Origin of the sequence: Streptomyces sp. NPDC006512 (assembly GCF_040611935.1) — a bacterium.
Lineage (GTDB): Bacteria > Actinomycetota > Actinomycetes > Streptomycetales > Streptomycetaceae > Streptomyces.
Window position 1 is genome coordinate 57672 of record NZ_JBEXPG010000016.1, and the last position, 57671, is coordinate 115342.

Consider the following 57671-nt stretch of genomic DNA (forward strand, 5'->3'; position numbering starts at 1 on the left):
GTCCGTCGGTGGACAGTCCGCGCTGGCGGCTGAACTCGATGAAGGTGCCGGGTGTGGACATGACCGTCACCCCGCCGGCGAGGGCCATGGTGCACTCACCGCTCCGCAGCGCCTGGACGGCGAGGTGGAGGGCGACGAGCGAGGCCGAGCAGGCGGTGTCGACGGTGACGGCCGGCCCTTCGAGACCGAAGGTGTACGAGAGGCGGCCGGAGACGACGCTGCCCGCGCTGCCGGTGGCCAGGTGCCCCTCCAGGCCGTCGGCGGCGCCCCGTACGAGGTGGGAGTAGTCGGAGCCGTTGGTGCCGACGAAGACACCGGACTGGCTGCCGCGGAGGGTCTCCGGGTCGATGCCGGCCCGTTCGAAGGCCTCCCACGTGGTCTCCAGCAGCAGCCGCTGCTGCGGGTCCATGGCCAGGGCCTCGCGCGGGGAGATCCCGAAGAACCCGGGATCGAAGGCGGCCGCGCCGGAGAGGAACCCGCCTTCGCGGGTGTAGGAGGTGCCCTGGGCGTCGGGGTCGGGGTCGTACAGCGCCTCGACGTCCCAGCCCCGGTCGGCGGGGAACTGCGAGAGCCCGTCACCGCCGGAGGCGAGCAGCTGCCACAGTTCCTCGGGGCTGCGGACGCCGCCGGGGAAGCGGCAGCTCATCGCGACGACGGCGATCGGTTCGGCGTCGGCCCCCGAGGGGGCCGCCGTCGGTACGTACGCGGTGCCCGGCGCGCCCTGGCCGGCGAGCTCGGCCCGCAGGTGCCGGGCGAGGACGGTGGGCGTCGGGTGGTCGAAGACGAGGGTGGGCGGCAGGCTGAGCCCGGCGGCGGCGTTCAGGCGGTTGCGCAGCTCGACGGAGGTGAGGGAGTCGAAGCCGAGCTCCTTGAACGCCCGGCCGGCCTCCACGGCGTCGGGCCCGGCGTAGCCGAGGACGGCGGCGACGGCCGTACGGACCAGGTCGAGCAGCAGCCGTTCCTGTTCGGCCTCGGGCTGCCCGGCGAGCTGCCGGGCGAGGACGGCGGCGCTGCCACTGTCCTCCGCCGCACCGGTGCCGGCGCTGTCCATGACCTGCCGGGCTTCGGGCAGGTCGTGCAGCAGCGGCCGGGCGCGGCCGGAGGTGAAGGCCAGGACGAAGCGCTTCCACTCCATGTCGGCGACGGTCAGGGTGGTTTCGTCGCGGTCCAGCGCGTGCTGGAGTGCGGTGACCGCCCGCTCGGGGGCCATTTCGATGACGCCATGGCGGCGCATGCGGTCGCCGACGGCGCCTTCTGCCATGCCCCCGTCGCCCCAGGGCCCCCAGGCGACGGAGGTCGCGAGCAGGCCGGCGGCTCGCCGGTACTCGGCGAACGCGTCGAGGAACGCGTTCCCGGGCGCGTAGTTGCCCTGGCCCGGGGCGCCGAAGGTGGCGGCGAAGGAGGAGAACAGCACGAACGCGGACAGGCCGAGGTCGCGGGTCAGCTCGTGCAGGTGCAGCGTCGCGTCGACCTTGACCCGCAGCACCCGTTCGATCTGTTCGGGGGTCAGCGCCTCGATGACCCCGTCGTCGAGGACGGCCGCGGTGTGGACGACGGCCGTGAGGGGCTGGTCGGCGGGAATGGCGGTGAGGAGCACGGCGAGGGCGGCGCGGTCGGCGACGTCGCAGGCGGCGAGGGTGACCCGGGCGCCGAGCGCGGTGAGCTCCTCACGCAGCGCCTCGGCGCCGGGCGCGTCGGGCCCGCGGCGGCTGGTCAGGACCAGGTGTTCGGCGCCGTTCTCGGCGAGCCAGCGGGCCACGTGCGCGCCCAGCGCCCCCGTACCCCCGGTGACCAGCGTCGTCCCGGTCGGCCGCCATTCCCGTACGGCCGGCGTCTCGGCCAGCCGGGCCCGCACGAGACGCCGTACGAACAGCCCCGAGGCCCGAACGGCGACCTGGTCCTCGACGGCGTCACCGGCCAGGACGCCCGCGAGGCGTTCCAGGGCCCGGCCGTCGGCCTGCGCGGGCAGGTCGATCAGACCGCCCCAGCGCTCGCCGTGCTCCAGGGCCGTCACCCGGCCGAGACCCCAGACCGGCGCCTGCGCGGGATCGGCCTGCCGCTCGGAGCGGGCCACGGAGACCGCTCCCCGGGTGACGCACCACAGCGGCGCGGCCACGTCGGCGTCGCCGAGGGCCTGGACGAGGGAGAGCGTGGCGATCACTCCGGCGGACGCGGACCCGCCGATCGGTTCCGCTTCCGTTCCGGCGCGGGTCAGGAGGGACAGCACACCCGATGCCGCAGGGCCGTCGGCGAGCGCCTCGCGGAGCCGCCCGGCCAGCTCGGCCCGGGCGCCGTGGCCCTCGGGGACGCTGATCTGCCGTACGTCGGCGCCGCGTTCGGCGAGCGTACGCAGGACCGCGCCGACCCCCTCGTCCACGGCGCCGGTCAGCGCCTCGGGTACCGCGACCAGCCAGGTCCCGGTGAGCCGGGCGGTGGTGGGCTCGGGGGCCGGCTTCCAGGTCACCCGGTAGCGCCAGCCGTCGACCGTCGACCGCTCCTGGCTCTGGCGCCGCCAGGAGGACAGCGCGGGCAGGAGGGCGGTGAGCGACTGGTCCGCGTCGATGTCCAGCTCGGCGGTGAGGGCCGCCACGTCGTGCCGCTCGACGGCCTCCCAGAAGCGGGCGTCGACGGAGTCCATCGGGGAGCCTGCGCTGCCGGGTTCCTCGGCGGTGCCGCTTTCGAGCCAGAAGTGCTCCTGCTGGAAGGCGTAGGTGGGCAGGTCGACCCGGCGGGCACCCGTCCCCGCGAACACGGCCTCCCAGTCCACGGTGACGCCGCGTACATAGGCCTCGCCCAGGGACAGCCAGAACCGCTCCAGACCCCCCTCGTTACGGCGGAGCGAACCGAGGACCGCCGCCTCACGGCCCGCGTCCTCCACCGTCTCCTGCATGCCGACGGTGAGGACGGGGTGCGGGCTGGACTCGATGAACACGCCGAATCCCTGGTCAAGGAGGGTGCGGGTGGCGTCCTCCAACTCCACCGTCCGGCGGAGGTTCCGGAACCAGTAGGCGCCGTCCAGCTCCGGTCCCTTGACCCACTCGCCCGTGACGGTCGAGAGGAACGGCACCTCGGCCGCCCGGGGGGTGAGGGGTGCCAGCAGTTCGTCGAGCTCCTCCCGCAGCAGCTCGACCTGCGCGGAGTGCGAGGCGTAGTCCACCGCGATCCGCTTGGCACGTATCCCGTCCGCCTCGCAGGCGTCCAGGAACTCCTCCAGGGCCTCCACCTCGCCCGAGATCACCACGGAGGATGGGCCGTTGACGGCGGCGACGGAGATCCGCTCCTCACCCCAAGGCGCGATCCGCTCCCGGACTTCGACGGCCGGCAGGGGCACGGAGACCATGCCGCCGAGACCGGCCAGGACCCTGCCGATCGCCTGACTCCGCAGAGCCACCACCCGGGCCGCGTCCTCCAACGACAGGATCCCGGCGACACACGCGGCAGCGATCTCACCCTGCGAATGCCCGATCACCGCACCCGGACGCACACCCGCCGCACGCCACACCTCGGCCAGGGACACCATCACCGCGAACAGCGCAGGCTGCACCACATCCACCCGGTCCAACGACGGCGCACCCTCGGCGCCGCGCAGCACCTCAACCAACGACCAGCCGGTGAAGGGCTCCAGGGCCTTCGCACACTCATCGATCCGCGAGGCGAACACGGGCGAGGTGTCCAGCAACCCGGCCGCCATACCCACCCACTGCGAACCCTGCCCCGGGAACACGAACACCGTCTTGCCCCCGATGACCGACCCGGTCACCACACCCGCAGCCAACGCACCCGACGCCACCGCATCCACACCAGCAGCATGGTCACCCAGCACCACCGCCCGGTGATCCAGCCCCGCACGCGTCGACGCCAAAGACCAGCCCACATCCAACGGATCAACCGACGGCACACCCGCCAGCCACCCCGACAACCGCTCCGCCTGCGCCCGCAACGCCCCCGCGCTCTTACCCGACAGCACCCACGGCACCACCGGCAGCACCACGTCCCCGACCGCCTCAGCCACCTCACGCTCCGGCGCCTGCTCCACGATCACGTGCGCGTTCGTCCCGCTGAACCCGAACGACGACACCCCCGCACGACGGGGGGCACCGGTCTGCGGCCAGGCGACGTTCGCGCCGATGAGGGAGACGGCGCCCGCCTCCCAGTCGACGTGCGGGGTCGGCGCGTCGAGGTGGAGGGTCCTGGGCACGAGGCCGTGCCGCATCGCCTCGACCATCTTGATGATGCTCGCGACGCCGGCCGCCGCCTGGGTGTGTCCGATGTTGGACTTGATGGAGCCGAGGAGCAGCGGCCGCTCGGCCGGGCGGTCCTGCCCGTACGTCGCCAGCAGCGCCTGGGCCTCGATCGGGTCGCCGAGGGTGGTGCCGGTGCCGTGCGCTTCGACGACGTCGACGTCGGCGGCCGACAGGCGGGCGTTGGTGAGGGCCTGGTGGATGACCCGCTGCTGCGAGGGGCCGTTGGGGGCGGTCAGTCCGTTGCTCGCGCCGTCCTGGTTGATGGCCGAGCCGCGGATCACGGCGAGCACCGGGTGCCCGTTGCGCTGTGCGTCCGAGAGCCGCTCCACGAGGAGCATGCCGACGCCCTCGCCCCACCCGGTGCCGTCGGCGGCCGCGGCGAAGGGCTTGCAGCGGCCGTCGCTCGCGAGTCCGCGCTGGCGGCTGAACTCGGTGAAGGTGGCCGGGGTGGCCATGACGGTGACGCCGCCGGCGAGGGCCATGGTGCACTCCCCCGCCCGCAGGGCCTGTACGGCGAGGTGCAGGGTGACCAGGGAGGAGGAGCAGGCCGTGTCGACGGTGACGGCGGGGCCTTCGAGGCCGAAGGTGTACGCGACCCGGCCGGAGGCGATGCTGCCGGAGCTGCCGGTGCCGAGGAAGCCTTCGACGCCTTCGGGGACGGAGTCCAGGCGGGCGGTGTAGTCGTGGTACATCACGCCGGCGAACACGGCCGTGCGGCTGCCGCGCAGGGACGTCGGGTCGATGCCGGCGCGTTCGAACGCCTCCCAGGAGGTTTCCAGCAGGAGTCGCTGCTGCGGGTCCATGGCCAGGGCCTCGCGCGGGGAGATCCCGAAGGGCGCGGGGTCGAAGCGGGCGGCGTCGTAGAGGAAGCCGCCTTCGCTGACGTAGCTGGATCCGGCGCTGTCGGGGTCGGCGTCGTAGAGCGACTCGACGTCCCAGCCGCGGTCGGCGGGGAATCCGGAGATCGCGTCGTCGCCGTCGGCGACGAGCCGCCACAGGTCCTCGGGGGTGCGGACACCGCCCGGGTAGCGGCAGCTCATCGCGACGATCGCGACGGGTTCCTGGTTCTGCTCCTCCACTTCGCGCAACCGCCTGCGGGCCTGGCGCAGATCGGCGGTCGCCCGCTTGAGGTAGTCGCGAAGCTTGTCCTCGTTCACCATGTGCGTGGGCTCCATGCCAGAGAGGCGGTCGTACGGGTGTGTCCGTGGTGGTGGTCGGGCTGCCGGGCGGGGCGGGTGCCCCGCCCGGCGTGCTCGGGGAGCGGCCGGTTCAGGCGCCGAGTTCGTCGTCGAGCAGGTCGAACAGCTCGTCGTCGGTGACCGTGTCGAGGTCGTCGTCGGAGTCCTCGGCGGTGCCGGTTCCGGGGGCGGTGCGCCCGGTGTCCTGGGTGGCGTGCCATTTGGCCATGAGGGCCTGGAGGCGCATCGTGATCCGCGAGCGGGTGACGCCGTCCGCGTCCGTGGCGCCCAACGCGGCTTCCAGCCGGTCGAGTTCGCCGAACACAGTGGGTCCGTCGGTGTCGAGGGGCAGTGCGGAGCGCAGGTGGGCGCTGAGTCCCTCGGGGGTCGGGTAGTCGAAGATGAGCGTGGCCGGGAGCCGGAGTCCGGTGGCCGCGCCGAGGCGGTTGCGTAGTTCGACGGCCGTCAGGGAGTCGAAGCCGAGTTCCTTGAACGCGCTGCCGGGTTCGATGGCGGCCGCGCCGCTGTGGCCCAGTACCTGGGCGACGTGGGTGCAGACCGTGTCGAGGAGTACCCGGTCCCGTTCGGCGGGCGGCAGCTGGGCCAGCTGTTCCGCGAGTGATCCGGGGGCGTCCGCGGCGGCGCCGCCGCTCGTCCTGCGTCGTACGGTCGTACGGAGCAAGCCGCGCAGCAGGGGTGCGACGGAGTCGCCCGTCTGGGCTTGGAGGGCGGCCAGGTCGAGCCGGGCGGGCACGAGCAGGCTCGGAGCCGGCGCCCGCAGCGCCGTGTCGAAGAGGGCCAGGCCGTCGGCCGCCGACAGGGCGTTCATGCTGCCGCGGCCGAGGCGCTGCCGGTCCTGCGCGTCGAGGGTCGCGGCCATGCCTGCCTCGTCGTCCCACAGGCCCCAGGCGAGCGAGAGGCCCGCCAGGCCATGCGCCCGGCGGTGCTGGGCGAGTGCGTCGAGGAAGGTGTTGCCGGCCGCGTAGTTGGCCTGTCCCGGGTTGCCGAACACACCGGCCGCCGAGGAGAACAGGACGAACGCGGCCAGGTCGAGGTCCCGGGTCAGCTCGTGCAGGTTCCATGCCGCGTCGGCCTTGGGCCGCAGTACCTTCGCGACGCGTTCGGGGGTGAGGGAGGTGACGGTGCCGTCGTCGAGGACGCCGGCGGTGTGCACGACGGCCGTCAGCGGGTGCGCGGCCGGTACGGAGTCCAGCAGCGCGGCCAGGGCGTCCCGGTCGGCGGCGTCGCAGGCCGCCCAGGTGACCCGGGCTCCCGCCTGCGTGAGTGCGTCGGCGAGTTCGGTGGCGCCGGCCGCTTCGCCGCCGCGGCGGCTGGTGAGCAGCAGGTGCCGTACGCCGTGTTCGGCGACCAGGTGCCGGGCGAGGAGCCCGCCGAGGGTGCCGGTGGCTCCGGTGACGAGGACCGTGCCCTCGGGGTCCGGGCGGTGGCCGGCGGTGGCGCCGTCGGCGGGCGGGGAGAGGGCGGCCCGGGCCAGGCGGGGGACCCGTACGGTTCCGTCGCGCAGGGCGAGCTGCGTCTCGTCGGTGGCGAGGGCGGTGGCCAGGGCCGTGCGGGACGTGTCCTCGCCGTCGAGGTCGACCAGGACGAACCGGTCGGGGTGTTCGGCCTGCGCGGAGCGCACCAGGCCCCACACGGCGGCGTGCGTGAGGTCGGTGACGTCCTCGTCGGGGGCGGTGGAGACGGCGCCGCGGGTGATGACCGCGAGCCGGGACGCGGCGAACCGTTCGTCGGCCAGCCAGCCCTGGACGAGTTCCAGGGCGTCGGCGGTCGCAGCGTGCGCGGCGGTGCCGGGGCGGCTCGCCGTGGCGGGGTCGGGGGCCAGGGAGACGAGGACCGTCTCCGGTGCCCGCTCCCCCAGGGCCTCCGCCAGGTCGACGGCCTCGCCCAGGGCGGTCAGGTCGGCGTGGGCGGAGGCGGCCGGGTCTTCGAGGACTCCGGCCCGTTCCAGGCCGGCGCCCGTCCTGAGGGGGTCCGGGCCGAGCAGCGCCCAGTGGCTGCCGGCCGGGGCCGGTGCCTCCGTCGGCGGCAGGTCGGTCCAGTCGATCCGGAAGAGCGCCTCGTGTGCGGGCCCGGCGGTGACGGTGTCGGTGGCGAGGGGCCGCAGGACCAGGGAGTCGGCGGTCAGGACCGGCTGTCCCGCCCCGTCCCACAGGGTCAGCGCGACCGCGTCCCGGCCTGCCGGTGTCATCCGTACGCGCAGGGCGGCGGCCCCGGCCGCGTGCAGGCGTACGCCGTCCCAGGCGAAGGGAAGCCGGGCGCCCTGCGGGCCTTCGGGGAAGAATTCCCCGAACCCGACGGCGTGGAGGGCGGCGTCGAGGAGTGCCGGGTGGAGGCCGTAGAGGGCGGCTTCGGGGAGGCGGTCGTCGGCGAGGGCGACCTCGGCGAACACCTCGTCCCCGAGCCGGTAGGCGCGGCGCAGGTTGCGGAAGGCGGGGCCGTAGCCGAGTCCGATGGCGTCGAATCCGGGGTACAGGTCGTCGACGGGGCAGGGGACGGCCCCGGCCGGCGGCCACTCCCCCGAGGTCTCGACGCCGGTGTCCGTGTCCTGGCCGTCGGGGGCCAGGACGCCGTCGGCGTGACGGGTCCACGGTGTGTCGGGGGCGGCGGGCTCGGGGCGCGAGTAGATCTGGAAGGCGCGGCGTCCGTCCGCGTCCGGTCCGGCGACGGTCAGCCGGAGCTGTGTCCCGCCCGGGCCCGTCTCCGCGAGCACCAGCGGTGCTTCGAGGGTGAGGTCGTCCAGGCGTCCGCAGCCGGCGTGGTCGCCCGCGCGGACGGCCAGTTCCACCAGTGCGGCGCCCGGCAGCAGCACGGTGCCCGCGACGCGGTGATCGGCGAGCCACGGGTGGGTGCGCGGGGAGAGCCGGCCGGTGAAGAGGAACCCGTCCGAGTCGGGCAGGTCGACCGCCGCGCCGAGCAGCGGGTGCGCGGTGGCGCCGAGGCCCGCGGAGGTGACGTCGCCCGTGAGGGCGTGGGCGGGGGCCTCCAGCCAGTACCGCTGGCGCTGGAAGGCGTAGGTGGGCAGGTCGACGCGGTGGGCGCCGGTGCCGGCGTAGTACGCGTGCCAGTCGACGGCGATCCCCCGCAGGTGTGCCCCGGCGAGGGCGGAACCGAGGGCAGCGTCCTCGGGCCGGTCGGCGCGCAGGGCGGGGAGGAAGGCCGCGCCGTCGCGGGTGACGCAGTCCTGCGCGAGCGCGGAGAGCACCCCTTCGGGGCCGAGTTCGAGGTAGGTGGTGACCCCGGCGGCCTCCAGGGCGCGGATCCCGTCGAGGAAGCGGACTCCCTCGCGGACATGGCGGACCCAGAAGTCCGCCGATCCCATCTCGTCGGAGACCAGGGCCCCGGTCAGGTTCGACACGACCGGAATCCGCGGGGCCCCGTAGGCGAGCCCCTCGGCCACCTTCCGGAAGTCGGCCAGCATCCCGTCCATGTGCGGCGAATGGAACGCGTGACTGACCGTCAGCCGCTTGGTCTTGCGGCCGGGGAAGGACTCCGCGACCGCGGTCACCGCGTCCTCGTCACCCGCGACGACCACCGACCGCGGTCCGTTAACCGCCGCGATACTCACCCGGTCGGTCAGCAGTGGCAGGACCTCGTCCTCCGACGCCTCCACCGCGACCATCACACCACCGGACGGCAGCGCCTGCATCAGCCGACCACGCGCCGCCACCAACGTGCACGCGTCCTCCAGCGACAACACCCCGGCCACGTGCGCGGCCGCGACCTCACCGATGGAGTGCCCCGACAGGAAGTCCGGTCGCACACCCCATGATTCGAGGAGTCGGAACAGGGCCACCTCGACGGCGAACAGTGCGGGCTGGGTGTACTCCGTCCGGCCGAGGAGTTCGGCGTCCGATCCGAACAACACGTCTTGCATGGGCAGTTCGAGATCGAGGTGCTTGCACACCGTGTCCAGTGCGGACGCGAACACCGGGTAGGTCCCGTACAGTTCGCGGCCCATTCCCAGCCTTTGACTGCCCTGTCCGGTGAACAGGAGGGCCAGTTTCCCGGAGGCCGGGGAGCCCTCCAGCAGGCCGGGCGCCCAGCCGCCTCCGGCGAGCGCGGCGAGTGCGGCCAGGTAGCCGTCACGGTCCTCCGCGAGGACCGCGGCCCGCCGGTCGAGGGCGGTCCTGCTCGTCGCCAGGGAGTAGCCGATGTCCGCGAGGGACGGCTCGGAGTGGTCGGCCACGTGCGCCGCCAGGCGTGCGGCCTGGTCCCGCAGGGCCTGCGGGTCCTTGGCCGAGAGGAGCCACGGCAGGGTGGCGGGCGCCCGACGGGTGGGATCGGGCCGCACCTCGGTCTCCGGCGGCTCGGGGGCCTGCTCGATGACGGCGTGGGCATTGGTACCGCTGAAGCCGAAGGAGGAGACGGCGGCGCGGCGCGGGCGGCCGGTCTCCGGCCAGGGAGTGGCGGCTTCGAGCAGGGAGACGGCTCCCGCCGACCAGTCGACGTGCGGAGTCGGCTCGTCCACGTGCAGGGTCTTCGGAAGCACCCCGTGGCGCATCGCCATGACCATCTTGATCACACCCGCGACACCGGCCGCGGCCTGCGTGTGGCCCATGTTCGACTTGATGGATCCGAGCAGGAGCGGCTGGTCGGCCGGGCGTTCCTGCCCGTACGTGGCCAGCAGTGCCTGGGCTTCGATCGGGTCGCCGAGCGTGGTACCCGTTCCGTGCGCCTCGACCACGTCCACCTCAGCGGCCGACAGGCCGGCGTTGGCGAGGGCCTGGCGGATCACACGCTGCTGGGACGGGCCATTGGGCGCGGTCAGGCCGTTGCTGGCGCCGTCCTGGTTGATCGCCGAGCCGCGGACCACGGCCAGCACGGGGTGCCCGTTCCGGCGGGCGTCCGACAGGCGTTCCACCAGCAGGACCCCGGCCCCCTCGGACCAGCCCGTGCCGTCGGCTCCGGCGGAGAAGGCCTTGCAGCGGCCGTCGGCCGCGAGGCCCCGCTGCCGGCTGAACTCCACGAAGGCCGCGGGGGTCGCCATCACGGTCACGCCGCCCGCGAGGGCGAGCGTGCATTCACCGTTGCGCAGCGCCTGCACCGCGAGGTGCAGGGCCACCAGGGAGGACGAGCAGGCGGTGTCGACGGTGACGGCCGGCCCCTCCAGGCCGAACGTGTACGACAGCCTGCCGGAGATGACGCTGCCCGCGTTGCCGGTGCCGAGGAAGCCCTCGACGCCTTCGGGCAGTGCCGGGAGCCGGGAGGCGTAGTCCTGGTACATGACACCCGCGAAGACGCCGGTCCGGGTACCGCGCAGGGAGCGCGGGTCGATGCCGGCCCGCTCGAACGCCTCCCACGAGGTCTCCAGCAACAGCCGCTGCTGCGGGTCCATCGCCACGGCCTCGCGCGGCGAGATGCCGAAGAACGCCGGGTCGAAGGCGGAGGCGTCGGTGAGGAAGCCGCCCTCGCGGGCATAGCTCGTACCCTCGTGGCCGGGGTCGGCGTCGAACAGGCCGTCGACGTCCCAGCCCCGGTCGTCGGGGAACCCGGAGATGACGTCCCGGCCTTCCAGGACCAGCTCCCACAGGGCGTCCGGGCTCTCCACGCCGCCGGGGTAGCGGCAGCCGAGTCCCACGATCGCGATCGGCTCGTCGCCCCGGACGCCGACGGCGACCGGCTCCGACGGCGCCACGGGCACCGTCCCGAGCAGCTCGCCCCGCAGGTGGTCGGCCAGGACGGTCGAAGTCGGGTAGTCGAAGACGAGGGTGGCGGGCAGGCGCAGCCCGGTGGCGGCGCCGATCAGGTTGCGCAGTTCGACGGCGGTCAGGGAGTCGAAGCCCAGCTCGCGGAAGGAGCGTTCGGGCTCGACCGCCCCCGGCCCGGCATAGCCGAGTACTACGGCGACCTGCGTACGGACCAACTCCAGTACGAAGGACCTCTGCTCAACTTCCGACAGTCCGACGAGGCGGGCAGCCGGCGCGGAGGCATCGGGGGTGGTGCCCGTGGCCCGGCGGGCGGGCGTACGGACCAGGGCGGACAGGAGCGGCGGAAGCATCCCGCTCCCCGCCTGGGCGCGCAATGCGGCGAGGTCCAGCTTCACCGGTACGAGAAGCGGGTCGTTCGTGCGCGCGGCCGCGTCGAACAGCGCGAGGCCGGTCTCCGGCGAGAGCGCGTTCACACCACCACGGCCCAGACGCGACACGTCCTCGGCGTCGAGCGCGTCACCCATACCGCCGACTTCGGCCCACAGACCCCAGGCGAGAGACGTACCCGTCAGGCCCTCAGCCCTGCGGTTGGCCGCGAGGGCGTCCAGGAAGCTGTTCGCCGCCGCGTAGTTGGCCTGACCCGCGCCACCGAACACACCAGCGGCGGAGGAGAACAGCACGAACGCCGACAGGTCCAGATCCCGGGTCAGGTCGTGGAGATTCCAGGCCGCGTCCACCTTCGGACGCAGAACAGCCGACAGCCGCTCGGCGGTGAGCGAGCCGACCACGCCGTCATCCAGCACACCAGCCGTGTGCACTACAGCCGACAGCGGACGGTCAGCGGGAACGTTCGCCAATACGGCCTTCAAGGATTCCCTGTCGGCCACATCACACGCCGCCCACGACACCTCGGCACCCAAAGCCAACAGCTCAGCCGTCAGCCCCGAATCACCCTCACCACGACGGCTCACCAGCAGCAGACGCCGCACACCGTGCTCGGTCACCAGATGACGCGCGAACAGCCCGCCCAGCGAACCACTCGCACCCGTCACCAACACCGTGCCCTCGGCACCCCACCCGACAGCCGGCTCATCGGCCGAGAGCACGGCACGTGCCAGCCTCGGCACCAGAACAGCGCCACCCCGGACCGCCACCTCGGACTCGCCCGAAGCCAGCGCAACCGACAGACCCGACTCCAGCTCACCGTCCGCGTCGAGGTCGACCAGGACGAACCGGCCCGGATTCTCCGACTGCGCCGACCGCACCAGGCCCCACACCGCAGCATGCACCAGATCCGAGACGCCCTCGCCCGGCCGGGCGGCAACCGCACCCCGCGTCAAGAACACCAGACGCGCATCCACGAACCGCTCGTCCGCCAACCACCCCTGGACCAGCTCCAGCACACGAGCCGTAGCCCCATGCACCGCACCCGCCACGTCATCAACAGCCGGCCCGACACACGGCACCACCACCACCGGCGGAACCACACCAGGCACATCCGCCAGCGACGACACGTCGCCACCGAGCATCAGCCAGTCGTCGAAGGACTCCCCCGACCCCGACGCCAACTCGGTCCACTCCACACGGAACAAGGAGTCACGAAGACCACCCGCCCGCTGACCGAGCTGCTCTGGCGAGAACGCACGCAGCGCCAGCGATGCGACCGAGGCGAGCGGGAGGCCCGCCGGGTCGGCGAGCTCCAGCGATACGGCGCCGGGGCCGGCTGCGGCCAGGCGGACTCGGGCGGCCGAGGCGCCGGTCGCGTGCAGCCGTACGCCGTTCCACGCGAAGGGCAGCCGCGCCGTGCCGGCCTCGGTGTCCGGGGCCGCGAGGAGGTCCGCTCCGAGCGCGAGGGTGTGCAGTGCGGAGTCGAGCAGCGCGGGGTGGAGGCCGAACGCCTCGGCGTCCGATTGTGCGCGTCCGGTCAGGGCGAGCTCGGCGAACAGTTCGCCGTCGCGCCGCCAGGCGGCCCGCAGCCCCTGGAACAGGGGGCCGTAGGAGAGCCCCGAGGCGCCGAGCAGTTCGTACGCCTGGTCCACCGGGACGGGGGTCGTGCCGGTCGGTGGCCAGACGTCGAGGTCGGCGGTCGCGGCCCGTACCTCGTGCGTCAGCAGTCCGGCGGCGTGCTGGACCCACGGCTCGTCGTCGACGTCGGCGTCGGCCGCGCGGGAGTACACGGCGACCGTGCGGCGCCCCGAGGGGTCCGGTGCTCCGACGGTGACCTGGACCTGTACGGCCGTGCCGTCTTCCGGCAGGACCAGTGGTGTCCGGAGGGTGAGTTCGTCGAGGGCCGGGGCTCCGACCCGGACGCCGGCGTGCAGGGCCAGTTCGACGAAGGCCGTTCCGGGGACCAGGGCGGAGCCCATGACGGTGTGGTCCGCGAGCCAGGGATGGGTGTGCAGCGAGAGCCGGCCGGTGAGGACGCAGCCGTCGGCGTCCGCGAGGGACACGGCCGCGCCCAGGAGCGGGTGTCCGGCGGCGGCGAGTCCGAGGCCGGTGGCGTCGCCGGGCAGGGGGGTGCCGGTCTCCGGCCAGTAGCGCTGGCGCTGGAAGGCGTACGTGGGCAGGTCGACGCGTCGTACGGCCGTTCCGGCGAAGTAGGCGTGCCAGTCGGCTTCGGCGCCGTGGACGTGGGCCAGGGCGAGCGCGGTGGCGACGGTCTCGGCCTCCGGGCGGTCCGCGCGCAGCGTCGGGGCGAACGCGGTGGTGGACGTGTCGGTGACGCAGTCCTGGGCGAGGGTGGACAGGGTGCCGTCGGGGCCGAGTTCGAGGTAGGTGGTGGCTCCGGCGGCTTCGAGGGCGCGGACGCCGTCGAGGAAGCGCACGGTCTCGCGGACGTGGCGTACCCAGAAGTCCGGCGAGCCCATCTCGTCCGAGACCAGGGCGCCGGTGAGGTTCGAGACGACCGGGATGCGCGGGGCCTCGAACGAGAGCCGTTCGGCCACCCGGCGGAAGTCGTCGAGCATGCCGTCCATGTGTGGGGAGTGGAAGGCGTGGCTGACGGTGAGGCGCTTGCTCTTGCGGTCGGGGAAGGACTCCACGACGGCCATCGCCGCGTCCTCGTCTCCGGCGATGACCACCGACCGCGGGCCGTTGACCGCGGCGATGCTCACCCGGGCCGTGAGCAGGGGCAGGACCTCGGCCTCCGTGGCCTGGAGGGCGATCATCACGCCGCCGGCCGGGAGGGCTTGCATCAACCGGCCGCGTGCGGCGACGAGTTCACAGGCGTCGGCCAGGGTCAGCACTCCGGCCGCGTGCGCGGCGGCCAGTTCGCCGATGGAGTGACCGGACAGGAAGTCCGGTGTCACGCCCCAGCTCTCCAGCAGCCGGAAGAGGGCCACTTCGACGGCGAACAGCGCGGGCTGCGCGTATTCCGTGCGGTCGAGCGCTTGCCGGTCGGCTCCGAACATGACGTCGCGCAGCGGGAGTTCGAGGCGCGCGTCGAGTTCGGCGCAGACGGCGTCCAGGGCCGACGTGAAGGCCGGGTGGGTGTCGTACAGTTCGCGGCCCGCGCCCGGGCGCTGGCTGCCCTGTCCGGTGAACAGGTATGCGGTGCGGCCGCCCTTGGCCACCGTGCCCCGGGTCAGGCCGGGGGCCGTCCGTCCGGCGGCGAGGGCGTCGAGGGCGGTGGCGGCCGTGTCGCGGTCCTTCGCCACGATCACCGCGCGGTGGTCGAAACCGGCGCGGGTCGTGGCCAGGGAGTGGGCGAGGTCCGCGAGCGGGAGGTCGGGCCGGGCGTCCAGGTGGGCGCCGAGGGCGCGGGCCTGGGCGGCGAGCGCGTCTGCGGTGCGGCCCGAGAGGCGGAGCGGGAACGCCCCCGGCGCCGTACCGGTGCCGGGACCGGCCGGATCGACGTCGGCATCGGCATCGGCATCGACTCCGGCATTAGCGGGTGCCTGTTCGATGATCGTGTGGGCGTTGGTGCCGCTGATGCCGAACGACGACACCCCGGCGCGGCGCGGCCGGCCCGTCTCGGGCCAGGGAACCGGGTCCGTCAGGAGGGTGACGGCGCCCGTCGACCAGTCCACGTGGGGCGACGGCCGCTGCGCGTGCAGGGTGCGGGGCAGCGTTCCGTGCTGGATGGCCAGCACCATCTTGATGACTCCGGCGACGCCGGCCGCGGCCTGCGTGTGGCCGAGGTTCGATTTGACGGAGCCGAGCAGCAGCGGCTGATCGGCCGGCCGGTCCTGGCCGTACGTGGCCAGCAGCGCCTGCGCCTCGATGGGGTCGCCCAGGGTCGTGCCGGTGCCGTGGGCCTCCACGGCGTCCACGTCCGCGGCGGAGAGTCCGGCGCTCGCGAGGGCGGCCCGGATGACGCGCTGCTGCGAGGGCCCGTTGGGGGCGGTGAGCCCGTTGCTCGCACCGTCCTGGTTGATCGCCGAGCCGCGGACGACGGCGAGGACCGGGTGTCCGTTGCGGCGGGCGTCGGAGAGCCGCTCCACGAGGAGCATGCCGACGCCCTCGCCCCAGCCCGTTCCGTCGGCGTCGGCCGAGAAGGCGCGGCAGCGGCCGTCGGCGGAGAGGCCGCGCTGGCGGCTGAAGCCCACGAAGGTGCCCGGGGTGGCCATGACGGTGACGCCGCCGGCCAGGGCGAGGTCGCATTCGCGGGTGCGCAGGGCCTGGATGGCCATGTGGAGGGCGACCAGCGAGGACGAGCAGGCCGTATCGATGGTGACGGCGGGGCCCTCGAGGCCGAAGGTGTACGAGACGCGTCCCGAGGCGATGCTGCCGGTGCTGCCGGAGCCGAGCGAGCCGTCGGCTCCGTCGGCCGAGCGTTCCAGCAGGGTGGCGTAGTCGTGGTACATGACGCCGGCGAAGACGCCGGTCCGGCTGCCGCGCACGGTGGCGGGGTCGATGCCGGCCCGTTCGAAGGCCTCCCAGGTGGTCTCCAGCAGGAGCCGCTGCTGGGGGTCGGTGCCGACCGCCTCGCGCGGGCTGATGCCGAAGAACGTCGGGTCGAAGCCTGCGGCGTCGTGGAGGAAGCCGCCGTGGCGGGTGTACGAGGTTCCGGCGTGGTCGGGGTCGGGGTGGTAGAGCGACGCGACGTCCCAGCCCCGGTCGGACGGGAAGCCGGTGATGGCGTCGCCGCCGCTCTCCAGGAGCCGCCACAGCTCCTCGGGGGTGGTCACTCCGCCCGGGTAGCGGCAGCTCATCGCCACGATCGCGATCGGGTCGTCGTCACCGCCCGCCGGGGCGCCGGAGGCGGGGCCGTGGGACGTGCGGGGGGCCTGGTCGCCGCCGAGTTCGGCGGCGAGGTGGCGGGCCAGGGTGAGGGAGGTCGGGTGGTCGAAGACGAGCGTGGCGGGCAGGCGGCGGCCGACGGCCGCGCCGAGCCGGTTGCGGAGTTCGACCGCGGTGAGGGAGTCGAAGCCCAGCTCGTTGAAGGCCTGTCCGGGTTCGACGGCGTCGGGGGTGCCGTGGCCGAGCACCTCGGCGACGTGGCTTCGGACGAGGTCGAGGAGCAGGCGTTCCCGTGCGGGGGCGTCGAGAGCGAGGAGGCGCTGTTCGAGGGCGGACGGCTCCGTCCCGCTGCCGCTGCCGGCGGCCGCGGCGGTGCGGCGTACGGGGGTGCGGACCAGCCCTCGCAGCAGCGGGGGCACGTCCGTGCCGGCGGCGGGCGGGGTCAGCCGCATCGGCACGAGCAGGGCCCGGCGCACACCGCCGTCGTCACCGTCGCCGCCATCGGCGTCGGCGAGGTCGAGGAGGGCGAGGCCGTCGGAGGCGGTGAGCCCCTGTACGCCCCCGCGCTTCATCCGGTCGAGGTCGGCGCGGTCCAGGGCGCCGGCCATGCCGTCGGCTTCCTCCCACAGGCCCCAGGCCAGGGAGACGGCCGGGAGGCCCTGGGCGCGGCGGTGCTGGGCGAGGGCGTCCAGGAAGGAGTTGGCCGCCGCGTAGTTGCCCTGGCCCGGTGCGCCGAACACGCCGGCGGCCGAGGAGAAGAGGACGAACGCCGACAGGTCGAGGTCGCGGGTCAGCTCGTGGAGGTGGAGGGCGGCGTCGGCCTTGGGGCGCAGGACGGTGTCGAGGCGTTCGGGCGTGAGCGATTCGATGACGCCGTCGTCGAGGACACCGGCGGTGTGGACGACCGCGCGGAGCGGGTGGGCGGCGGGGACGGCTGCCAGGGCGGCGGCGAGCGCCTCCCGGTCGGCGGCGTCGCACGCCGTCCAGGTGACGTCGGCGCCGAGGGCGTGCAGGTCGCGGGTCAGTTCCGCGGCTCCGGGTGCCGTGTCGCCGCGGCGGCCCAGCAGCAGGAGGTGGCGTACGCCGCGTTCGGCGACGAGGTGGCGTGCGACGAGCCGGCCGAGGGTGCCGGCGGCTCCGGTGACGAGGACGGTGCCGTCGGCGTCGTACGGGGGCGCCCCGGCCGGGGTTCCGGCGTGGGCGGGGAGCCGGGCGAGCCGGGGGGCGTGCGCGGCGCCCCCGCGCAGGGCGAGCTGCGGTTCCCGGGTGGCGAGTACCGCGTCGAGGGTGGCCTCGGGGAGCTCGTCCAGGGGTGTGTCGGTGTCGACGAGGACGAAGCGGCCCGGGTGCTCGGACTGCGCGGAGCGCACCAGGCCCCAGACGGCGGCGTGGACGGGGTCGGGCAGCCGGTCGCCGGTACGGACGGCCACCGAGCCCCGGGTCAGGAGGACGAGCCGGCTGTCGGCGAGGCGGTCGTCGGCGAGCCAGTGCCGCAGCAGGCCGAGCGCGTCGTGCACGGCGGTGCGGACGGCCCCGGGAGTGGGCTGCGGCGGGGCGGGGAGGCGTACGAGGACGGTGTCCGGTACGGGGGCGTCGGTGTCGAGGACCGCGCGCAGCGCCCCGGTGGCGGACGGCCCGTCGAGGACCAGCCGGGGCGCGTCGGGGGTGCCGGGGGTGCGGGGCGTGTCGGGGAGGGTCAGCGGGGTCCACGTCACCTGGAACAGCGAGTCGTGGGGAGCTGCGGCGGCGGTGGCCGGGTGGTCGGCGGAGAGGGTGCGGAGCGTGAGCGCGGCGATGTCGGCGACGGGCTGTCCGGTGCCGTCGGCGAGCGCGAGGGACACGGTGTCCGGTCCGGTCCTGGTCAGGCGTACGCGCAGCGTGGAGGCGCCGGTGGCGTGCAGGGCGACGCCGGTCCAGGAGAACGGCAGCCGGCCGCGGCCGGTGTCGTCGACGAGTCCGCCGATGCCGATGGTGTGCAGGGCGGCGTCGAGGAGTGCGGGGTGCAGCCCGAACGGGGTGGTGTCGGTCCGCTGTCCGTCGGCGGCGTCGAGGGCGACGTCGACGTAGGTGGCCTCGCCGGTCACCCAGGCGGCGCGGACGCCCCGGAAGGCGGGCCCGTAGTCGAGGCCCGCTTCCGCCAGTCCGGCGTACAGGGTGTCGACGGGCAGGGGGGTGGCGTCGGCCGGGGGCCAGGTGTGGGGGGTGAACGTCGGCCGGGGGGCGCCGACGGCGAGGACGCCGTCGGCGTGCCGGGTCCACGGCAGCTCGGCCGGTTCGGTGTCGGGTCCGGGGGTGTCGGTGGGGGGCTCGGGCCGGGAGTGCACGCCGAGGGTGCGGCGGCCGGTGGCGTCGGGGGCGCCGACCCACAGCTGGAGCTGGACGCCGCCGTGCGGGGGCAGGACGAGCGGGGCGTGGAGGGTGAGTTCCTCCAGGAGGTCGCAGCCGACCTGGTCGCCGGCGCGTATCGCCAGTTCCACGAAGGCGCTGCCGGGCAGGACGACGGAGCCCGCGACGGTGTGGTCGGCGAGCCAGGGGTGGGTGTCCAGCGAGAGCCGGCCGGTGTAGAGGAACCCGTCGAGGTCGGCCAGGGCGACGGCGGCACCGAGCAGCGGGTGGCCCGCGGTTCCCAGGCCGGCGGCGGAGACGTCACCCGGAGGGCGTCCGGCGTCGAGCCAGTACGGCTCGCGCTGGAAGGCGTAGGTGGGCAGGTCGACGCGCTGTGCTCCGGTGCCGGCGTGGTAGGCGTTCCAGTCGACGGGCGTGCCGCGGACGTGGAGCCGTGCGAGGGCTGCGGCCAGGGTCTCGGTCTCCGGGCGGCCGGTGCGCAGTACGGGCACGAAGGCGGTGTCGGCCGTGTCGCCGGTGTCGTCCGTCAGGCAGTCCTGGGCGAGGGCGGACAGGACGGCTTCCGGGCCGACCTCCAGGAAGTGGACGACGTTGCGGGCGGCGAGGGCGCGGACCCCGTCGAGGAAGCGGACCGCTTCGCGGACGTGCCGGACCCAGAAGTCCGCCGAGCCCATCTCGTCGGTGACGGGGGCGCCGGTCAGGTTGGAGACGACGGGAATGCGGGGGGCGGCGAAGGACAGTCCCTCCACCACCCGGCGGAAGTCGTCCAGCATGCCGTCCATGTGCGGCGAGTGGAAGGCGTGGCTGACGGTGAGGCGCTTGCTCTTGCGGTCGGGGAAGGACCCCGCGACCGCCATCGCCGTGTCCTCGTCACCGGCGATGACCACCGCACGCGGGCCGTTGACCGCGGCCACGCTCACCCGGGCCGTCAGCAGGGGCAGGACCTCGGCCTCCGAAGCCTGGAGGGCGATCATCGCGCCGCCGGCCGGGAGCGCCTGCATCAGACGGCCGCGGGCGGCCACGAGGGTGCACGCGTCCTCCAGCGAGAACACTCCGGCCACGTGCGCGGCGGTGATCTCGCCGAGGGAGTGCCCGGACAGGAAGTCCGGTGTCACGCCCCAGTGTTCCAGTAGCCGGAACAGCGCGACCTCGATGGCGAACAGGGCGGGCTGGGCGTACTCGGTGCGGTCCAGCGGATCGGCGTCGGCGCCGAACAGCACGCTCTTCAGCGGGAGTTCGAGGAGGCCGTCGAAGTGTGCGCACACCTCGTCCAGGGCGGCGGCGAACACCGGGTGGGCGGCGTAGAGTTCGCGGCCCGCGCCCGGGCGCTGGCTGCCCTGTCCGGTGAACAGGAACGCCAGCTTGCCCGCCACGGGACGGCCCCGGGTGATGCCCGGCGCCGGCTGCTCCGGGTCGGCCGTGGCGAGCCGTTCCAGCGCGTGCAGGAGTCCGGGCCGGTCGGGGGCCGTGAGGACGGCCCGGTGCTCGAAGTCGGTGCGTCCGTGCGCGAGCGAGTGGGCGATGTCCCGTGGGCGCGGGGCCGGGTGGGCGGTCAGGTGCGCGTGCAGCTTCCCGGCCTGGGCGCGCAGGGCGGCCGGGGATTTGGCCGAGAGGGTCCACAGGGGCGGCGCCACCGGGTCCGCCTCGGGGGCGGACGGTTCGGTGTCGGCCGGTTCCGGGGCCTGTTCGACGATGGTGTGGGCGTTGGTGCCGCTGATGCCGAACGAGGAGACGCCCGCGCGGCGGGGTGCGCCGGTCTCCGGCCAGGGTACGGACTCGGTGAGCAGCCGGACGGCGCCCTCGGACCAGTCGACGTTCGGGGTGGGTTCGTCGACGTGCAGGGTTTTGGGCAGTACGCCGTGGCGCATGGCCATGACCATCTTGATGATCCCGGCGACGCCGGCGGCGGCCTGCGTGTGTCCGAGGTTCGACTTGACGGAGCCGAGGAGCAGCGGGCGGTCGTCCGGCCGGTCCTGGCCGTACGTGGCCAGCAGGGCCTGGGCTTCGATGGGGTCGCCGAGGGTCGTGCCGGTGCCGTGGGCCTCGACGGCGTCGATCTGGGTGGGTGAGAGACGGGCCGCGGCGAGGGCCTCGCGGATGACGCGCTGCTGCGAGGGCCCGTTGGGGGCGGTCAGGCCGCTGCTGGCGCCGTCCTGGTTGACGGCGGTGCCCCGGATGACGGCGAGGACGGGGTGGCCGTTCGCGCGGGCGGCGGAGAGCCGTTCCAGGACGAGCATGCCGGCGCCCTCGCCCCAGCCGGTGCCGTCGGCGGCGGCGGCGAAGGACTTGCAGCGGCCGTCGCCGGCGAGGCCGCGGTGGCGGCTGAACTCGGTGAACGTGCCGGGTGTCGACATGACGGTGACGCCGCCGGCGAGGGCGAGGGTGCACTCGCCGCCGCGCAGGGCCTGGGCGGCGAGGTGGACGGCGACGAGGGAGGAGGAGCAGGCCGTGTCGACGGTGACGGCGGGGCCCTCCAGGCCGAGCGTGTAGGCGATGCGGCCGGAGGCGATGCTGCCGGAGCTGCCGTTGCCGAGGAAGCCCTCGATCTCCTCGGGGACGCTGAACAGCCGTGCCGCGTAGTCGTGGTACATGAGGCCGGCGAAGACGCCGGTGCGGCTGCCGCGCAGGGCGGTCGGGTCGATGCCGGCGCGTTCGAAGGCCTCCCAGGAGGTTTCGAGGAGGAGCCGCTGCTGCGGGTCCATGGCGAGGGCCTCGCGCGGGGAGATCCCGAAGAACGCGGGGTCGAAGTGGTGGGCGTCGTGCAGGAATCCGCCGACCTGCTCGTACGCCTCGATGCCGCTGTCGGGATCGGGGTCGAAGAGGACCTCGGCGGGCCATCCCCGGTCGGCGGGGTACGGGGTGACGGCGTCGGCGCCGCTCGCGACGAGCTCCCACAGGCGTTCGGGGGTGTCGATGCCTCCGGGGTAGCGGCAGCTCATCGCCACGACCGCGATCGGCTCCTGGTCCCGCTCCTCCACCTCGCGCAGCCGGCGCCGTGCCTCGCGGAGATCTGCCGTCGCCCGCTTGAGGTAATCGAGGTACTTCTCCTCGTTCACCATTCTTTACGCCATCCCCGTGCTCGAATTGGTCAAAGTGGTCAAGGTGGCCGGAGCCGTCAGGGCCGTGGGGCCCGTCGCCGGCGGCCGCGTCCGGTGGTCAGGACAGGCCGAGTTCGTCGTCGAGGAGGTCGAAGAGTTCGTCGGCCGTGGCGGCCTGGATGTCGCGCTCTTCGGCGGCGCCTTCGCTGGTGTCCTGTGCACTGTGCGTGTCGTTCCACTTCGCCAGAAGGTCGCGCAGCCGGGCGGTGATGCCCGCGCGTTCGGCGTCGTCGGGGGCGACGGCCGAGAGGATCGTTTCGAGCTTGTCGAGTTCCGCGTGGACGGGCGGCCGGCCGTTCCCGCCCTGGCCGAGCCGTTCCCCGACGTACGCGGCGAGCGCCGCGGGCGACGGGTAGTCGAAGATCAGCGTGACGGGCAGCCGCAGCCCGGAGGCGGCGGTGAGCCGGTTGCGCAGGTCGACGGCGGTGAGGGAGTCGAAGCCCAGGTCGAGGAAGCCCCGGCCGGCGTCGACGTCGTCGGGGGTGCCGTGGCCGAGGACGGCCGCGACCTGGGTGCGGACCAGGTCCCGCAGCGTCCGCTCGCGTTCGGTGGCCGGGAGGCCGGCCAGCCGCTCCCGGAGGGAGTCCGCGGGTTCGGCGGCGGTCCGGGCGGCGGTCCGGGCCGTGGTGTCCGCGACCCGGCGGGCGGGGGTGCGTACGAGGGAGCGCAGCAGCGGTGGCAGCGTTCCGTCGGCGGCCTGGGCGCGCAGCACGGCCGGTTCGATCCGCATGGGGACGAGGACGGCCTCGTCCAGGGTGCGGGAGGTGTCGAAGAGGGCGAGTCCCTCGGCGGGGGTGAGCGCGCCGACTCCGGAGCGGGCCATGCGGGTCAGGTCGGCCGCGTCGAGGGCTCCGGCCATGCCGTCGTCGGTGGCCCACAGGCCCCAGGCGAGGGAGCTGCCGGCCAGGCCGCGGGCCGTGCGGTGCTGGGCGAGGGCGTCCAGGAAGGCGTTCGCGGCGGCGTAGTTGGCCTGTCCGGCGGCGCCGAAGCAGCCGGCGACCGAGGAGAACAGCACGAACGCGGAGAGGGCGCTGCCCTCGGTCAGTTCGTGCAGGTTCCAGGCCGCGTCGACCTTGGGCCGCAGGACGGTGTCGAGGCGTTCGGGCGTGAGGGAGTCGATGATCCCGTCGTCCAGGACGCCCGCGGTGTGGACGACCGCGGTCAGCGGCCGGTCGGCGGGTACCGCGGCCAGTACGGCGGCCAGGGCGTCCCGGTCGGCGGCGTCGCACGCCGCCCAGGTGACGTCCGCGCCGGACGCGCGCAGGGCGCGCGTCAGGCCGGCCGCGCCGGGTGCCGCGTCGCCGCGGCGGCTGAGCAGCAGCAGGTTCCGTACGCCGTGCGCTTCGGCCAGGTGGCGGGCGAAGAGCCCGCCGAGGGTACCGCTCGCTCCGGTGACGAGGACCGTGCCCGTGGGGTCGATCGCCGGGTGTTCGCGGCCGGGGTCGGTACCGGCGGTGCCGTCCGGGTCCGGTGCGGAGGCGGTGCGGGTGATGCGGCGCAGGCGGAAGGCGTACGCCTCACCGGCCCGCAGGGCCAGCTGCGGTTCGTCGCCCGCCAGGGCGGCGGCCAGCGCTCCGAGGGAGGCGTCGGAGCCGTCGGTGTCGGCGAGGACGAACCGGCCGGGGTTCTCCGACTGCGCCGACCGCACCAGTCCCCACACGGGGGCGTGAGCCAGGTCGGTGACGTGTTCGCCTGGTACGGCGGCCACCGTGCCCTCGGTGAGGAGGACCAGCCGGGACGCGTCGAGGTGTTCGTCGGCCAGCCACTCCTTGACGAGGGCGAGCGCGTGGTGGGCGGTGGTCCTGGCGGCGGCCGCCCGGCCGCCCGCGGTGGCCACCGCGGACAGCGGGACGATCACGACGTCCGGGGCCGGGGCCCCGGCGGCGAGTGCCCCGCGCAGCGCGGCCAGGCCGGGATGGACGTCGAGGGGGACGCCCGCGATGCGGAAGTCCGCCTGGTCCTCGCCCAGTACCGCCCACCGCTCACCGGCCGGAAGGGCGCCCGGGGCGAGGGGCAGCTTCGCCCATTCCACACCGAACAGGGACTCGTGGTGCGCGGTACGGTCGGCGCCGAGCTGCGCGGCGGAGACCGGGCGCAGGATCAGGGAGTCGACCGAGGCCACCGGGGCGCCGGTGGAGTCCGCGACGTCCAGGGCGACCCCGCCGGACCCCGCGGTGGTGATCCGGACGCGCAGGCCGGTCGCTCCGGCGGCGTACAGGCGTACGCCGGTCCAGGCGAAGGGCAGTCGCGCCCCGTCCGCGGAGTCGCCGCCGGGGGTGGCGGGCAGACCGAGGCCGATGGCGTGCAGGGCGGCGTCCAGGAGCGCCGGGTGCAGTCCGTAGGCGTCGGCGTCGCCCGAGGAGGCTTCGTCGAGGGCGACCTCGGCGAAGAGTTCGCCGTCGCGCCGCCAGGCCGCGCGCAGCCCCTGGAACACCGGCCCGTAGCCGAGGCCCGCCGCGGCCGCGGCCGGGTAGAAGCCTTCGGTGGGTACGGGTTCGGCGCCGGCCGGCGGCCACTGGGCCAGGTCGAAGGTACGGGGAGGTGCGGCGGGGGCGAGCACTCCGGTGGCGTGCCGCGTCCACGGCTCTTCCACGGGGGCGTCGGCCGGGCGGGAGTGCAGGGCCAGGGGGCGCCGGCCCGTCCCGTCGGCGGCGTCGACGGCCAGCTGGAGCTGGACTCCGCCCTGCTCGGCGAGGGTGAGCGGGGCCTCGATGGCCAGTTCCTCGACGGTGTCGCAGCCGACCTCCGCGCCGGCCCGCAGGGCCAGTTCGACGAAGGCGGTGCCGGGCAGCAGGACGGTGTCCATGACCGTGTGGTCGGCCAGCCAGGGGTGGGTGGTGAGGGCGAGGCGCCCGGTGAGGACGAGGCCGTCGGAGGCGGGCAGGGGGAGGGTGGCGCCGAGGAGCGGGTGGCCGGGCGTGTCGAGGCCGGCCGCGAGCACGTCCTCGACGGAGACGCCGACGTCGAGCCAGTAGCGCTTGCGCTGGAAGGCGTAGGTGGGCAGGTCGACGCGGCGGGCGCCGGTGCCGGCGAAGTACGCCGGCCAGTCGGGGGTGACGCCGTGGACGTGTGCCCGGGCGAGGGCGGCCGTGAGCGCTTCCGTCTCGGGGCGGCCCTTGCGGAGCAGGGGCACGCACACGGCCGGATCGGCCGTCTCGGCGGGTGCCGCGGGTTCGGCGGGGTCGGTCAGGCAGTCCTGGACGAGTGCGGACAGGGTGCCGTCGGGGCCGAGTTCGACGTACGTGGTCACGCCGGTGGCGTCGAGGGCGCGCACGCCGTCGAGGAAGCGGACGGGCTCGCGGACGTGGCGGACCCAGAAGTCGGCGGAGCCCATCTCGTCGGTGACGAGGGCGCCGGTGAGGTTCGAGACGACGGGGATGCTCGGGGCGGCGTAGAGGAGGCCCTCGGCGACCTTGCGGAAGTCGGCCAGCATGCCGTCCATGTGCGGCGAGTGGAAGGCGTGACTGACCGTGAGCCTCTTGGTCTTGCGGCCCCGCGCTTCGAAGGCCGCGGCGATGGCGGCCACGGCGTCCTCGTCGCCGGCCACCACGACCGAGCGGGGGCCGTTGACCGCGGCGATACCCACCCGGTCGGTGAGCAGCGGCAGGACCTCCTCCTCCGTGGCCTGGAGTGCGGTCATCGCACCGCCGGCGGGGAGCTCCTGCATCAACCGGCCGCGGGCTGCGACCAGTTCGGCGGCGTCCTGGAGGGAGAGGACTCCCGCGACGTGGGCGGCGGCGATCTCGCCGACGGAGTGTCCGGCCAGGACGTCGGGCCGCAGGCCCCAGCTCGTGAGGAGCCGGAACAGGGCCACTTCCAGTGCGAAGAGGGCGGGCTGGGTGTGGGCGGTCCGGTCCAGGAGGGCAGGATCGGAGCCGAACACCACGTCCTTCAGGGGACGTTCGAGGTGGCGGTCCAGTTCGGCGCAGACCTCGTCGAAGGCATCCGCGAACGCGGGGTGGTTGTCGTGGAGTTCACGTCCCATGCCGAGGCGCTGACTGCCCTGCCCGGTGAACAGGAACGCGACCTGGCCCTCGCGTGCGGTCCCCCGGACCAGTGCGGGGGCGTCCTCGCCACGGGCGAGCGCGTCCAGCGCGCCGAGCAGTTCCGTACGGTCCGCCGCCACCAGCGCGGCGCGCTGTTCGAGGGCGGAGCGGGTCGTCGCCAGGGAGAGCGCGACGTCGGCGGTGCTCAGGTCCGCGTCGGCGTGGACGCGGGTGTGGAGCCGGCGGGCCTGGGCGCGCAGCGCGTCCCCGTCCCGGGCCGACAGCACGACGGGGACGAACGGTGCCCCTGCCACGGCCGGTTCGGGCCGCGGGGCCTGCTGCGGGGCCAGTTGGCGGGCCTCCTCCGGGGCCTGTTCGATGACGGCGTGCGCGTTCGTCCCGCTGATGCCGAAGGAGGAGACGCCCGCGCGGCGCGGCCGGCCGGTGTCGGGCCAGTCCACCTGCTCGGTGAGGAGGGACACCGCGCCCGCCGACCAGTCGACGTGCGGGGTCGGCTCGTCGACGTGGAGGGTCTTGGGCAGGACTCCGTGGCGCATCGCCATGACCATCTTGATGACGCCTGCGACGCCGGCGGCGGCCTGGGTGTGGCCGAGGTTGGACTTGACGGAGCCGAGCAGCAGCGGCCGGTCGCCGGTGTGCTCGCGGCCGTACGTGGCCAGCAGCGCCTGGGCTTCGATGGGGTCGCCGAGCGTCGTGCCGGTGCCGTGGGCCTCAACGGCGTCGACGTCGGCGGCGGTCAGGCCGGCGTTGGCGAGGGCCTGCCTGATGACGCGCTGCTGCGAGGGCCCGTTCGGGGCGGTGAGGCCGTTGCTGGCGCCGTCCTGGTTGACGGCGGAGCCGCGGAGCACGGCCAGGACCTGGTGGCCGTTGCGGCGGGCGTCGGAGAGCCGCTCCAGGAGCAGCATGCCCGCGCCCTCGCCCCAGCCCGTGCCGTCGGCGGCCGCCGCGAAGGACTTGCAGCGGCCGTCCGCGGCGAGCCCGCGCTGGCGGCTGAACTCGATGAAGGTACCGGGCGTGAACATCACGGTGACTCCGCCCGCGAGGGCGAGGGAGCATTCGCCGCCGCGCAGGGCCTGGGCGGCGAGGTGCAGGGCGACGAGCGAGGAGGAGCAGGCCGTGTCGACGGTGACCGCCGGGCCCTCCAGACCGAAGGTGTAGGCGACGCGGCCCGACACGATGCTGCTGGAGCTGCCGGTGCCGAGGTAGCCCTCGACCCCGTCGGGTACGGCGTGCAGGCGGGCGCCGTAGTCGTGGTACATGACGCCCGCGAAGACGCCCGTACGACTGCCGCGCACCGATGACGGTGCGATGCCGGCCCGTTCGAAGACCTCCCAGGTGGTCTCCAGCAGGAGGCGCTGCTGGGGGTCCATGGCGAGGGCCTCGCGCGGGGAGATCCCGAAGAACGAGGCGTCGAATTCGGCGGCGTCGTGGAGGAAGCCGCCCTCGCGGGCGTACGAGGTGCCCGGGTGCTCGGGGTCGGGGTGGTAGAGGGCGTCGGTGTCCCAGCCGCGGTTCTCGGGGAGGCGGGTGATGCCGTCCTCGCCGGCGGTCAGGAGCTGCCAGAGGTCCTCGGGGGTGCGGACGTCGCCGGGGTAGCGGCAGCTCATGGCGACGATGGCGATGGGCTCGTCGTCGGCGCCGGCGGTGGGCGCCGTGGGTCCGGCGGCGGCCGCGTCGGGTTCCGGCTCGCCGTCGCCGGTCAGCTCGGTGCGCAGGTGCCGGGCGAGGACGGTCGGGTCCGGGTAGTCGAAGATCAGGGTGGCGGGCAGGCGCAGCGCGGTGGCGGCGGCCAGCCGGTTGCGCAGTTCGACGGCGGTGAGGGAGTCGAAGCCCAGTTCCTTGAAGGCCCGGCCCGACTCGACGGCGCCGGGGCCGGCGTGTCCGAGTACGGCCGCTACCTGCGTACGGACCAGGTCCAGCAGGGTGCGGTCCCGTTCGGCGGCGGACAGTCCGGCCAGGCGGGCCCGCAGCTCGGACTCGGTGCCGGCGGCGGCGGTGGCCGCGGACCGGCGGGCGACGCCCCGTACGAGGCCGCGGAGCAGCGGAGCGATGGTGCCCGCGGCCGCCTGGGGGCGGAGGGCTTCGGTGTCGACGCGCATGAGGGCCACGGCGGCCTCGTCGAGGCGGACCGCGGTGTCGAACAGGCCGAGGCCGTCGGCGGCGGTCAGCGGGGGCAGTCCGGCCCGGCGCATGCGGTTGACGTCGGCGGCGTCCAGGGCGCCGGCCATGCCGTCGGCCACGGACCACAGGCCCCAGGCGAGGGCGGAGGCCGGGAGGCCCCGGGCGCGGCGGTGCTGGGCGAGGGCGTCCAGGAAGGAGTTCGCGGCGGCGTAGTTGCCCTGGCCGGGGCCTCCGAACAGGCCGGAGGTGGAGGAGAACAGCACGAACGCGGAGAGGTCCCGGTCCCGGGTGAGTTCGTGCAGGTTCCAGGCCGCGTCGACCTTGGGGCGCAGGACCGCGGAGAGCCGGTCGGGGGTCAGCGAGGAGAGGATCCCGTCGTCGAGGATCCCGGCGGTGTGGACGACCGCGGTGAGCGGCTGCTCCGCGGGGATCGCGGCGAGGACGGCGGCGAGGGCGTCCCGGTCGGCGACGTCGCAGGCCGCCCAGGTGGCCGTGGCGCCGGACTCGGCGAGTGCGGCGGTGAGTTCGGCGGCGCCGGGGGCTTCGGCGCCGCGCCGGCCGACGAGGAGCAGGCGGCGCACGCCGTGGCCGGCGGCGAGGTGCCGGGCGATGAGCCCGCCCAGGGCGCCGGTGGCGCCGGTGACCAGTACCGTGCCGTCGGGCCCGAAGGCCGGGGCGGTTGCTTCCCGTCCGGTCTCGACGCGGGCGAGGCGGGGGACGAGTACGGCGCCTTCGCGCAGGGCGAAGCGTTCCTCCTCGTCGGAGGTGAGCGCGGCGGGCAGCGCGGGACCGTTCCCGGTGGCCGGGTCGGTGTCGATCAGGACGATCCGGCCGGGGTTCTCGGTCTGCGCGGACCGCAGCAGGCCCCACACGGTGGCGGCGGCGAGGTCGTTCACGTCCTCGTCCGGCGCGGCGGCCACGGCGCCACGGGTGACGTACACCAGCCGGGCGGCGGCGAACCGTTCGTCGGCGAGCCATGCCCGGGCCAGGGCGAGGGCGTCGTGCGCGGCCCCGTGCACGGCGGCGGCGGCCAGGGGGGCGGCCGTCTGGGTGAGGTGGACGAGGACCTCGTCCGGTACGGGCTCTCCCCCGTCGACGGCGGCGGCCAGCGCGGCCAGGTCCGGGTAGTGGGCGGCGTCGGCCCAGGGGGTGGTGTCCGCGGCGCCGGACGGTTGCGCTGCGGTGTCGCCGAGGAGCGCGTAGCGGGTCGTGGGCGCCGGGTCCGGGATGCCGAGGCCGGTGAGTTCGGTCCACTGCTGCCGGAACACGGATTCGTGGTAGGTGGCGCGTGCCGCGCGCAGCTGGTCGGCGGAGACCGGGCGCAGCCCGAGCGACTCGACGGCCGCGACGGGGGCGCCGGAGGCGTCGCAGATCTCCAGTCGGACCCCTTCGGGGCCGGCCGGGGTGAGGCGGACGCGCAGCTCGCTCGCCCCGCCCGCGTACAGCGACACCCCGGACCAGGCGAAGGGCAGTCGGCCCCGGCCGTCGTCGGCTCCGATGCCGTCCAGGCCGATGGCGTGCAGGGCCGAGTCGAGCAGTGCGGGGTGCAGGCCGAAGCCGCCCGCCCGGTCCCCGGCGCCCTCGGGGAGTGCGACTTCGGCGTACACCGCGCCGTCGAGCTGCCATGCGCTGCGCAGGCCGCGGAAGGTGGGTCCGTAGGCGAATCCGATGTCGTCGAGGGCGTCGTAGCGGCCGTCGAGCGGGATGTCGGTGGCGCCGGCCGGGGGCCATGCGGTCAGGTCGAAGTCGGCTGCGGGGCGGGCGCCTTCGGCCAGCACACCGGCGGCGTGCCGCGTCCAGGGTTCCTCGGCTGCCAGGCCGTCGGCCCGGGAGTGCAGGGCGAACGGCCGGCGGCCGGTGCCGTCGGCGGCGCCGACCCATACGCGCAGTCGTACGCCGCCCCGTTCGGGGAGTACGAGGGGTGCTTCGAGGGTGAGTTCCTCGAGGTGGTCGCAGCCGACCTGGTCGCCGGCGCGGGTAGCGAGTTCCACGAAGGCGGTGCCGGGGAGCAGGACGCTGCCGAGGATGGCGTGGTCGGCGAGCCAGGGGTGGGTGGACAGGGCGAGGCGTCCGGCGAACACCATGGCGTCGGACTCGGGGAGGGCGACGCCGGCGCTGAGGAGCGGGTGGGCGGTGTCGTCGAGGCCCAGAGCCTCGACGTCCCCGAGGTAGAGGGAGGAGATCGCCGGCCAGTAGCGCTGCCGTTGGAAGGGGTAGGTGGGCAGGTCGACGCGGCGGGTGCCGGTCCCGGCGAAGAATCCCTGCCAGTCGACACGGACACCGTGCACATGAGCCCGCGCGAGCGCGGCGACGACCGCCTCCGCCTCAGGACGCCCCTTGCGGAGCAACGGCACGAACACGGCGCCGTCCTGCTCGACACAGCCCTGAGCCAGCGCGGACAGCACCCCGTCCGGACCCAGCTCGACGAACGCACTGACCCCGGCCGCCTCCAGAACACGAACACCATCCAGGAACCGGACCGCCTCGCGGACGTGCCGGACCCAGAACTCCGCCGAACCCATCTCGTCCGACACCAGGCCACCGGTCAGGTTCGACACCACCGGAACGTGCGGCGCCGAGAACGAAAGTCCCTCCACGACCTGGCGGAAGTCGTCCAACATGCCGTCCATGTGCGGCGAATGGAACGCGTGGCTGACCGTCAGCTTCTTGGTCTTGCGGCCGGGGAAGGACTCCGCGACCGCGGTCACCGCGTCCTCGTCACCCGCGACGACCACCGACCGCGGTCCGTTGACCGCCGCGATGCTCACCCGGTCCGTCAGCAGCGGCAGGACCTCGCCCTCCGACGCCTCCACCGCGACCATCACACCACCGGACGGCAACGCCTGCATCAGCCGACCGCGCGCCGCCACCAGCGTGCACGCGTCCTCCAGCGTCAGCACACCCGCGACGTGCGCGGCTGCGATCTCACCGATGGAGTGCCCCGACAGGAAGTCCGGCCGCACACCCCACGACTCGAGCAGCCGGAACAGCGCCACCTCGACGGCGAACAGCGCGGGCTGCGCATACTCCGTCCGGTCCAGCAGACCGGCGTCCGCGCCGAACAGCACCTCCTTCAGCGGCAGTTCGAGCCCGCTGTCCATCCGGGCGCAGACCGCGTCGAGCGCGTCGGCGAACACCGGCTGTGTGTCGTACAGTTCCCGCCCCGTCCCGAGGCGCTGGCTGCCCTGCCCGGTGAACAGGAAGGCGGTCTTGCCCCCGGTCGGGGTACCTTCCACGAGTCCAGCGGCCGATCCCCCGGCGGCCAGCGTTTCCAGTGCCGCGAGGAGCACGGTACGGTCCGCGGCCACTACGGCGGCGCGGTGCTCGAAGGCGGCGCGGCCGACGGCGAGGGAGAAGCCGATTTCGGCGGGGCGCAGTTCGGGGTGCCGGGCGGCGTGGGCGTGCAGGCGGCGTGCCTGGTCGCGGAGGGCGTCCGGGTTCTTGGCGGAGAGGATCCAGGGCAGCGGTGCGGTGTCCGCGGCTGCGGGCGGTGCGGGCGGTGAGGTGTCCGGGGCCTGTTCGATGATGGTGTGGGCGTTGGTGCCGCTGATGCCGAACGAGGAGACGCCCGCCCGGCGCGGGCGTCCGGTCTCGGGCCATTCCACCCGTTCGGTGAGCAGGGTGACGTCACCGGCCGTCCAGTCGACGTGCGGGGTCGGCCCGTCGACGTGCAGGGTCCGCGGCAGCAGCCCGTGCTGCATGGCGAGCACCATCTTCATCACGCCGGCGACACCGGCGGCGGCCTGCGTGTGGCCCATGTTCGACTTGATGGAGCCGAGCAGCAGGGGCCGCCCGTCGGGGCGGTTCTGCCCGTACGTGGCGAGCAGTGCCTGCGCTTCGATGGGGTCGCCGAGCCGGGTGCCGGTGCCGTGGGCCTCGACGGCGTCCACGTCGGCGGCGGACAGGCCCGCGCTGTGGAGGGCCTGCCGGATGACGCGCTGCTGCGAGGGGCCGTTCGGGGCGGTGAGGCCGTTGCTGGCGCCGTCCTGGTTGACCGCGGAGCCCCGTACCAGGGCGAGGACGGGGTGGCCGTTGCGGCGGGCGTCGGAGAGCCGTTCGACGAGGAGCATGCCGAGGCCCTCGCCCCAGCCGGTGCCGTCGGCGGCCGCGGCGAACGCCTTGATGCGGCCGTCCTCCGCCAGTCCGCGCTGGCGGCTGAAGTCGATGAACGAGGCGGGTGTGGACATGACGGTCACGCCGCCGGCGAGGGCCATGGTGCATTCGCCCTGCCGCAGTGCCTGGATCGCCCAGTGCAGGGCGACCAGCGAGGACGAGCAGGCGGTGTCGACGGTGACCGCCGGGCCCTCCAGGCCGAGGACGTAGCTGACGCGGCCGGAGACGACGCTCGCGGCGTTGCCGGTGCCCAGGAAGCCCTCGGTGCCGTCGGGGGCGGCGAGGATGACGTCGAGGTAGTCCTGCCCGTTGGTGCCGGTGAACACGCCGATGCGTTCGCCGCGGACGGTGGCGGGGTCGATGCCCGCCCGTTCGAACGCCTCCCAGGAGGTTTCCAGCAGCAGGCGCTGCTGCGGGTCCATGGCGAGGGCCTCGCGCGGCGAGATCCCGAAGAAGCCGGGGTCGAAGGTGGTGGCGTCGGTGAGGAAGCCGCCCTCGCGGACGTAGGTGGTGTTCGCGGTGACGGACTCGGGGTCGTACAGGCCGTCGAGGTCCCAGCCGCGGTCGGCGGGGAAGCCGGATATCGCGTCCCGGCCGTCGGCGAGGAGCTGCCACAGGTCCTCGGGGGTGCGCACCCCTCCGGGGAAGCGGCAGCTCATGGCGACGATCGCGATGGGGTCGTCGTCGGTCGCGGCGCCGCCGGCCGGGCCGGTGCCGGTGGTCCCGGCCGGTTCGGCGGCCCGGGCCCCGAGGAGTTCGTCCTGGAGGAAGGCGGCCAGGGACAGGGAGTTGGGGTAGTCGAAGATCAGGGTGGCGGGCAGGCGCAGGCCGGTCCGGGCGGTGAGGAGGTTGCGGATCTCCACCGCGGTCAGGGAGTCGAAGCCGAGGTCCCGGAAGGCGGTGGCCGGGTCCACGGAACCGGGGCCCGGGTAGCCGAGTACGAGGGCCGTCTGGCTGCGGACGAACTCCAGGGCCAGCGCGTCGCGTTCGGCGGCCGGGGCCTGCGCGAGCTGCCGGGCGAGGGTGCCGGTGGCCCCGGCGGCCGTGTCGGGTGCGGTGGCGGTGGCGAGGGCGTGCGCGGCCTCGGGGAGGTCGGAGATCAGCGGGCAGGGGCGTACGGCGGTGAGGCCGGGTGCGAGGACGTCCCAGTCGATGTCGGCGACGACGGAGGAGGTTTCGTCCAGCGTGAGCGCCGTGTGCAGGGCCGACAGGGCGAGTTCGGGGGCGAGGGCCGGCAGTCCGGCGGCCCGCAGGCGTTCGGCGACGAGCCCGTCGGCGGCCATGCCGCCCTCGGCCCAGGCGCCCCAGGAGATGACGGTGGCGGGCAGGCCGTCGGCGCGGCGCTGCTCGGCGAGGGCGTCCAGGGAGGCGTTCGCGGCGGCGTAGTTGGCCTGTCCGGCGGCGCCGAAGGCGGCGGCGAGGGAGGAGAACAGGACGAACGCGGAGAGGTCCTGGTCGCGGGTCAGCTCGTGCAGGACGTTCGCCGCGTGCGCCTTGGGGCGCAGGACGTGTGCCAGACGGCGGGGCGTCTGCGCGTCGAGGACGCCGTCGTCGAGGACTCCGGCGGCGTGGACGACGGTGGTCAGGGGGAGTTCGGCCGGGACGGTGGCGAGGAGTTCGGCCATGGCGTCGCGGTCGGCGGCGTCGCAGGCCGCGAGGGTGACCAGGACGCCCGTCTCGCGGAGTTCGGCGACGAGTTCGGCGGCTCCGTCGGCGTCGGGGCCGCTCCTGCTCACCAGCAGCAGGTGCTCGGCGCCGGTCCGGACGAGCCAGCGGGCCACGTGGCGGCCGAGCGCTCCGGTGGCGCCGGTGACCAGGGCCGTGCCGGAGGTGGTCCATTCCCCCGCGGGGGCCTGTTCCCGGGGGGCGCGGGTGAGCCTGCGGACGAAGACGCCGGTGGAGCGCACGGCGAGGTGGTCCTCGGTGCCGATGCCGCCGAGGACGTCGGCGAGACGGCCGGCGGCGCGCTCGTCGGGCGCCGGGGGCAGGTCGACGAGGCCGCCCCAGCGGCCGGGCAGTTCGAGGGCGACCGTACGGCCGAGGCCCCACAGCGGTGCCTGGGCGGGGCTGGTGAGCCGGTCGGTCCGGCCGGTGGACACCGCGCCCCGGGTGGCGGCCCACAGGGGGGCGTCCACGTCCGCGTCGCCCAGTGCCTGGACGAGGGCGAGGGTGGCGGCCAGTCCGGAGGTCAGTGCCGGGTCCTCGGGGTGCGGCCGCTCGTCGAGGGCGAGCAGCGAGAGCACCCCGGCGACGGTCCCTGCCGCGGCCGGACCGGTGAGGGTGTCGGTGATGCGGTGGGCGAGGGCGGCCCGGTCGTCGAGCGCCCCGTCGACCGTCAGGGTGGTGAGGGTGACGCCGCGCGCGGTCAGGGCCCGGGCGGCCGCGAGGGTCCAGGGGGCGTCGGTGTGACCGGTGGGCACGGCGAGGAGCCAGTGCCCGGCCGGGGGTGCGGGCGCGGGGTCGGTGAGGGGCTTCCAGGTGATGCGGTAGCGCCAGCCGCCCACGGTGTCGCGGTCGCGGTGGCGGCGGTGCCAGGCGGAGAGCGCGGGCAGCACGCCGCTGAGGGGTTCTTCGCCGTCGACGCCGAGGGTCTCGGCGAGTGCGGCCAGGTCCTCGCTGTCGACGACCTCCCAGAACTTGGCGTCGGTGACGCCCAGTTCGCGGCCGTCGGCGGGTCCGCCCAGGTCGGTGAAGGGGTCGCGGGGCCAGTACAGGTCACGCTGGAAGGCGTACGTCGGCAGCTCGACGGTACGCGCGCCGGCGGCGGTGGCGGCGAAGCGGGTGGCCCAGTCCGGGGAGAGCCCGCGGACGTGGGCGCCGGCGACGGCGGCGGTCAGGGAGCGTGCTTCGGGCCGTCCGGTGCGCAGCGCGGGCAGGAAGGCGGCGGCGCGGGGTCCGGTCGCGGTCTGGCAGTCCTGGCCGAGGGCGGAGAGGACGCCGCCGGGGCCGATCTCCACGTACGCGGTGACGCCGCGGCTCTCCAGCCAGCGGATGCCGTCGAGGTAGCGGACGGTGTCGCGGACGTGCCGGACCCAGTAGTCGGCGGAGCCCATCTCGTCGGTGACGAGGGCGCCGGTCAGGTTGGAGACGACGGGGATGCGGGGGGCGGCGAAGGACAGCCCCTCCACGACCCGGCGGAAGCCGTCCAGCATGCCGTCCATGTGCGGGGAGTGGAAGGCGTGGCTGACGGTCAGTCGCTTGGTCTTGCGGCCCTGCGCCTCGAAGGCCCGCGCGACGGCGGTCGCGGCGTCCTCGTCGCCGGCGATGACGACGGCCCGCGGGCCGTTGACGGCGGCGATGCCCACGCGGTCGGTGAGCAGCGGCAGGACCTCGTCCTCCGACGCCTCCACGGCGATCATCACGCCACCGGCGGGCAGTGCCTGCATCAGCCGGCCGCGCGCCGCGACCAGCGTGCACGCGTCGTCCAGCGAGAACACCCCCGCGACGTGCGCGGCGGCGATCTCACCGATCGAGTGCCCGGACAGGAAGTCCGGCGTGAGGCCCCAGCTCTCCACCAGCCGGTACAGCGCCACCTCGACGGCGAACAGTGCGGGCTGGGTGTACTCGGTCCGGTCCAGCGGTCCGGCGTCCGCGCCGAACAGGACGTCCTTCAGCGGCAGTTCGAGGTGGAGGCGTGCGCACACCGCGTCCAGGGCGGCGGCGAACACCGGGTAGGTGTCGTACAGTTCACGGCCCATGCCGAGGCGCTGGCTGCCCTGTCCGGTGAACAGGAACGCCAGCTTGCCCTCCGTGGCCGTCCCTTCGACCACGTCGGCCGAGGGGAGGCCTCCGGCGAGCGCCGCGAGCCCGGCCATGAGCTCGTCGCGGTCTTCCGCGACGACCGCCGCACGACGGTCGAGGGGGGCCCGGGTGAGTGCCTGGGCGGGAGCGACGTCCTCGACGCGGAGACCGGGCCGGGCCGTGAGGTGGGCGTGCAGTGCGGCCGCCTGCGCGCGCAGCGCGGCCTCGGTCTTGCCGGACAGTACGACCGGCAGGACGGCCGGCTCGTTCGCGGGGCCGCCGTCGGGGGCCCCTTGGTCGGCGGCGGGCTCGTCGGCGCCCTCCAGGATGACGTGCGCGTTGGTGCCGCTCATGCCGAAGGAGGAGACGCCGATCCGGCGGGGTCCGGCGTGCGGCGGCCAGGGCTGCGCCTCGGTGAGCAGGGACACCTCGCCCGCCGACCAGTCGACGTGCGGGGTCGGCTCGTCCACGTGCAGGGTCCGCGGCAGGATGCCGTGCCGCATCGCCATGACGCTCTTGATGACGCCCGCGACACCGGCGGCGGCCTGCGCGTGGCCGATGTTGGTCTTGAGGGAGCCCAGCCACAGCGGCCGCCCGTCGGGCCGGTCCTGACCGTACGTGGCGATGATGGCCTGCGCCTCGATGGGGTCGCCGAGGCCGGTGCCCGTGCCGTGCGCCTCGACGGCGTCGACCTGGTCGGGCGTGAGGCGGGCGTTGGACAGTGCCTGGAGGATGACGCGCTGCTGCGAGGGGCCGTTGGGTGCGGTCAGACCGTTGCTGGCGCCGTCCTGGTTGACGGCGGTGCCACGGATGACGGCGAGGACGGGGTGGCCCTTGCGGCGGGCGTCGGAGAGCCGCTCCACGAGGAGGACGCCGACGCCTTCGGAGAGGCTGAAACCGTCGGCGTCGGGCGAGAACGCCTTGCAGCGGCCGTCGGTCGCCAGGCCCCGCTGCTTGCTGTAGTCGATGAACGTGCCGGGCGCCGACATCAGGGTGGCGCCGCCGGCGAGGGCGAGCGAGCACTCGCCGTTGCGCAGTGCCTGCACGGCCAGGTGCAGGGCGACGAGGGAGGACGAGCAGGCGGTGTCGACGGTGACGGCGGGGCCTTCGAGTCCGAAGGTGTACGACAGGCGGCCGGAGGCGACGCTCGCCGCGTTTCCGGTGCCGAGGTAGCCCTCCACGTTCTCGGAGGAACTCAGCAGCGCCGTCAGGTAGTCGTGGTTGCTGGTGCCGACGAACACGCCGACCTGCTTGCCGCGCATCGAGGTCGGGTCCATGCCCGCGCGCTCGAACGCCTCCCACGTGGTCTCCAGGAGGAGCCGCTGCTGCGGGTCCATCGCCAGGGCCTCGCGCGGCGAGATCCCGAAGAGCGAGGGGTCGAAGCGTGCGAAGTCCTGGACGAAGCCGCCCTGGTTGGCGTAACTGGTGCCCGGGTGCTCGGGGTCCGGGTGGTAGACGGTCTCCATGTCCCAGCCGCGCTCGGCGGGGAACCCGGTGATGGCGTCGACGCCGTCGGCCACCAGCTGCCACAGCTCCTCCGGGGAGGTCGCACCCCCGGGGTAGCGGCAGCCCATGCCCACGATGGCGATGGGGTCCTGGTTCTTCGCCTCGATCTCGCGAAGCCGCTGACGCGTCTGCTGCAGATCCGCTGTCGCCAGCTTCAGGTAGTCCCGCAGCGTCTCTTCATTCGCCATGTAACGCAACCACCCATTTGCAGCAGACGGCATCGGAAAACTGTGTGCAGAGCCGAGAGATTTCTCGGAAGGGCAGCCGCCGCACATCCGGATCCACTTGTCGGATCACATGCCGGGCGAAGCGACTGCTCGGCGGCAGGCTATTTCTCGTGCAATCTTCCCGACAACCCCTAACTGCCCCCTATGCACCCCTGGGTGGTGGGGGGCATAGGGGGCAGTATCCCCCGGGGGAATTGCTCAGGGGCTGGCCATCTTCACCAATGGAACGGCAAGCCGTCAATAACGCCCGAGGCCGTCATTGATAAACGCGAACAGCTCTTCGTCGCTCGCGTCCTGAAGCTGCCCGGCTCCGTCGGCGGCGGCGTCCGGAGTCCCGGCGCCGCCGTCGGGCCCGGGGGCCGCCGCGGAGCCGTCCAGGGCGGCTGGGCCCGGCTGCCTGACGGCCGGGTCCTCGCTGTCGTTCCACTTCGCCAGCAGCGACTGGAGCCGCATCGTCACCCGGGCCCGGACGACGTTGTCGGCGGTTCCCCGTTCGAGTACGGCCTCCAGCTTGTCGATCTCCTCCAGCAGCGGTGCCCCGCCCGCCGCCGCGTCGGGCACGATCCCGGCGCGCAGGTATGCGGCGACGGCGGCGGGGGTGGGGTGGTCGAAGACCAGGCTGGCGGGCAGTTTCAGGCCGCTGACCGCGCCGAGGCGGTTGCGGAGCTCGACGGAGGTGAGGGAGTCGAACCCGAGCTCTTTGAAGGCCCGGCCGGCCTCGACGGCCGTGAGGTCGGGATGGCCGAGGACGGCGGCGACGGCGGTACGGACCAGGTCCAGCAGCAGACGTTCCTGCTCGACGTCGGGGAGCCCGGCGAGCTGCCGGCCGAGCGGTACTCCCCCGGCGAGGTCCTCCGCGGACTCCCGTTCCGCGCTGTCGATGATCCGCCGGGCTTCGGGGAGCTCCAGCAGCAGGGGTCGCGGCCGGTCGGCGGTGAAGGCGAGCGTGAACCGCTTCCAGTCCATGTCGACGACGGTCAGGGTGCTCTCGTCACGGTCCAGGGCGTGCTGGAGCGCGGCCAGGGCCCGCCGCGGCGGCATCGCGAGGATGCCGTGACGGCGCATCCGGTCCCCCGCCGCGCTGTCGTCCCCGTCGGCGCTGCCCCAGGGCCCCCAGGCGAGGGAGGTCGCGGGCAGGCCGGCGGCGCGCCGGTGCTCGGCGAACGCGTCGAGGAACGCGTTCCCGGGCGCCTGGTTCCCCTGGCCGGGGGCGCCGAAGGTGGCGGCGAAGGAGGAGAACAGCACGAACGCGGACAGGTCGAGGTCGCGGGTCAGCTCGTGCAGGTGGCGGGTCGCGTCGACCTTGACCCGTAGGACGTCGGCGACCTGCTCGGGGGTCAGCGTCTCGATGACCCCGTCGTCGAGGACGGCCGCGGTGTGGACGACGGCGGTCAGGGGCTGGTCGGCGGGAATGGCGGCGAGGAGCGCGGCGAGGGCGTCGCGGTCGGCGACGTCGCAGGCGGCGAGGGTGACCCGGGCGCCGAGCGCGGTGAGTTCCTCACGCAGCGCCTCGGCGCCGGGCGCGTCGGGTCCGCGGCGGCTGGTCAGGACCAGGTGCCCGGCTCCGTTCTCGGCGAGCCAGCGGGCCACGTGCGCGCCCAGCGCCCCCGTACCCCCGGTGACCAGCGTCGTCCCGGTCGGCCGCCATTCCCGTACGGCCGGCGTCTCGGCGAGCCGGGCCCGCACGAGACGCCGTACGAACAGCCCCGAGGCCCGGACGGCGACCTGGTCCTCGACGGCGTCACCGGCCAGGACGCCCGCGAGGCGTTCCAGGGCCCGGTCGTCGGCCTGCGCGGGCAGGTCGACCAGACCGCCCCAACGGCCCCCCTGCTCCATGGAGGCGACGCGTCCGAGGCCCCAGAGGAGCGCCTGGTCCGGGTCCGCGATCCGGTCGGACCGGCCGGCGGCGACCGCGCCCCGGGTAACGCACCACAGCGGGGCGGCCACATCGGCGTCCCCGAGGGCCTGGGACAGCGCGAGCCCGGCGGTGTAGGCGTCCGCGCCGCCGAGGGAGAGGAGGGAGAGGACTCCGGCGGGGTCGTCCTGACCGTCGGTGGCGGCCTTGAGGGTGGCGGCGAGCGCGTCCCGGCCGGCCGCGTCGGCGGCCACGGTGACGGTACGGACCTCGGCGCCGCGGTCGGCGAGTGTACGCAGGATCCCGTTCGCGGAGTCGCAGGCCGGCCCGGCGAGGGCCGCGGGCACGACGACCAGCCAGGCCCCGGAGAGCCGGGAGACGGCGGGCTCGGGGGCCGGCTTCCAGGTGACCCGGTAGCGCCAGCCGTCGACGGTGGACTGCTCTCGGCTCTGCTTCCGCCAGGAGGACAGGCCGGGCAGGACGGTGCCGAGGGAGTGGATCGCGTCGGGGGCGTCGAGGGCCAGCGCCTCGGCCAGGGCGGTGACGTCCTCGCGTTCGACGGCTTCCCAGAAGCGTGCGTCGACCGCGCTCTCCGCGGCCGGAGCCTCCGCCTCGACGGGCGCTGCCTCCGGCCAGAACCGCTGCGACTGGAAGGCGTAGGTCGGCAGGTCGACCCGGCGGGCACCCGTCCCCGCGAACACGGCCTCCCAGTCCACGGTGACGCCGCGTACATAGGCCTCGCCCAGGGACAGCCAGAACCGCTCCAGACCCCCCTCGTTGCGGCGGAGCGAACCGAGTACCGCCGCCTCACGGCCCGCGTCCTCCACCGTCTCCTGCATGCCGACGGTGAGGACGGGGTGCGGGCTGGACTCGATGAACACGCCGAATCCCTGGTCGAGGAGGGTGCGAGTGGCGTCCTCCAGCTCCACCGTCCGGCGAAGGTTCCGGAACCAGTAGGCGCCGTCCAGCTCCGGTCCCTTGACCCACTCGCCCGTGACGGTCGAGAGGAAGGGCACCTTCGCGGGCTGCGGGACGACTGGCGCGAGGAGCTCGTCGAGTTCCTCCCGGAGCAGCTCGACCTGCGCGGAGTGCGAGGCGTAGTCCACCGCGATCCGCTTCGCACGTATCCCGTCCGCCTCGCAGGCGGCCAGGAACTCCTCCAGGGCCTCCACCTCGCCCGAGACGACCACGGAAGATGGGCCGTTGACGGCGGCGACGGAGATCCGCTCCTCACCCCAGGGGGCAATGCGCGAGCGGACTTCGGTGGCCGGCAGGGGCACGGACACCATGCCGCCGAGACCGGCCAGGACCCTGCCGATCGCCTGACTGCGCAGGGCCACCACTCGGGCCGCGTCTTCAAGGGAAAGGATGCCCGCGACGCACGCGGCAGCGATCTCGCCCTGCGAATGCCCGATCACCGCACCCGGACGCACACCCACCGACCGCCACACCTCGGCCAAGGACACCATCACCGCGAACAGCGCAGGCTGCACCACATCCACCCGGTCCAGCGACGGCGCACCCTCGGCGCCACGCAGCACCTCCACCAACGACCAGCCGGTGAAGGGCTCCAGCGCCTTCGCACACTCATCGACCCGCGACGCGAACACAGGCGAGGTATCCAGCAACGCGGCAGCCATACCCACCCACTGCGAACCCTGCCCCGGGAACACGAACACCGTCTTGCCCCCGATGACCGACCCGGTCACCACACCCGCAGCCAACGCACCCGACGCCACCGCACCCACACCAGCAGCATGGTCACCCAGCACCACCGCCCGGTGATCCAGCCCCGCACGCGTCGACGCCAAAGACCAGCCCACATCCAACGGATCAACCGACGGCACACCCGCCAGCCACCCCGACAACCGCCCCGCCTGCGCCCGCAACGCCCCCGCACTCTTACCCGACAGCACCCACGGCACCACCGGCAGCACCACGTCCCCGACCGCCTCAGCCACCTCACGCTCCGGCGCCTGCTCCACGATCACGTGCGCGTTCGTCCCGCTGAACCCGAACGACGACACCCCCGCACGACGGGGATGCGTCGTCTCGGGCCAGGCCGTCCGCTCGGTGAGCAGTTCGACGCCGCCGGACGTCCAGTCCACGTGCGGCGAAGGCTCGTCGATGTGGAGGCTCTTCGGCAGGACGCCGTGCCGCATGGCCAGCACCATCTTGATCACCCCGGCGACGCCGGCCGCGGCCTGGGTGTGGCCGATGTTCGACTTGACCGAGCCCAGGAGCAGGGGCCGGTCGGCCGGTCGGTCGTTCCCGTACGTCGCCAGCAGCGCCTGGGCCTCGATCGGGTCGCCCAGCGAGGTGCCGGTGCCGTGGGCCTCGACCACGTCCACCTGGTCGGTGGAGAGCCGGGCGTTGGCGAGGGCCTGTCGGATGACGCGCTGCTGCGAGGGACCGTTCGGGGCGGTCAGGCCGTTGCTCGCGCCGTCCTGGTTGATCGCCGAGCCCCGGACGACGGCCAGGACCGGGCGTCCGTTCTTGCGTGCGTCGGAGAGCCGCTCCAGGAGCAGGACGCCGACGCCTTCCGCCGGACCGAAGCCGTCGGCTGCCGCCGCGAAGGCCTTGCAGCGCCCGTCGGAGGACAGTCCGCGCTGCTTGCTGAACTCCACGAACAGCCCGGGGGTGGACATCACGTGTACGCCGCCGGCGACGGCCAGCGAGCATTCCCCGGCCCGCAGGGCCTGGACCGCCAGGTGGAGGGCGACGAGTGACGCCGAGCAGGCGGTGTCGACGGTGACGGCGGGGCCTTCGAGGCCGAAGGTGTAGGAGAGGCGGCCGGACAGGACGCTGGAGGCGTTGCCGGTGCCGAGGTGCCCGGCGTAGTCCTCGGGCGCTTCGAGGAGCGGGGTGAGGTAGTCCGAGCCGTTCATGCCGACGAACACGCCGCACTGGCTGCCGCGGAGGGTGTGCGGGTCCACGCCGGCCCGTTCGAAGGCCTCCCAAGTGGTCTCCAGGAGGAGCCGCTGCTGCGGGTCCATCGCCATGGCCTCACGCGGGGAGATCCCGAAGAAATGGGCGTCGAACGCGGAGGCGCCGCTGAGGAAGCCGCCCTCACGGGTGGTCGACGTGCCCTGGCCGTCGGGGTCGTCCGAGAACAGGTGCTCCAGGTCCCATCCCCGGTCCGTGGGGAATTCAGTGAGGGCGTCCCCGCCGGAACCGAGCAGTTCCCACAGTTCTTCCGGGGACCTCACGCCGCCCGGGAACCGGCAACTCATGGCCGTGATGGCGATGGGTTCGTGGGCCTGGCTCTCGATGTCCCGCAGACGTCCGTACGCCTCGTCGAGATCCGTCGTGACCTTCTTGAGGTATTCGCGGAGCTTTGCTTCGTTCGCCACTGGCGCTTCACCTATTCGCGTGGTCGAGATCTTGGCGGGAATTCTAGGGAATCCACCGGGACCCGGAGTACGGGGAATGTCCTGGATAGGGGTCCGTACCGCCGGAAACGGGTTCCGGCGGTACGGTCCTTGGGGCCTAGGGGTTCGCGGTCCTAGGGGGTGGGGTTCAGCCCTGGCCGAACTTCTTGTCGATGAGCGCGAACAGTTCGTCGTCGCTCGCGTCCTCGATCTCGTCGGCGGCGGTTTCCCCGTCCGGCTGTCGGACCTCGTTCCACTGGGCCAGCAGCGTCTGGAGGCGCACCGCGACGCGTGCGTGCGCCGCGTCGTCGCCGGCCGCGGCGGACAGCTCCGCCGGGTCCAGCGAGGAGAAGCTGCTTTCGAGGCGGTCGAGTTCCTCCAGTACGGACAGCTTGCGGTCCGCGGCGCCGTCCGGGGCCACCTCGCTCAGCAGGTGCCGGGCGAGGGCGGCCGGGGTCGGGTAGTCGTAGACCAGCGTGGCCGGCAGTCGGAGTCCGGCGGCCGCGCCGAGCCGGTTGCGCAGTTCGACCGCGGTCAGCGAGTCGAAGCCCAGCTCCTTGAACGCCTGCTCCTCACCGATGTGTTCGGCCGACTTGTAGCCGAGTACGGCGGCCACCTCGACCCGCACCAGGTCCAGTACGGTCCGCTCGCGCTCCGCGGCCGACAGTTCGGCGAGCCGCTGCGCCAGCGTCACCCGACCCGCCCCGGTGGGCCCGGCCGTGGCCGTGTCCTCCGGGCGGTCGGCGCCGGACGCCGTGGCCGCCGTCCGCCGCCCCTGCTGCGCCGACGTGCGCACCAGTCCGCGGAACACGGGCAGGAGTCCGCCGTCCGCGGCCCGCGCCCGCAGGGTCGGCAGGTCGACGGCGACGGGCAGCAGGACCGGCTCGTCCTCCGCCGCGAGGGCCAGGTCGAACAGCGCCAGGCCGTCCGCCGCCGACAGGGGGGCGACCCCGCCGCGCGCGGCGCGTTCCCGCTCCGCCCCGGTGAGCCGGCCCGCCATTCCGCGTTCCTCGCCCCACATGCCCCACACCAGGGAGAGTGCGGTGAGACCCGCGGCCCGCCGGTGCCGGGCGAGTGCGTCGAGGAAGACGTTCGCCGCCGCGTAGTTGGCCTGGCCGGCGCCACCGAGGGCACCGGCGGCGGCGGAGAACAGGACGAACGCCGACAGGTCCAGGTGACGCGTCAACTCGTGCAGATGGAGCGCCCCTTCGACCTTGGGCCGCATCACGCGGTCGACGCGCTCGGGGGTGAGCAGGTCCACGACACCGTCGTCGAGCACGGCCGCGGTGTGGACGACCGCCGTCAGCGGGCGGTCGGCGGGCACGGACTCCAGGACCGCGGCCAGCGCGTCCCGGTCGGCGACGTCACAGGCCGCCCAGGTGACCTCGGCGCCCAACGCGACCAACTGCGCAGTGAGTTCGGCCGCCGCGTCCGTGTCGGCTCCCCTGCGGCCGGTGAGCAGCAGGTGCCGTACGCCGTGTTCGGCGACCAGGTGACGGGTGAGGAGGCCGGCGAGGCCGCCGCCCGCCCCCGTGACCAGGACCGTTCCGCGCGTGTCGATCCGGCTCTTCGTGTCAGCGCCCGCCACCGGAGCGGCGACGGCCGCCCTCGCCAGTCGGGGTGCGTACAGCGCCCCTGCGCGTACGGCCAGTTCGGGTTCGGCGGACGCGAGGGCGCGCGGGAGGGCCCGTCCGGAGGCGTCGGTGTCGTCGAGGTCGACGAGGACGAACCGGTCGGGGTTCTCCGTCTGCGCGGACCGCACCAGACCCCACACGGGGGTGTGGACGAGGTCGGCCGGCTCGGTGTCCGTGTGGGCCGCCACCGCGCCCCGGGTGACGACGGCGAGGCGCGCACCGGCGAAGCGGCCGTCGTCCAGCCAGCTCTGCACGGTCGCGAGCGCCCGGTGCGTCACCTCGCGGGTCTCCTGCGCGAGGCGAGTGGCCCCGTACGCGGTGGTGGTACCCGTGGCCGCCATGAACGGCACGACCACGGTGTCCGGTACCGGCTGCCGGCCGGCCGTGACGGCCGCGTCCAGCGCCGCGAGGTCGTCGTACGCCGTGACCGGGACCCCCACGCGGCCCAGGGCCGCCGTGAGGAGCGCATGGCCGTCGATGGCTCCGCCGATGACGACGAGGTTCGCGGCATCCGGCCGGGCCGGGACCGCGGTGCGCACCCAGTCGAGCCGGAACAGCGAGTCGTGCACCCCCTCAGGAGCCACCGAGAACTTCTCGGTGTCCCACTCCCTCGTCACCAGGGACGCGACGGACGCGACGGGCGCGCCCTGCCCGTCCGCCAGTTCGACGGACACGGTGTCCGCTCCGTCGGCGGTGATCCGCAGCCGCAGCGCGTCAGCCCCGACCGCGTGCAGCCGTACGCGGCGCCACGCGAGGGCTTCCCGCCCGGCGGCGCGGCCGTTGCCGCCCGCCGCCGCCAGCGCCTGCACCGCGGCGTCCAGCAGGGCCGGGTGGAGGGCGTATCCGTTCGCCCGTGCGGTGCGCAGTTCGTCGGACAGGCGGGCCTGGGCGAACACCTCCTCGCCACGGACCCAGACCCGCGTCAGGGTCCGCAGGGCCGGACCGTGGTAGAGGCCCGCGGCCATGAGCCGGTCGCGGACCTCCTCCACGGAGACCTCTTCGGCTCCGGCGGGCGGCCAGGGGGTGGCGCCGGCGCCGATGGCTTCGGCGGCGGAGGCGGAGGCGGCTTCGGAGTCGGAGGCGGCTTCGGAGGCGGCTTCGGCTTCGGCTTCGGTGAGGAAGCCGGTGGCGTGCCGGGACCAGGCTCCGCCGTTCGGCGCATCCGCTTCGGCAGCCTCCGGACGGCTGTGCACCTGTACGGTCCGGCGTCCGGCGTCGGCTCCGCCCACGGTGACGCGGAGCTGTACCGCCCCTTCCTCGGGGAGCACGAGCGGAGCCTCCAGGGTCAGCTCGTCCACCGTTCCGCAGCCGACCTCGTCCCCGGCCCGCAGGGCCAGTTCGACGAAGACCGCACCGGGCACGACCACGGAGTCGGCCACGACGTGGTCCGTCAGCCACGGGTGCGTACGACGGGAGATCCGGCCCGTGAAGAGGAGTCCTCCGGTGTCCGGGAGTTCTACCGCGGCACCCAGCAGGGGGTGACCGGCGGCCTCGATGCCGAGCGAAGCGGCGTCCTCGACTGCGGCGAAGGAGTCGACCCAGTAGCGCTCGTGCTGGAAGGCGTACGTCGGCAGGTCGACCCGCCGGGCGCCGGTACCGGCGAAGTACGCGGCCCAGTCGACGCCGACGCCCTGCGTGTGCGCCCTGCCGAGCGCGGCGATCAGCACCTCGGCCTCGGGACGGCCCTTGCGGAGCAGGGGCACGAAAGCGGCACCTTCGCCGGTGACGCAGTCCTGCGCGAGCGCGGACAGAACCCCGTCGGGGCCGAGTTCCACGTACGTCGTCACCCCGGCGGCCTCCAGGGCCCGGATCCCGTCGAGGAAGCGGACCGCCTCGCGGACGTGCCGGACCCAGAAGTCCGCCGAGCCCATCTCGTCGGAGACCAGGACCCCGGTCAGGTTCGACACGACCGGAATCCGCGGGGCCCCGTAGGCGAGCCCCTCGGCCACCTTCCGGAAGTCGGCCAGCATCCCGTCCATGTGCGCGGAATGGAACGCATGACTGACCGTCAGCCGCTTCGTCTTGCGGCCGGGGAAGGACTCCGCGACCGCGGTCACCGCGTCCTCGTCACCCGCGATCACCACCGACGTCGGGCCATTGATCGCGGCGATACTCACCCGGTCCGTCAGCAGCGGCAGGACCTCGTCCTCCGACGCCTCCACCGCGACCATCACACCACCGGACGGCAGCGCCTGCATCAGCCGACCACGGGCCGCGACCAGCGTGCACGCATCGTCCAGCGAGAACACCCCGGCCACGTGCGCGGCCGCGATCTCACCGACCGAATGCCCCGACAGGAAGTCCGGCCGTACACCCCGCGATTCGAGCAGCCGGAACAGCGCCACCTCGACGGCGAACAGCGCGGGCTGCGCGTACTCCGTCCGGTCCAGCAGACCGGCGTCCGCGCCGAACAGCACCTCCTTCAACGGAAGTTCGAAGCTCTCGCACACGGCGTCCAGTGCCCGCGCGAACACCGGGAACGCGTCGTACAGTTCGCGCCCCATGCCCGGCCGCTGGCTCCCCTGGCCGGTGAACAGGAACGCCACCTGCGGTTCCCCGCTCGCGACGCCCTGGGTGAGACGGGCTGCGGATTCACCCGCCGCCAATGCGGCCAGCGCCCCGCGGTACTCCGTCCGATCACCGGCGACGATCACGGCCCGGTGGTCGAGTACCGCACGACCGGTCGCGAGGGAGTGGCCGACATCCACCGGCCGCAGACCGTCGTCTCCGTCTTCGTCGAGGTGTGCGAGGAGTCGGGCCGCCTGGTCACGCAGAGCGGCTTCCGTCCTGCCCGAGAGGATCCACGGCCACGCGCCGAGGTCGCCGTCTTGCGGCTGCTCGGCGTCGGGTGCCGTCGCCTGCCGCGCCACCGGTGCCTGCTCCAGGATGGTGTGCGCGTTCGTGCCGCTCACACCGAACGAGGAGATGCCGGCCCGGCGCGGCCGGCCGGTCTCCGGCCATACCGTGGCCTCCGTCAGGAGGGTGATGTCGCCCGCCGTCCAGTCGACGTGCGGGGTCGGCTCGTCCACGTGCAGGGTCTGCGGCAGCACTCCGTGGCGCATCGCCATGACCATCTTGATCACACCGGCCACACCGGCAGCGGCCTGCGTGTGCCCGATGTTCGACTTGATCGAACCCAGCAGCAGCGGCTGGTCCGCAGAACGCTCCTGCCCGTACGTCGCCAGCAGCGCCTGCGCCTCGATCGGGTCCCCGAGCCGGGTGCCCGTACCGTGCGCCTCCACCGCGTCCACCTCGGCGGCCGACAGCCCGGCACTCGCGAGAGCGGCCCGGATGACCCGCTGCTGCGACGGCCCGTTCGGGGCGGTCAGGCCGTTGCTCGCACCGTCCTGGTTGACCGCAGAACCACGCACCACCGCCAGCACCGGATGCCCGTTGCGACGGGCGTCCGACAGCCGCTCCACGAGCAGCATGCCGACCCCCTCACCCCAGCCCGTACCGTCGGCACCCGCGGCGAACGCCTTGATACGGCCGTCCACGGCGAGCCCGCCCTGACGGCTGAACTCGACGAACGCACCCGGCGTCGACATCACGGTGACGCCACCCGCCAGGGCGATCGAGCACTCGCCGTTGCGGAGCGCCTGCACCGCGAGGTGCAGGGCCACGAGCGACGCCGAGCAGGCGGTGTCGACCGTGACCGCCGGACCTTCGAGCCCGAAGACGTACGAAAGCCGGCCCGAGACGACGCTCGCGGAGTTTCCGGTGCTCATGAAGCCGTCGCCGCCGTCGGCGGAGTTCAGTACGAGCGAGAGGTAGTCCTGGCCGTTGGTGCCGACGAAGACACCGGCCTGGCTGCCGCGCAGCGACGAGGGGTCGATGCCGGCCCGCTCGAACGCCTCCCAGGACGTTTCGAGGAGGAGCCGCTGCTGCGGGTCCATGGCCAGGGCCTCACGCGGCGAGATCCCGAAGAAGCCGGCGTCGAACTGTGCGGCGTCGTAGAGGAATCCGCCTTCGCGGGCGTACGAGGTGTCCTGCTCGGACTGCGGTCCGAACAGTTCCTCGGCGTCCCAGCCGCGGTCGGCCGGGAACTCACCGATGGCGTCGCCACCGGTGGCCAGCAGCTGCCAGAGGTCCTCGGGGGTACGGACTCCGCCGGGGAAGCGGCAGCTCATCGCGACGATCGCGATCGGATCGTCGTCGGCCGTCCTGGCCGCCGCCGGGGCGGCGGTGGCATCCGCGGTTTCCGTGCCGAGCAGTTCGCCCCTCAGGTGGTCCGCCAGGTCGGCGGACGTCGGGTAGTCGTAGATCAGTGTCGCCGGAAGGCTCAGCCCGGTGGCGGCGCCGAGACGGTTGCGCAGCTCGATCGCCGTGAGCGAGTCGAAGCCGAGCTCCTTGAACGCCCTTCCCGCGCCGACGCTCTCCGCTCCGGTGTGGCCGAGGACCGCTGCGACCTCCTTGCGCACGAGGTCGAGCAGCAGCCGGTCCCGTTCGGCGGCGGAGAGGCCCGCCAGCCGCTGGGCGAGGGAGCGGCGGCCGTCGGAGGGCCCGTCGGCCCGGCCGTCGTCGTCCGCGTGTGCGGTGAGCGCGCTCCGAGCCTCGGGAAGTTCGGCGAAGAGGCTGCTGGGGCGCACGGCCGTGAAGGTGGGGGCGAACCGGTTCCAGTCCACGTCCACGACGGTGACGACGGTGTCGTCCGCTCCGAGGGCCCGGTGGAGGGCGGCGATCGCCGGCTCCGCGGCCATGGGCGGCACGCCGCCCTTGCGCATGCGGGCGTCCAGCGCACCGTCGGCGGCCATGCCGCCTTCAGCCCACGGACCCCATGCAAGGGAGGTCGCGGCCAGTCCGGCGGCACGCCGCTGCTCGGCCAGGGCGTCCAAGTAAGCATTGGCGGCTGCATAGTTGGCCTGTCCGGCCGTGCCCCACGTGCCGGTGACGGACGAGAAGAGCACGAACGCGGAGAGCTCGATACCCAGCTCAACGGTCAGCTCGTGCAAATTGAGAGCGGACGTCGCCTTCGCACGCAGCACGCTCTCGAACCGCTCCGGCGTCAGCGCGTCGAGGACGCCGTCGTCCAGCACGCCAGCCGTGTGCACGACCGCCGTGAGCCCGGTGGCTTCGGCCGCGAGCAGCGCCCGCAGGGCATCACGGTCGGCGGCGTCACAGGCGACGACCGACACCTCCACGCCGAGCTCCGACAGTTCCGCGACCAGCTCGGCAGCACCAGGAGCATCAGCGCCCCGGCGGCTGGTCAGCACCAGCCGCTCGGCCCCAGCCCCGGCCAGCCAACGCGCGACCCGCCCACCCAGCGCACCCGTACCACCGGTCACCAGCACGGTCCCGGACGGCACCCAGGAACCCGAGCCACCCCCGGCAGCACGAACCAGACGACGCCCGAACACACCGGAGGAACGAACCGCGACCTGATCCTCACCGGAACCACCGGCCAGGACCCCAACAAGACGGCCCATGGCCCGCTCATCCCACACCTCGGGAAGATCGACCAGACCACCCCACCGCCCAGGCGCCTCCAGGGCCGCAACCCGGCCCAGCCCCCACACCTGAGCCTGCACCGCAGACACCAGACGGTCGGACCGGCCCACACTCACCGCACCACGGGTCAGGCACCACAACGGCGCCTCCACCCCGGCATCACCCAACGCCTGCACCAGACCAGCCGTCGCCACGACCCCAGCGGACTCGTCCAGCGCAAGGAGAGAGACCACACCCGCGGCGGCTCGGGTGTCGGACAGCAGCTCGGCCAGCCCGGCACGGTCCGTACCCGGCTCGACCACCACCCGCCGAACCCCGGCACCACGGCCCGTCAGCGCCTCCACCACAGCCGTGTCATCCACACCGGCGGCGGGGACCACGAGCAGCCACTCCCCCGACAGCCGCACACCGGACGCGACCGCGACCGCGTCCGTCAACGGCTTCCACGACACCCGGTAGCGCCAGCCGTCGGACTCCGGCTGCACGACCGGGTCCCCGCCGCGTCGGGCGAGCACGGCTTCCGGCCAGTAGCGCCGGCGCTGGAAGGGGTACGTGGGCAGGTCGACCCGTACAGGGCCCGTTCCGTAGAGCGACTGCCAGTCGACGGAGATCCCGCGGACATGACTCTGGGCCAGCGCGGCCATGACCGTTTCGGTCTCGGCGCGGCCCTTCCGGATGGCGGGCACGAATGCGGCCGCTTCTTCGCCGACGCATGCCTGGCCGAGAGCCGAGAGGACGCCGTCGGGGCCGAGTTCGACGTACGTCGTCACTCCAGCGGCCTCCAGGGCCCGCACACCGTCAAGGAAGCGGACAGCTTCACGGACGTGCCGGACCCAGAACTCCGCCGACCCCATCTCGTCGGAGACGAGCGCACCGGTCAGGTTCGACACGACCGGAACGGCCGGGGCCGCGAAGGACAGCCCCTCCACCACCTGACGGAAGTCGTCCAGCATCCCGTCCATGTGCGGCGAATGGAACGCGTGGCTCACGGTCAGCCGCTTGCTCTTACGGTCCACGAACGCTCCCGCGACCGCGGTCACCGCGTCCTCGTCACCGGCGATCACCACCGACCGCGGTCCGTTGATCGCCGCGATGCTCACCCGGTCGGTCAGCAACGGCAGGACCTCGTCCTCCGAAGCCTCCACCGCGACCATCACACCGCCCACCGGCAGCGCCTGCATCAGCCGACCGCGGGCCGCGACGAGCGTGCACGCATCGTCCAGGGTCAGTACCCCGCCGACATGCGCGGCGGCGATCTCGCCGATCGAGTGCCCGGACAGGAAGTCCGGCCGCACACCCCAGCCCTCCAGGAGCCGGTACAACGCCACCTCGACGGCGAACAGGGCCGGCTGGGTGAACCGCGTCTCGTCTAGCAGAGCCGCGTCCGATCCGAACAGGACGTCCTTCAGGGGAATTTCGAGGTCGAGTCGAGCGCAGACGGCGTCCAGCGCGTCGGCGAACACCGGGTAGGCGTCGTACAGTTCACGCCCCATCCCCAGCCGCTGACTCCCCTGCCCCGTGAACAGGAAAGCCGTCTTCCCACCGACGGGCGAACCCTCGACCACTCCCGGCGCCGAGTCGCCGTCCGCCAGCGCGGCCAGGCCCGCCAGGAGACCCTCACGGTCCGCGGCCACCACCGCCGCACGCTCCTCGAACGTGGAACGGCCGGTCGCCAGGGTCCTGCCGACGTCAGACGGTCGGAGTTCGGGGTCCGCGAGGAGCCGTGCGCGCAGGCCGGCGGCCTGGGCCCGGAGCCCGGCGTCGCTCTTCGCCGAGATCACGACGGGCAGGGGCAGGTCGAGGGGGCCCGGATCCACGGATCCGGCGTCGTCCCGGCCGGCCTCCGCCTGCGCGGGGGCCTGCTCGATGATCGTGTGGGCGTTGGTGCCGCTGAACCCGAACGAGGAGACACCGGCGCGGCGCGGGCGGCCCGTTACGGGCCATTCCCGCTGCTCGGTCAGCAGGGTGATCTCGCCCGCCTCCCACTCCACGCGCGGCGAGGGCTCGTCGATGTGGAGGCTCTGCGGCAGGACTCCGTGCTGCATGGCCAGCACCATCTTGATCACGCCGGCGACACCGGCCGCGGCCTGGGTGTGACCGATGTTCGACTTGATCGAGCCCAGCAGCAGCGGCTGATCGGCCGACCGGTCCTGGCCGTACGTGGCCAGCAGCGCCTGTGCCTCGATCGGGTCGCCGAGGGTGGTGCCCGTGCCGTGGGCTTCGACCGCGTCGACGTCGGCGGCCGACAGTCCGGCGCTCGCGAGGGCGGCTCGGATCACGCGTTGCTGCGAGGGCCCGTTGGGGGCGGTGAGCCCGTTGCTCGCACCGTCCTGGTTGACCGCCGAACCCCGTACCACCGCCAGGACCGGGTGCCCGTTGCGGCGGGCGTCCGACAGCCGCTCCACGAGCAGCATGCCGACACCCTCACCCCAGCCGGTACCGTCGGCACCCGCGGCGAACGCCTTGATGCGGCCGTCCTCCGCCAGCCCGCGCTGGCGGCTGAACTCGATGAACGTGCCGGGCGTCGACATGACGGTGACGCCGCCTGCCAGGGCGATCGAGCACTCGCCGTTGCGGAGCGCCTGGACCGCCCAGTGCAGGGCTACCAGTGAAGACGAGCAGGCGGTGTCGATGGTGACCGCCGGGCCTTCGAGTCCGAACACGTAGGACAGCCGGCCGGACACGACGCTGGCGGCGTTTCCCGTCCCCAAGTGTCCTTCGAGGCCCGCCGGTTCCTCCAGGAGCACGGAGAGGTAGTCCTGGCCGTTGGTTCCGACGAAGACACCGGCCTGGCTCCCGCGCAGCGTCGCCGGGTCGATCCCGGCCCGCTCGAAGGCCTCCCACGAGGTTTCCAGCAGCAGCCGCTGCTGCGGGTCCATGGCGAGGGCCTCGCGCGGCGAGATCCCGAAGAAGTCCGCGTCGAAGTCGGCGGCGTCGTAGACGAAGCCGCCTTCGCGGGCGTACGAGGTGCCCTGCGCGCCCGGGTCGGCGTCGTACAGGGCGTCGAGGTCCCAGCCGCGGTCCAGGGGGAGGTCCGAGATCGCGTCGGTGCCCGAGGCAAGGAGCTGCCAGAGGTCTTCCGGGGTACGGACTCCGCCGGGGAAGCGGCAGCTCATCGCGACGATCGCGATCGGGTCGTCGTCCTCCGCCGCCGTCGTGGTGGCCGGGCCGGTCACCGCGAGCTGTGTGCCGAGGAGTTCCGAATTCAGGTGGGCCGCGAGCGCGGCCGGTGTCGGGTAGTCGTAGACGAGCGTGGCCGGGAGGCGCAGCTCCGTGGCGGCGCCGAGCCGGTTGCGGAGTTCGACCGCGGTCAGCGAATCGAAGCCGATCTCGCGGAAGGCGCGTCCCGCCTCGATGTCCCGGGCGCCGGAGTGCCCCAGGACTTCGGCGACGTGCGTGCGCACGAGGTCGAGGAGGAACGGGTCGCGGTCGCCGGCGGAGAGGCCCCGCAGGTGGGCGACGAGTGACGAGCCGGCCCGGTCGGTACGGTCGCCCGTGGGCTCCGCACCGCGGGTGGCGGCCTCGGCCTCCGGCAGTTCGGTGAGGAGTTTTCCGGTGCGGACCGCCGTGAACCCGGGGACGAACCTCGCCCAGTCGAAGTCCGCGACGGTCAGGGCCGCTTCGTCCGAGCCGATGGCCTGGCGGAGGGCCGTGATGGCGAGCTCGGCGTTCATGGGCGGTACGCCGCCCCGGCGCATGCGGGCGTCCAGTGCCTCGTCGGCGGCCATGCCGCCTTCGGCCCAGGGACCCCATGCGAGGGAGGTCGCGGCCAGTCCGGCGGCACGCCGCTGCTCGGCCAGGGCGTCCAGGTAGGCGTTGGCGGCGGCGTAGTTGGCCTGTCCGGCCGCGCCGATCGTGCCGCTCACCGAGGAGAACAGTACGAACGCCGAGAGGTCGATGCCGAGTTCGGCCGTGAGCTCGTGCAGGTGCAGGGCGGCGGTCGCCTTGGCGCGGAGCACGCTCTCGAAGCGTTCGGGTGTCAGGGCGTCGAGGATTCCGTCGTCCAGCACACCGGCCGTGTGCACGACCGCCGTGAGCCCGGTGGCTTCGGCGGCCAGCAGCGTCCGCAGGGCATCACGGTCGGAGACATCGCAAGCGGCCACCGACACGTCCACACCCTGCCCGGCCAGTTCCGTGACCAGCTCGGCAGCACCAGGAGCCTCCGCGCCCCGGCGGCTGGTCAGCACCAGCCGCTCGGCACCCGCTCCGACCAGCCAACGGGCCACCCGACCACCCAGCGCACCCGTACCACCGGTCACCAGCACCGTCCCCGACGGCACCCAGGAGCCGGAGGCCCCGACCGCACGAACCAGACGACGCCCAAAGACCCCGGAGGAACGAACTGCGACCTGATCCTCACCAGAACCGCCGGACAGGACCCCGACCAGACGGCCCATGGCACGCCCGTCCCACACCTCGGGAAGATCGACCAGACCACCCCAACGCCCAGGCGCCTCCAGAGCCACCACCCGACCCAGCCCCCACACCTGAGCCTGCACCGCAGACACCAGACGATCCGACCGGCCCACACTCACCGCACCACGCGTCAGGCACCACAACGGCGCCTCCACCCCGGCATCACCCAACGCCTGCACCAGACCAGCCGACGCCACAACCCCAGCGGACTCGTCCAAGGCCAGCAGCGACACCACACCCGCCACCGTACCGGCAGCCACCAGCAGCTCGGCCAGCCCGGCACGATCCGTACCCGGCTCGACCACCACCCGCCGAACCTCGGCACCACAGCCGGCCAGGGCGTCCACAACGGCCACGTCGTCCACCCCGGCCGGGGACACGACCAGCCACGCCCCGGACAGTCGCGCACCCGAGGAAGTGACATCCGTGAGCGGCTTCCAGGACACCCGGTAGCGCCAGCCGTCGACCTCCGACTGCTCCTGGCTCTGCCGGCGCCATGCCGACAGGGCGGGGACGAGCTCGCTGAAGCGGGCGTCGTCGGCCACCTCCAGTTCGGTCGCCAGGGACGTGAGGTCGCCGCGCTCCACCGCTTCCCAGAACCGGGCGTCCGCCACGTCGGCCGCCGGGGCGGCTACGGGGCTGCCGTCCGACCGGATCGTCTCCGGCCAGTAGCGCTGCCGCTGAAAGGCGTACGTCGGCAGTTCCACCCGGCGTGCACCCGAACCGGCGTAGAGAGCGGGCCAGTTCACATCCACACCGCGTACGTGGGCGAGGGCCAGAGCGGTGACGACCGTCTCCGCCTCATCGCGCCCGGCACGCAGCACCGGTACGAACGCGGCATCCACGTCACCCGACACGCAGTCCTGGGCCAGTGCGGACAGCACCCCGTCCGGGCCCAGTTCCACGAACGTGGTCACACCGGCCGTCTCCAGGGCGCGCACACCGTCCAGGAAGCGGACCGCTTCCCGGACGTGCCGGACCCAGAACTCCGCCGAACCCATCTCGTCGGTGACGGCGGTGCCGGTGAGGTTCGAGACGACCTGGATGCGCGGCGCGGCGAAGGACAGGCCTTCCACCACCCGGCGGAAGTCGTCGAGCATGCCGTCCATGTGCGGGGAGTGGAAGGCGTGGCTGACGGTCAGCCGCTTGGTCTTGCGGCCCTGCGCCTCGAAGGTCGTGGCGATCGCGGCCGCAGCGTCCTCGTCACCGGCGATCACGACCGACAGCGGTCCGTTGACGGCGGCGATGCTCACCCGGTCGGTCAGCAGCGGCAGGACCTCGTCCTCCGAAGCCTGCACCGCGATCATCGCGCCACCGGACGGCAGCGCCTGCATCAGCCGGCCGCGCGCCGCGACCAGCGTGCACGCGTCGTCCAGCGAGAACACCCCGGCCACGTGCGCGGCGACGATCTCACCGATCGAATGCCCCGACAGGAAGTCCGGTCGCACACCCCACGATTCGAGGAGTCGGAACAGGGCCACCTCCACGGCGAACAGCGCGGGCTGCGCGTACTCCGTCCGGTCCAGCAGACCGGCGTCCGCGCCGAACAGCACGTCCTTCAGCGGCAGTTCGAGGCCTTGGAAGCGTTCGCAGACCGCGTCCAGGGCATCCGCGAACACCGGGTACGCGGCGTACAGTTCGCGCCCCGCGCCCAGGCGCTGGCTGCCCTGGCCGGTGAAGAGGAAGGCGAGCCCGCCCGCGGTCACCGTGCCCTGGAGCAGCCCCGGTACCCGCTCTCCGGCGGCGAGGGCCGCCAGGCGGGCGACGAGGGTTTCGCCGTCCGTCGGTTCACCGATCACCACCGCGCGGTGTTCGAGGGCGGCGCGGTGCGTGGCGAGGGTGTGGCCGAGGTCGAGTGCTCCGCGCCCTCCGGGTACGGCCACCGCGTCGGCCGCGGTCGGGCGCAGTCGGTCCGCCTGGGCCCGCAGGGCGGCCTCGGTGCGGCCGGAGACGAGCCACGGCAGCACCGGGAGACCAGCTCCCGACGGGGCCTGCGGCGTGGTGTCCGTGTGCTGCGGTGCCTGTTCGAGGACGGCGTGGGCGTTGGTGCCGCTGTAGCCGAACGAGGAGACGCCGGCCCGGCGGGGACGGCCGGTCTCGGGCCACTGGCGCCGCTCGGTCAGGAGCTCGATGTCGCCGGCCGACCAGTCCACGAAGGGGGTCGGCTCGTCGACGTGCAGGGTCTGCGGGAGCACCCCGTGCCGCATCGCCATGACCATCTTGACGACGCCGGCGACACCGGCGACGGCCTGCGTGTGCCCGATGTTCGACTTGACGGAGCCGAGCAGCAGCGGACGGTCCTCGGGGCGGCCCTGGCCGTACGTGGCCAGCAGGGCCTGGGCCTCGATCGGGTCCCCGAGCCGGGTGCCCGTGCCGTGCGCCTCCACGGCGTCGACGTCCCCTGCGCTGAGCCCGGCGTCGGCGAGGGCCTCGCGGATGACGCGCTGCTGTGAGGGGCCGTTGGGGGCGGTGAGGCCGTTGCTGGCGCCGTCCTGGTTGACGGCCGTGCCCCGGACGACCGCGAGGACCGGGTGTCCGTTGCGGCGGGCGTCGGACAGCCGCTCCAGGAGCAGCAGGCCGACGCCTTCGGACCAGACGGTGCCGTCGGCGGCCGCGGCGAAGGCCTTGATGCGGCCGTTCTCCGCGAGGCCGCGCTGGCGGCTGAACTCGGTGAACGCGCCGGGCGTGGACATGATGGTCACCGCGCCCGCGAGCGCCATCGCGCATTCCCCCCGGCGCAGGGCCTGGGCGGCGAGGTGCAGGGCGACGAGCGAGGAGGAGCAGGCCGTGTCGAGGGTGACCGCGGGCCCCTCCAGGCCGAACGTGTAGGAGAGGCGGCCGGAGACGACGCTGGCCGCGTTGCCGGTGCCGAGGTGGCCTTCGAGGCCGTCGACGTCGTCCAGCCACAGCTGGAGGTAGTCCTGGGCGTTGGAGCCGACGAACACGCCGGTGCGGCTGCCGCCGAGGGCGGTCGGGTCGATGCCGGCGCGCTCGAACGTCTCCCAGGCCGTTTCCAGCAGCAGCCGCTGCTGGGGGTCCATGGCGAGGGCTTCGCGCGGGGAGATCCCGAAGAACGCGGCGTCGAAGTCGGCCGCCTCGTGCAGGAAGCCGCCCTCGCGGAGGTAGCTGGTGCCCTCGCGGTCGGGGTCGTCGCTGTACAGGGTGTCGAGGTCCCAGCCGCGGTCGGCGGGGAAGGCGGTGATGCCGTCGCGGCCCTCGGCGAGCAGCTGCCACAGGTCTTCGGGGGAGGTGATGCCGCCGGGGAAGCGGCAGCTCATCGCGACGATGGCGATCGGGTCGTCGTCCTCGGCGGGTCCGCTGGCGGCGCCCGCCGCCACGTCCGTGCCGGTGGCGGTGTCGTCCGGGAGGTCGCCGACGATCTCCTGGCGCAGGTACTGGGCCAGGGCGGTCGCCGTCGGGTAGTCGAAGACGAGGGTGGCCGGCAGGCGGCGGCCGGTGGCGTCGCCGAGCAGGTTGCGCAGTTCGACGGCGGTGAGCGAGTCGAAGCCCAGCTCC

General features: G+C 74.0%; 5 protein-coding genes (2 of these 5 cut by a window edge). All 5 read right to left on the minus strand.

What is annotated here, in order from left to right; all coding sequences use genetic code 11:
- On the minus strand, window positions 1-5404 hold the 5' portion of the coding sequence (locus ABZZ17_RS13945; RefSeq protein WP_356875506.1) for a type I polyketide synthase. The gene continues 4283 nt to the left of window position 1, outside the view; the window shows 5404 of its 9687 coding nt (coding positions 1-5404); its start codon is at window positions 5402-5404; its stop codon lies beyond the left edge, outside the window.
- A gap of 109 nt (window positions 5405-5513) precedes the next feature.
- A complete protein-coding gene (locus ABZZ17_RS13950) occupies window positions 5514-21677 on the minus strand; it encodes a type I polyketide synthase (protein ID WP_356875494.1) in 16164 nt (5387 codons plus the stop codon).
- Between the two features lie 97 nt (window positions 21678-21774).
- Window positions 21775-37392: a type I polyketide synthase gene (locus tag ABZZ17_RS13955; protein WP_356875496.1), complete on the minus strand. Its 15618-nt coding sequence runs from the start codon at window positions 37390-37392 to the stop codon at window positions 21775-21777.
- A gap of 276 nt (window positions 37393-37668) precedes the next feature.
- Window positions 37669-42639 (minus strand): type I polyketide synthase, encoded by a 4971-nt coding sequence (locus ABZZ17_RS13960; RefSeq protein ID WP_356875498.1) that lies wholly within the window; start codon window positions 42637-42639, stop codon window positions 37669-37671.
- Window positions 42640-42805: 166 nt separating this feature from the next.
- Window positions 42806-57671 carry the 3' portion of a type I polyketide synthase gene (locus tag ABZZ17_RS13965; RefSeq protein ID WP_356875500.1) on the minus strand. The gene runs 5324 nt beyond the window's last position, so the window shows 14866 of its 20190 coding nt (coding positions 5325-20190); the start codon falls outside the window, past its right edge — the gene reads right to left on this strand; its stop codon occupies window positions 42806-42808.

Coding starts and splice junctions, on each gene's coding strand:
- ABZZ17_RS13955 (WP_356875496.1), bottom strand. CDS start 37,392: ATGGCGAATGAAGAGACGCTGCGGGACTACCTGAAGCTGGCGACAGCG.
- ABZZ17_RS13950 (WP_356875494.1), bottom strand. CDS start 21,677: ATGGTGAACGAGGAGAAGTACCTCGATTACCTCAAGCGGGCGACGGCA.